The organism is Acetobacter okinawensis, from assembly GCF_002153655.1.
Taxonomy (GTDB): domain Bacteria; phylum Pseudomonadota; class Alphaproteobacteria; order Acetobacterales; family Acetobacteraceae; genus Acetobacter; species Acetobacter okinawensis_A.
In genome coordinates this window covers 1-57,671 of sequence record NZ_JOPJ01000008.1, presented here as the reverse complement: position 1 = coordinate 57,671, position 57,671 = coordinate 1, and the positions used below count along the sequence as shown (strand labels likewise).

The window sequence follows — 57,671 nt, the reverse complement described above, 5'->3', positions numbered from 1 at the left end:
GGGTCCACCCCACAAAAGCCTCGTACGAGGCCCAGACGGTGTGGGAGGCATAAAGCCTGCCTTGCTCCTTTTGCGGTCCTTGCAAAAACTGGAAGCTGATAAAGCCGGGCACACTTTGCAGCAAAACCTCGCGGTCGAGCCATCGGCGCTGAAAAGCTTCCTCATTCTCCGGCGTGACCAGAAAACGGTTCATGGCAATATACTGGGGCATGGTCTGTTTTCCTTCAACCGTGGATGACGCAGTGCACAATATGCGGCAGGGCAGAGCACAGCGGCCCAATATCGCCCTGCATCAAACGTGCGCCCAAACGCACAACCCGGCAACCTAAAAACCCACCCTGACGCCAGCGCCAGCCCTCAGCCCATTACGGGGGGCTGCACCTGTGGCTCTGGCCTTTTTGGCACCGGAACATCCTCCACATCCCGGACTGCGGCGTCTGTCTGCCCCATGGACCAGTAGCCCGCAGCCCTGATCCAGCCTGCCGGTACGCAGCGCACATCCTGCAAATAATCCCGCACGGCTCTGCCAACATGGGCCTCCGCCCCGATCCAGACAAAGGTTCCCACCGGAATAGCCACCTCGCCCAAAGCTGCCACAATGGCCTGCGCCTGATCGGCCAGCTCCATGGGGCGGTGCACCCAGTATGCCTTATGCTGGGCAGAGGTTGCCAGCACCTGCTCGTCCTCCGGTCCCGGCACCGCCACAACGGTGGTAACACTCGCCCCTGCGGGCAGGGATTCCACCCTACGGCCAATGGCGGGCAAGGCTGTCTCGTCCCCCACAAGGAGCCAGTGCGCGACATCCCCCCTGATCAGCCGCGAGCCTTTGGGGCCTCCAACCTCCAGCCGGTCCCCCACGCGGGCAGCACGCGCCCATGCGGCGGCGGGGCCTGCCTGATGGTCCACAAAGTCCAGCACCAGCGTGGCATTGGCCGGGTTGTAGGAGCGGGGGGTGTAGTCCCGGCGTACCTCCTGCCCATCTGCCCCGTGGAGAAAGATTTTAATGTGATCATCCGGTGCGGGGCTGGCAAAATCCTCCAAATCCGCACCGCTAAAGGTTATGCGGATCATATGCGGGGTCAGGCGGGCCACGGCCACAACACTCAGGCTGCGCCTGCGCAAGGGGTGGCGCACAAGGTCGATTGTGGGCGCGGGCGGCCAAACCTGTTCATCGCCGGGTTGTTGCATGGTTGTCTGCTCCTTGCTGGGCATTTATGGCGCGCTGGGGGCCATTGGGGGCTTGTTACCAGAATAAGGGGTTAATCCTGCCCGATCGCGCGGGCGGCCTCGTCCAGCAGGGCGGCTATTTTTTCCGCCTCCTGCGGGTCCAGCCCACCATTGCGCAACCGCAGGCGCAGTGCGGTTTTCAGGTTTTCCATCGCACGCACAATGGGGACCGGCGCATTGCGCCGGCCGCCGTGCTCGGGCATGGGGGCATTGGCCGCACGGGCCAGAATTTCGGCCAGAGCCGCGTGGTTGACGGCCAGAAAAGCCTCGCCCTCGGGGGTGATATGGTAGGTCTTGCGCCCGGCATCCTCGGCGGGGCGGGTATGGCCTGCCTCCTCCAGCCATGTGAGCGTGGGGTAAATCACGCCCGGACTGGGGGTGTAGCTGCCTGCAAACTTGTCTTCTATGGTTTTGATCAGTTCGTACCCGTAGGTCGGCTTCTGCCCGATCAGGCTCAGCACGAGCAGGCGCATCTCCCCATAATCAAACAGCCGGTGGCGGCCACCGCGCCGCCCGCCACCACCACGGTGGTGAAGGGCGTCATCCCGGTGGTGGTCATGGCCGTGGTAGCGCATGCCGGCAGGCAAAAGGGGCAGATCATCAGGGGCAAAACGCCGATGACAGCTTTGCCCACCTGCATGGTTTTTTCTGTATTCCATAATTCCGACATAAGTCCCGATATATCGTGAGTCAAGATATATCGGGATATGTTTTGTTACGCCGCCCCACAAGCCGGATTGACTTGCCTGCCGCGTTCTCTCCATACTGGAAATGGCAATGGACTCTGCCGGATTTTGGTCACCCAGAATCGAACCGCCCTGTTGGCTGATGATTCCTACCCCGCAAACCATGCGCGAGGGAGGAGTGTGTCCACAGCCATGTTTTCCATACCCCGGCAGACCGCCCCGCGCAGCTCCACCCCTTCGGGCGTGGTGCGGCCCAACCCGCCCCACTGCCCCCACAGGCAGGAACCCCATGCAATGCGCCTTGTTGCTGTTCTTGATGACGTGCCGTCCGCCGCCCGGACCCTGAGCACCGCTGGCCAACTGGCCGAGCGGCTGGGTGGTGCCGATCTTTGCGTCTTCCACCCCATACCCACCATAGACCCGGATTTTCAAAGCCCGGATGAAGGTCTGCCAGACCCCGCACAGCAGGCCCGCTTTGCCCAGTCGGTCGCAGCCCACGCCTGCACCCTGCGCCAGATTTTTGCCCCCTGGCAGGCAACTCTCCCCAACAACACCCCCGCACACTGGCTGGAACAGGCAGGGGACATCCGCACCACCCTGCCGACCGTTGCCAGCACGGCCGATTTTGTTGTCCTCGGCCCAGCAAACCCCAATTGCACACAGGCCACCCGGCAGATTTTTGCAACCACCCTGTACGCCACGCAGGCAGCGGTGCTCATCACCCCGCCTGTGGCACAGGCCAGCCTTGGGCTGCACCCGGTTGTGGCATGGCAGAACAGCCCCAACCTGCTGCGTGCAGTCCACAGCGCCATGCCGCTGCTGCTAACCGCACAGCAGGTCACCATTCTTATGGGAGAGCACCAGCCCGGCACGGCCCCCGACCCCGCATTGCTCGCCCAGTTGCGCGCCAGCGGCGTGGCCGTTGCGCTGGAGCGGTTTGCGCTTGCAGGCAGTGGTGTGGGCGCACAAATCCGCACCCTTGCCACGCAGGCCGGGGCCGACCTGCTGGTTATGGGGGCTTATGGCAGGCCCCATTTTGTGGAGTGGCTGTTTGGCGGCCCTACAGTGGACCTGCTGGCCAGCGCCACATGGCCCATACTGACCCAACACTAACAAAACCCCTTACAGAACAACAGGTTTTCTATTATGGTCAGCTCTTTTCTTCCCTCCCTCCTTATCGGCCTTGCCGGGGCTGCGGGTACATTGCTGCGCTACTGGGTGGGGCTTGCAACCCTGCGGTGGAGCCAGGTCCTGCCGTGGGGGACAATTCTTATCAATGTTTCCGGCTCGTTCGCCATTGCGTTTTTTGGCACCTTGACCGCAGCAGGGGGCCGCCTGCCCGTGTCCGAGACCGGAAGGCTGGTGTTTATGGTCGGGCTATGCGGCGGGTACACCACATTTTCCTCCTTTAGCCTGCAAACGCTCGACCTGCTCAAAAACGGGGCTCCGGGGCGCGCCCTGCTCAACATTGGCCTGTCGGTTGGTCTGTGCATGCTCAGTGTGAGTGCCGGGTATCTGGCGGCGCAGGCCGTGAACACACTCCACGGGGGCGAGAATTAACCCAGAGGTATCAGCCCTGCCCCGGCTCGCCCGCACAACTGGCCCATGGCGGGTTGGCAAAAGCTTTTTCCAGATAATCCAGCAAGGCCGTAACCCGCATGGGCCGCAGCGGGCTGGCGGGGGTAACAAGGTACAGGGTTATGGTGGCTGCACGCCACTGCGGCAAAAAGCACTCCAGACGCCCATTCCGCAGCCCGTCCCAGACCATGAATTCGGGGAACAGACCATACCCCAGCCCCGCCTCCAGCGCGGGGAGGAACGCCTCCGAGTTATCGGCTCTCAACGCCGGGCTCTGGGTCAGCACAAACTCCTTACCCGTGGCCGCATGGTTCAGCCGCAGCACACCCGGCATGGCCATGTTGGTATAGACAAACCCCTTATGCCCTTCCAGCGCGCGGGGGTGCTCAGGGCGGCCGTGCCGGTCCAGCCATGCAGGGGCTGCCACCAGCAGTAGCCGAAAAGCGCACAGGCTGCGCGCCCGTAATGACGAATCTGCCAAAGAGGCAATGCGGAGTGCAACATCATAGCCCTCCGCCACAAGGTCCACCACCGCATCGCTAAAATCTATATCCAGTTCCACATCGGGGTACTGCTCCATAAATCCGGGCAGAACCGGGGCCAGATGGCGTATGCCAAAGGTCATGGGGGCAGCCACACGCACCCTGCCCGACGGGCGCTGCTTACCGCCACGGGCCAGCCCCTCCGCATTCTGGGCTTCGGCCACAATGCGGCTGGCGTGGCCTAGCAGGGCCTGCCCGGTCTGGGTCAGGGACAGGTGGCGGGAGTTCCGGTGGAACAGCGCCACACCAAGGGCCTGCTCCAGACGCCCCACCGCCTTGGACACCGTAGGCCGGGACAGTTGCACATCCTCTGCCGCACGGGCAAAGGAGCCAAATTCGGCCACTTTTGCAAAAATGGCCCATGCCTCAAAATCCGGTAGCCGCATAGCCTACAGTCCCGCGCCATTCCCCAATACCCGATTATACGCCGCGCAGCAGGTTCTGGCCAAGGTGTAGCAGACTGCCCCCGCCACAAGCCAGCACGCACGACATGCCCCTATGCAGCCCCCCATGGCTGCCTGCGCGGAGCAAAACCCAGCACGACGCGCGCCTTGTGGTTGCATGCTCCATCCAGAGCATTCTGGTAATACACGCTCTCCTCCCCCAGACTGGCGCGGGCGTCCTGCGCAGTCATCTGCCGGGGGGCGGGCGCGCCAACCCAGCGGGCATAGGCGGGGAGCCACGCATGGACTGGCACAGGCTGGTCATCCACCACATTGTACACCCCCTGCGGCGCACTGAGTGCAGACAGGGTTGCCCGAGCGGCATCCTCCACATGGATAAAGGAGAACACACTCGCCCCGGCCCCAATCAGCGGCACTTCGGCCTGACGCATATGGGTGGTAAATGCCCCATCGGGCCAGTACCATGTGCGCGGACCATAAAAAAAGCCGTAACGCAGTGCGGTACCTTGTATATCGGGCGCAGACATCACGCGTTTTTCCAAGGCCGTATACATCCGCGCACTCTCGCCCATATGCCCCGGAGCGGTGGTTTTAAGGGCTGCTGTGTCCTCCGCCAGCCCTCCTGCCCCATTCAGGTAAAACCCGCAGGATTGCTGTATATAGCGCGCCACACAGCAAGCCCGTGCCGCATCAAACAGATTACCACCCCCTTGCAGGCGCAAAACCCGATCGGCTGGCAACCTGTGTGGCAGGTCAAACGGGCTGGTGGGGAGGGAGGTCAGCTGGTCCACCACACAATCGGGGCGCAGGCGCTCCATCATGGCAAAAACGGCTGAGCGTTCCAGCGCATTCCCCTGCACCACACCGGCCCCCAGCGCGCTGAGTGCGGCCTGCCCGCGCACGCTGTGCGCCATGCCCCAGACATCATACCCCGCCTGACGCAACAGCCCGATAAGGGGTAAGCCCAGAGCACCACTGCCCCCGGCGACAAGAATTTTCATGCCTGTTCCCCTGCTTTTCAGTGCGCGGGCAGCACAAAGGGTGCGCCCCGATCCTTGACAAAAAAGGCGATAAACCGCGCAGCCTCGGTTGTGCTGGCATTGCGCCCGATTAAATGCACATCCGATGGTCCTTCAAAAAAACTTTGTCCCGCATGCAAGGTTACAGCTTTACCCCCTGCAACCTGCATGACCACACTGCCCATAAGCACATACACAAAGACCGAGGCGTTGTGCCGGTGCACCGGGTCCGCACCGCCGGGTGGGTAATCAACCACCAGCATGCTCCCTTCCTGCCCCGCACGGTCGGGCAGGGCGTGGCTGAGCAGCGGCGTCACACGCGCAGAGGGAGGTGCAGCCTGCACCGGCACTGTGCCCAGACACAGGGCCAGCGCCACAAAACATGAAAAACAACGCATGATACGTGCTCTTTTGCAAAAAAGATGAAACAGATATTATGGGGCCGCCGTGCGTTTGTTTTGCCTGACCCTGCCGGTTTTTCGGGTCTTTGCCCGTTCCTCAAACCAGAGCCGGGCTTCATCTGCAAACGCGGTGGGGGCCTTGTTACGCACACCCTGTGCCAGATCGGCCAAAGTTGTTTGTGCAAGCTCGGCACGCATGGCCTGCTCAGCGCGGAGCATGGCGGCATGAATGCTACATACCCCCCGTTGCGCCCATTCTGGCGGAGTTTGACCAAACAGAGCGCAACGCCCCCTGATTTCCTGACAGTTGAAAAGTGTTTTACGCCCCTCGGTCGCCTCCACCACGTCCAGCACGCTTACCTGCCCTGCCGGGCGGGCAAGCTGGTAGCCACCGCGCAAACCCTCTGCTGCACGCACCAGCCCTGCTTTTTCCAACCGGGGGAGCAGTTTGGCCATAAAGGCCGGGGGAATGCCCTGCATCTGGGCAAGGTCCAGACTGCTGACCGGCTCGGGGTGGTCCACCAGCCAGAGCAGGCTGTGCAGAACATATTCGGTGCTTGCGCCATAAAGTGCCATACGCGGACCATATTAGTCCGCGTTTTGATTCGCAAGAAAAAACCGCCCTTATCGGGCGGCTGTCCTGCTCTGCGCACGACACCTCTGCCACACCCCGGCAGGGTGTAGCAGAGGGTGGGGACTTACCCCCCAACAGGCATAATACGTGCCGCCCGGCTGAGCGCCATAAGCGGGAAAAACTGGCGATACAGGTCGTAGCGCAGCATAAACGCGCGGGAGAGTTCAGCCCCCTGCTGCAACCGTTTGGCAACCGCCGGGTCATCCAGCTTAATGGTCTGCCCAACCCCGTAACCGGGGAAGCCGGTGCCGGTGAACTCCTCCTCCGTCCAGCTTCCATCACTTTCCTGCCGGTCAATCAGGTAACGGCAGCCGCGTGCAATGGCCGCATGGTCCTGCGCCCGGTTGGCCGCTATCAGCCCCATAAGCGCCCATGCGGTTTGCGAGGGCGTGGTTGTGCCCCGCCCGATGGAGGAAATATCCATATAAGAGGCGCAACTTTCGCCCCAACCGCCATTTTCCTGCTGGTGGGCAATCAGCCAGTCACACGCGCGGGTAATGTAGGGCTGGGTCATATCCTCCCCAATAGCGGCAAGGGCAGGCAGCACCGCACCAGTACCATACAGGTAGTTGACGCCCCACCGCCCGAACCATGCGCCCGATGCCTCCTGCTCGGCGCGGATATACGCAAGCCCACGCTGGAGAGCGGGCGTGTTACGCGGCACACCCAGCAGACCAAACGCCTCCAGCACATGCGCGGTCACATCGACCGAAGGAGGGTCCAGCGCCTCCCCAAAGTCACAGAACGGAATTTTGGACAGAAGGCTGCGGTTGTTATCCTTATCAAACGCGCCCCAGCCACCACAGCTGCTCTGCATGGCGATAAGCCATGTCACACCCCGGTTGATGGCGGCCTCAACCCCTTTTGCCTTCCATTCCTCCCGATTACGGCAGGAGGACAGGGCGATAAGGGCCACCGCCGTATCGTCCGTATCGGGGTAGCGGTCGTTGGCATATTCAAACGCCCAGCCGCCCGGTTCCACATCAGGCAGCTTGATCGACCAGTCCCCTTTTACGCGCACCTGCCGCGCAAGCAGCCAGTCCAGCGCCTTGTCCATCTGCGGGGTGTAGCGTTCCTCGGCACTGGCGTCATGCAGGGCCATAAGGGCCAGCATGGTGTCCCACACCGGGCTGTTGGTGGCCTGCACCCACGAGGCATCGCCCCGGTCCTGCCGCCAGCCCGGATCATCCAGCGCGGCAAGGGCCTTGGCCATGACCGGGTGGTGGAACTGGTAGTCCTCCCCATGCAGCGCCATAAGGCCATAGACCCATGGGGGCTGAATGCCCCCCCATCCGCCATCGGCATCCTGATGGCGGATAATCCATTCCAGCATATGGCGGATGGCGGCCTCGCGCACGGTGTTGCGCTTGAGGAATTTGGTCTGGAGCCAGTGCAGCCCACGGTCAGTGGTGCGGAAAAAGCTCGACCACAGATCGACCCCGTCCTTTTTGGGCAAAACGTAATCAAACGCCGCGCGCCCTTGGGGGAAAAGCGCATCCAGCCGGTCCTGCGGGCGCAGGGGGCGGCTTGGCCTGCGGGCAGACAGAATAGCCAGCGGTACCAGTGTGGCCCGCGCCCATTGTGCAAAATTATAGATGGAAAAAACAAATTTGTCGGGGAACCAGATCACCTCTGGTGGCAGGTTGGGGGTCTGCTCCCATGGCCATTCCCCAATCAGGGCCAGCCAGTAGCGGGTAAACACGCGCACATTGCGCAGCCCCCCCATACGCAGGATCCATGCGCAGGCCTTGCTCAGGGCCGGGGTGTCTGCCGGGTAGCCAAGCGAGCGCAGGGCGGCATAGGCCTCCACCGTGGCGTTAATATCCCCATTGCCGGCACCCCAGTAGGTGCCCCATGACCCATCCTCACGCTGCATCTGCAGCAGGGCTTTGCCCAGACGGGGGCGCAGGGGATGGTCCTCCAGCCCCAGATACCACAGGGCGAGGCACCATTCCGCCTCCATGGAGGCATTGGACGCCACCGGCCCCACCCAGTGCCCATCGGCTTTCTGCTCCCCGATCAGCCAGTCACAGGCAGCGGCCACCGTGTGGGCCAGACTGTTGCCCAGCCCCGTAAATGGTGTGGAGGAGGCATTGGAGGGAGGGGGAGAGACTATACCAGACACGGCCGCCTTCACTTTCTGGGAATGGAAAACTGTTGTCATGCGTCAATACCTGAACGCCTGTTTAATGTATATTCATGCAAGGCACAGCGTTTATGCGGGGCTGGCCTTGTCGGGGAAGACCATATTCTGAATATCGGCAAAAACGCTGTTCCATTGGGCATCCTGCATATCCACAAAACCGAGACTTCTTAGAAAAAAAGCCCCTTCTGCTGCAAAAATCATTGTGCGTATCTGCCGTGCTTCCACGGTATGGCCACTCCCCTGCCCCAGCCAGCGCGCATACCACGCCTTGATCGGGGCCAGATGCCGGGGTGACTGGAGCAGGGTCACCAGCATACCCACCATCCGTGCGCGCGCGGCATCATCCATGCGGCTACAGGCCTGCACATACGCACGGGCCAGAGCGGCAGGCCCGCTCAGCGCGCCACGGCAGCGTGCAACATGCGTGTCAAACACCAAAAACCAGCGTTCAATCAGGGCGGCTATCAGGTCGTCCTTACTGCCAAAGCAGTATTGCAGCCCGCCCTTTGTAATGCCCGCCTCCCGCGCGACTGCGTCCAGCGTCAGTGCGGTTGCACCGTTGCGCTGCACAAGATGTTCTGCACAGGTCAGCACTTTTTCACGGTCTATGGTTCTGGGGCGGGCCATGCGTTACCTTGCGGCGTTTAATTCCATCCAGACGGAATTAAACGACCCTCCGTGCTGTTTCAAGCCCCCACAACCAGCCCGATAACCATATGCAAAGGGGTATGCAGCACGTGCATGACGCTGAGCCGCAAATATCACATTAATATATAGTGTAATTTCGCATCCATAAATAGCGGGCAATTGTGCGTGTTTATGTTGACACACCATACAGGCGCGCTAAATTGACCACACGGTCCTGCCAGCTAAGGGCCACCCCCAAACGGTGTGACTGGTTTGCCCCCATGATGTTCCACAACCCCATGTGCCTGCCAGCCCGATGTCGGGCGTGCACCCCCACTGCGGACTGACACGGGCTACTCCCCCACCATATTTGATCCCGCATCCACACCGCCCGCCACAACGGGGCCTTTACGGCGCACCCGTATGCGGCTGTCAGACCATTCCGCCCCCACCCATGGGGCTTGAGACCTCAAGCCAGAAAATCACCCTACTGTTCCCAGAGGGGCATCATGGCAGACACAATGCTATGCCCGCACCAGAGCGCCACCACCCCGGATAGCACGCTGCGGAGCCAGCGGGTCTGGGCCACGCTGCTGCGGCAACTCCAAGCAGTACCTTACCCCCTTGCAGGTCAGGCACACACACCCACTACGGCAGACGCACTGGTTGCACATCTTGTTGCACACAGGCTGGGAGACCTGAGTATTCCCCCCGCCTCCCTGCTTGCAACGTGCCACCATCTTTTGCAGGGTGCTCCCGCCATCCTGAACAGCGCGGCACTGGACCTGCACGCCTATTACAGCAGAAGCGCGGAAGAAACCGACTACGCAGCACTTTTTTTATACAACAAGGGTTTTCTGGCCGTGCAGGCATACAGGCTGGCCCATGCACTGTGGCAAAACGGACAGCGCATGGGCGCATCATACCTGCAAAGCCGCATATCCGAAGTGACAGGAATTGATATTCACCCTGCGGCAACCCTTGGTCACGGGCTTGTTCTGGGCCATGGCGGCGGCATTGTTATTGGCGAAACAGCATTGGTGGAAAACAATGTTGCCATAATGTGTGATGTCACACTGGGCGGCACTGGCAAACAGGCAGGCAAACGCCACCCCACAGTTGGGCAAGGCACGCTGGTGGGGCCGGGCACGCAGGTCCTTGGCCCCATAGACATTGGAGAAGGTGCCAAAATTGGCGCAGGTGCTGTGGTTGTCAAACCTGTGCGTGCGTTCTCCGCTGTGGCGGGCAACCCTGCGCGCTACATAAACAGCCATACCACATGGCCTGTTTTAACAATGGACCTCTCCTTTCCCTCCATTGACTACCTGATATACCCATAATTTTTAGTGATATGAAATATTTAACGCCGACATAAAGTTTAATGTTGACCTGCTTTTTATGGGTGCTAGGCTGAACAGGCAAACCGAATCAGACCATCTGATTCGAAGCTAAAAAGGAGTATGACCATGTATTCTCCTGTTCTTTTTACAAAACGATGTTGATTGGCCACCAGAGCCGGAAAAAAACATTTCCATTACAAGACCTTTAAATACTTCCAATATATGAAAGACGATTTACCGTGTCTGAATCACAGTCTGTTCATGTGAGCAGCGCCTCGGCGCTGGACCGCAACCTGTCTGCCCGCCAGCTTTCCACCGCCCATGTCACCCGTGTGCAAAACCTTGAGCGCAGCCCGCGCTGGCTGCATCTGCTGCTGCCGTGGGTCAATGTGGGGGGCGGCGTCTTCCGTGTTAACCGGCGGCGCCTTGTATCCTCCCGCTTTGGGGGTGTTCTCTTTACAGGGGAAGGTGCGACCGTACATGCCGTGCCCGAAAGCCTGCGTGCCCTGCCCGGGTTCTCGCAAGCCACAGAAGCGCAGCTTCAGGAACTTTCTGGCCAGTTTGAACGTCACACCCAGCCAGATGGCGCAGAATTTGCCCTGCCCGCGAACACTCTGGCCCTTGTCGCCACAGGTGCGGTGCAGCAGCGCACAGGCAACGGGGCCGCACGCTTTGTGCGCCACCTGTTTGCCGCGCCGGGGCAGCATTTTGTTGTGGCGGCCGGGCCAGAGGGCAAGGGCCTGCAGGCCGTTGGCGCCACCACCCTGCTGACCCTCTCCCCCGAGCAGGTCGCGCGTAGCCCGTGGCTGCAAAGCGCGCTCACCCCCACCAGCCAGCCCGGCGTCAACCAGTATGGAGAGGCCGCCATTCAGGTCCTGTCCAGTGTGGATGGGGAGCCCAAACTGCCCACCACTTTTGTGGATTATCAGGACCACCCGCGCGAATACTATATTCACTCCATCCAGACCGTCCTGCGCACCCATACGCGCATTACCGACCTGTACAGCAACGAGTTTGACCAGCTACGCGAACAGGTGCGCGTGGTGATTGACGTTATCCGCGAGCGTGAGGAGTGGGAACTGCTCAACAACCCCGAATTCGGGTTGCTGAACGAGACCGCAATTGCCCAGCGCGTACCCACGCGCGGCGGCCCGCCCACGCCTGATGATCTGGACGAACTGCTGACAAAAGTGTGGAAAAAACCGGGTTTTTTCCTTGCCCACCCCAAAGCCATTGCGGCCTTTGGGCGGGAGGCCACGCGCCGTGGTGTGCCGCCACCGACCATTACGCTGTTCGGCTCGCCCTTTATTACGTGGCGCGGTATTCCGCTTGTTCCTTCCGACAAAATTCCCGTCACCCCCGATGGCCGGACCAGCATCCTGCTCCTGCGTGTTGGCGAGGAAGAACAGGGCGTTGTGGGCCTGCACAATACGGGGATCACGGGCGAGGTCGAACCCGGTCTTTCCGTCCGTTACAGTGGCACGGACCAGCACTCCGTGGCATCGCACCTGATTACACGCTACTTCTCCGCCGCTGTGTTGGTGGAAGACGCTATTGCCCGGCTCGATAACGTGCAGATCGGGAGCTATTATGACTACACCTGACACAGTAGCAGACCCACAGGGTCTGGCCCACCAGCGCGCAGTAGAGCAGGCGTTGCGGGATGTGCTGGGGCAAAGGGTGGCTTCGGCCACCCCACACCCTACCCTGCCCGCACAGGGCGTAGGGGCGCAGGCGCACACACCCTTTGCCTCTGGTGCGGATGCCTCCATTTACGAACCTGTCTGGTCCACGCACCCGGTTCCCCAACATGCCACGCAGGAGCAGCCCCCCCTGTGGGAAGAGCCTGCCACGTCCCCCTTTTTTAGCGGTGCGTTCACGCTCCCTGCCACCCCCACAGCAACGGCCGTGCCGGGCCTGCCCTCCGCCACGCACACTGCCGGGCCTGAGCAGGCGGTGCCGTATTTTCTGCGCCACTCAGCCGTGGCCACGGACGCCGCACAGGCCGCAGCCCACAGCCCGGCAAGGCCCGGTGTGGGGGGGTATGACGTTGCCCGCATTCAGGCGGATTTTCCCATCCTGCACCAGCGCGTGAACGGCCATAAGCTGATCTGGCTGGACAATGCCGCCACAACGCAGAAACCCCGCGCCGTTATAGATGCCACCTCCGCTTTTTATGAGCGGGACAACTCCAACATTCACCGTGCCGCCCACACGCTGGCCGCCCGCGCAACCGATGCGTTTGAAGGAGCCCGCACCAAGCTCCAGCGTTTTATTGGCGCGCGCGAGGCGGCGGAGATCGTGTTTGTCCGTGGCACAACAGAGGCCATAAACCTTGTGGCCCAAAGCTATGGCCGCGCCAACATTGGCGCGGGTGATGAAATTCTGATCACCACCATAGAGCACCATGCCAATATTGTGCCGTGGCAGCTGCTGGCCCGCCAGACAGGGGCGGTGCTCAAGGTTGCCCCGGTCAATGACCGGGGAGAACTGCTGCTGGACCATTTTGCGGCTCTCCTTTCCGGCCGCACAAAAATTGTCTCGGTCACGCATGTGGCCAATGCGCTGGGCACCATTAACCCCATAGAGCAGATTATCGCGCTCTCGCACGCGGCAGGGGTGCCGGTGCTGGTAGATGCCGCCCAGTCCTCCCCCCACCTGCCCCTGAACGTGGCGGCACTGGATGCGGATTTTCTGGTTCTTTCGGGCCACAAAATCTACGGGCCAACGGGTATTGGCATCCTGTATGGCAAACGCCACCTGCTGGAGGCCATGCCGCCGTGGCAGGGCGGTGGGCATATGATCCGCGATGTCACATTTGCACATACCGAGTTCCAGGGCCTGCCAGAAAAGTTTGAGGCTGGCACGCCAGATATTGCTGGCGCCGTAGGGCTGGGGGCTGCGGTGGATTACCTCCAGAGCATTGGTCTGCCTGCCATTGCCGCGCACGAACATGCGCTGCTGGACTACGCAACAGAGCTGTTTACCCGGCTACCGGGAGTGCGTATTATTGGAACCGCACAGGCCAAGGCCAGCGTGCTCTCCTTTATTGTGGACGGATACAGCGTAAGCGATGTTGCCAAACACCTTGACCGGCACGGTATTGCCGCGCGCTCGGGCCACCACTGCGCCCAGCCAGCCCTGCGCCGGTTTGGCGTGGAGGCCACGGTACGGGCATCCTTTGGCCTGTATAACAGCTTTGACGATGTGGATGCACTGGTGGCAGCCCTTGGGCGGCTGGTGCGCTAGGGTATGAGTGCGGCATGGCTGGCAGCACTGGGCGGCGGCGTGCTGATTGGCACAGCCGCCGTTGCCCTTATGGCGCTTGAAGGCCATATTCTGGGCGTAAGTGGTATTCTGGGCAATGCCCTGCGCCACCCTGCCCAACGGTGGCGGTGGGGTGTGCTGGCAGGGCTGGTGGCAACCGGCGGCCTTGCCCGCCTGCTGGGGGCAGAGGTGCCGCCCCTGTTTGCCCAGACCGGCTGGGGCCGCCTTGTGGCGTCGGGGCTGCTGATTGGCGCTGGCACAGCACTGGCCAATGGCTGCACCAGCGGGCATGGCGTTTGCGGGCTGGGCAACAGGTCTGGCCGCTCCTTGATTGCTGTTGCCATTTTTATGAGTGTTGCGGTGGGCACGGTCCTGCTCTCCCGCCTGTGGGGGTGGGGGGTATGACAATCCTGATCGCGTTTGCATGCGGGCTGCTTTTTGGTGGTGGGCTGTGGCTGTCCGGTATGGCTGACCCGGCTAATGTTCTGGGCTTTCTGGACATATCGGGGCATTGGAACCCCATTCTGGCCGGGGTTCTGGGTGGGGCGGTGGCCATGACCCTGCCCGGCTTCTGGCTGTTGCGGCGCAGGGGGCACACTGTGGCCGGGCAGGTGCTGCACTGGCCCCGCCGCTGGCCCCCCGATGGGCGGCTGGTTGCAGGCTCCGTCCTGTTTGGTGCGGGCTGGGGGCTGAGCGGCGTCTGCCCCGGCCCCGCACTGGTGCTGCTTGGGCTGGATGGCGTAAAAGCCGTGGTGCTCATCACCTGCATAGCCCTTGGCTGGCTGGGTGGGCGCTGGGTAAGCCAGAAGATAACCCGCACCACCTGATATATGGCGCACAGGGCATGGACAGCACGGCGCACCCGCCGTATTTTCCATTTGTCATGACTTCCTTATCCGCCCCTACCCGTATTGGTATTGATTTTGGCACGACCAACAGTGTCATTGTCATTGCGCGCCCGGATCGTACGATCCAGACCCTCCACTTCCCCACCCCGGACGCGACCACGAACGAGACATGCCGCACGCTGCTCGCCCTATGGCAGGAGATGGACGGGGGGCGGCGCGTGTCGCACCGTGCGGTAGGCGCACATGCCATAGAAGCCCATCTGGACGACCCGGCCGAAACACGGCTGATCATGTCCATGAAGTCCTATCTGGCGCAGGCCAGCTTCCGCGAGACGCAGGTGTTCGGCCAGCGCCTGACGCTGGAAAGCCTGATTGCCACCTTTTTGCAGGAATTGATGGCCCTTGGCGGCCTCTCCCCCGCGCAATGCCATGTCACTGTGGGCCGGCCAGTCCATTTTGTAGGCGACAATGCGGACGATGCGCTGGGCGAGGAACGCCTGCGCGCAGCCTTTGCACAGGCGGGCTTTGCGCATGTCCATGTCATGATGGAGCCAGAGGCCGCAGGCTGGCGCTTTATGCAGCGGCTGAACCACCCGGCCACCGTGCTTGTGGGGGACTTTGGCGGCGGCACCAGCGATTTTTCGGTCGTGCGGTTTGACCCGAGCAGCCACAACGCCACCCGCCCCCTTGGCCATGCAGGCGTGGGGCTGGCGGGAGACCAGTTTGATTTTCGGATTATTGACAATGTTGTCGCCCCTTTTCTGGGGCGGGAGAGCACATTCCGCATTATGGGCGGGGAACCCCTGCCCGTGCCGATTGAATGGTACCACGCGCTGGGCCGCTGGCACCGGCTCTCGCTCATGCGCACGCCGCGTATCCTGAACGAGATAGCCGATGTGGCCCGCACCGCATCCGAACCGGACAAGCTGAAAAACCTGATAGAGCTTGTGCGTGAGCAGCGTGGGCAGGAACTCTACAACGCCGTATCGGCCACCAAGCGCGCGCTGTCCTCCAGCCCCACGGCGCGGCTGCACTTCTCCCAGCCCGGGCTGGAGATTGACACCACACTCCACCGTGCGGATTTTGAACGCTGGATCGCCCCCGACATTGCCCGCCTTGGCGCAGGCATTGATGCAGCCCTGAGCGAGGCGGAACTAGCCCCCGAGCAGATTGACCGCGTGTTCCTGACCGGCGGCACATCCTTTGTGCCTGCGGTGCGCGCACTGTTTACCTCCCGCTTTGGGGAAGACAGGGTGGAACTGGGCGGGGAGTTTGTCTCCGTAGCCGAAGGGCTGGCTCTGGCGGGCGCATAGGCCCGTGGGTTACTGTTTTGGCCCGTTCTGCAAGGCCGAACGCAGGTTTTTTACGCGGTCGGTAATGTCCCTGTAGTTCAGGGCTTTTTCAACGTGGCGCAAATGCACGTCCATCAGGCGGGCTGCCTCGTCCGGGTTTCCGTTCTCCAGCGCGTCTATAATATCAGCATGCTCATGGCACGATTCATGCGCATCGTGGGACGATTGATACAGGGCGGCAATCAGCACCGTGCGTGTTGTCAGGTCCTGTAACAGAGAGCCCAAAACAGCGTTGCCAATTGTCTCGGCCAGACAGACATGAAAATGGCCCAGAAGATAACTCCGCCGGGCGCGGTCATTCTGCTCCAGCGCCTCGCGCTCGGCCATGACGTGCTTGCGCAGGGTTGCGATCTGCTCGGGGGAGACCCTGTCCAGCGTGACCAGCATGCCCACCTCCAGCGCGCGGCGGGCGTTTATGGTCTGGCGGGCCTCTTCCACCGTTGGCTCAATAACAAACCACCCCCGGCGGGGCAGCACCTCCACAATACCACGGGCCTGCAGACGGATCATGGCCTCCCGCACCAAGGTGCGGGACACGTTGAAGATTTCCGACATTTCCTTTTCGCCCAGACGCTCACCCGGTGCGATATAGCCCGAAAGGGCCGCAAAAATAATGCGGTCTTCTATGAGCCCCTGATGATGAATGTCATCATCCAACGCGCGGGACACACCGGCTCCGTGATCTTGCTTTTTTGTTTCCGCCATCAACTTTCTCAATCATCGGCCTGGGTGGCTGGGTCCGGGTGCGGCAGGGTTTTGTGTGCAGTCTGGTGGCGTTGCCTCCGGCTCCTCTCACCGCTGCGGACCTGCCTGTTACCCTGTGCGCATAAACACAAAAGAAGCCAGAGGCGGACATGTCAACACGGTCCCGCCACCTGCCTGAGATGAAATATCTTTAATATAAAGCAACGCCCCCTTAAATCTGGCTTTCTTGTTCATTTCCTATTCGATATAAAATCGGAATCTCAATTTATATCAAGCCTTTACTCAAAACCGTCCTCTGGCCCGGCTGTGGTAAAAAGCATATCCCGGCCCAGACCATTCCGGTATCGGATTATTTTTTCCTTGTATGCAAGATATGATTCCGTATACGTATCGATATCAGATCAGCTTGCATACAACAAAAACCACCTGCCAATCCGGCCCATACCCCGCCCGCCAAAGCGTTATTATTAAGGGACAACCACACTCATGAAGCTCCTGAGCGGCCGCTTTTTGTTCGTGCAGATCGTCCTGATGACCCTTATGGGCGGCGTGTGTGGCATTGTTTTTCCCGAGTTTGCACAGGATTGCCGCGTTCTGAGCGACCTGTTCCTCAAGCTGATCTCCATGATCGCGGCCCCGCTGATTTTCTGCGTGCTGGTGCAGGGCATTGTCGGGGCCGAGAGCCTTGGCACGGTCGGGCGGCTTGGCGTAAAGGCCCTGACCTATTTTGAGGCCATGACATCCATTGCCCTTGGCTTTGGCCTGCTGGTGGCTTTTGTGTTCCAGCCCGGTGCAGGCTTTACCCTACCCGCCCAGCAGGCAGGCACACCACACCCCGCAACGCATGGGGCGGGTAGCGTGGGGGAGTTTTTCCTGCATCTGGTGCCCCTTAACCCGGTCGATGCCTTCAGCCGCAACGATATTATTCAGGTTGTGGTGTTCGCCATTATTTTTGGCTGCGCCATGCTGGTGGTGGGCAAGCCTGCTGAGCCGGTTGCGCGCCTGATTGACGCACTGGGCAGTCTTTTTTTCCAGATCATGGGGTTTATCATCCGCCTTGCCCCTGTGGGCGTGTTTGGGGCGGTCAGCTACACCATTGCGCATTACGGCCTGTATTCGGTGATGCCGCTGCTGGCGTTCCTTGCCTTGTACTTTTTGTCCGTTCTGTTTTTTGTGTTTGTTATTCTTGGCATAACGCTCAAAGTTTTTGGCAAAATCAGCATTTTTTCTCTCCTGCGTTACCTGCGCGAGGAAATGCTGATTGTGCTGGCCACCACATCCTCCGATGCGGTGCTGCCGTCAGTCATGAGCAAACTGATCCGTATGGGGCTGGGGTCCAGAACAGTCGGTATTGTTATTCCTGCCGGTTATTCCTTTAACCTTGATGCCCTCTCCCTCTACCTTGGTCTGTCCATCCTGTTTTTAACACAGGTTGCCCATGTCACCCTCAGCTGGGGGCAGCTTCTGCCGGTTATTATTACCGCACTGCTCACGGCCAAGGGCGCCCACGGTGTGCCGGGCATGGCCATTGTTATTCTGAGCGCAACACTGTCCATGGTGCCGCAAATCCCCGGTGTTGGGCTTATTCTTCTGGTTTCGGTCGACTGGTTTGTCGGTATCGCCCGAGCGTTTGGCAATATTGCAGGCAACTGTGTTGCCGCATGTGTTGTCGCCAGATGGGAAAACGACATTGATGACCTCACGGTTCAGGCCATCCTATCCCATCGCAGCACTTCTCCGGATACCTCCGCAGACCTCAAGCATGTTTTAAAAATCGCTCAACATGGTAGCCCTGAGGGTGAATGAATGTCCCGTTTTTTTCAGTTCTCGTCCAAATCGTTCCCACTTTTCTCGCGGATGACAACAGTTATGCGCCCTGCACGTCGCCCCGTACCGCTTAAAGTGCTTCTGTCGTGTTCCACGCTGGCTCTGGCCACGTCCTGGGTGGGGGAGAGTGCCGCCGCAACCCAGAGCGCACCGGGCGCACAGGCCCATGCGGGGCACGCCAAAGCGGCTGCCACCACACAGCACAGGGCCGCACGCAAACACGGCACGGGCTCGCTCTCCGCCAAGGATGGTGAGAATGTGGATGTTCACACAAGGCGCGACCCGTTCCGCAACCAGCAGCATGTGCCGGATTCTGCTACGCGCATAACCGCGCAGGAACTGCGCGAGCGCAACGTGCGGCAGATGACCGACCTGATCCGGGTTGCCCCCAACCTGACCATTCAGCCCTCCAACGGCTCGGCGGGGCTCAACTTTTCCCTCCGTGGCGTGGGCATGGCCGACCTGACGCAAAACAACGTACCTTCGGTCATGCCGTATCTGGATGACGTGGCCCTGCCTGTGAGTGTCATGACATCGGGGATCATGTTTGACATGGACACGGTGACCGTAAACCCCGGCCAGTCCGGCTTTACACATGGGCAGACCACCACGGGGGGCGAGATCAACTTCCACACCGCTGACCCCACGCGCACCTTCCATGCCGGTCTTACCGAAGATATTGCCAGCTATGGCCGCAACCGGGTGGAAGGTTACCTGTCCGGCCCGATTGGCAAATCCCTCTCCTACCGTATTGCCGGGCAATCCCTGACCGGGGGCGGCTTCCAGCACAACAGTCAGGGTCAGGGCTTTGGCAATGCCGATATTGGCGCATTGCGCGGCAAACTCCGCTGGCAGCTTGATGACACAACACGCCTGGACTTTGGCGGCCACTGGACAACCGACCAGTCCGATGCCCCAGCAGGTGCGATCATGACCAACAGCTACGGCATTAGCCCCAACACGGACATCATGCAGACCAACTGGGGGCTCAGCCCACAGTTTGCCAACATGATAGGTGTGAACGACAAAAACCAGAAACCGCGTGAGAACAACCTGTCCTGGGGTGCCAATGTGCGGTTTACCAAAGATTTTTCGTGGGCAAAGCTGACGACCCTCAGCGCGTATGAGATGCTGGACGAGCACGAACTGTCCGACCAGACAAATACGGTTGGCGCTTACGGCAATATGTACCGTAACAACCAGACCAACTTCTTCTCGCAAGAGATCAAGCTGTCCTCCAACAATGCGGCGGACCGCTTTCAGTGGCTGGTGGGCATGTATTACAACCGTGGCCGCACGTCCGATAACTTCTGGTACGACATGTCCACCCGCTATGCGGCAACCGACAAGGGCCTGTATTTTTACAAAACCGCTTATGGGCAGGAACAGCAGACCTTCAACCAGTTTGCCCAGCTTTCCTACCGGCTGATCAAGGGTTTACGCCTGATTGGCGCCATCAGCCATGAATCGGACGACCGCCGCCTGACCAACCTTGTTGGCACCACCTACTCTGGCGCGGCCGCAACCAAAAGCATAGCCTATGGCTCCAGCGGTGCGCTGGCCAACCAGTTTTCTGGCCGTGTCGGGCTTGAATACCAGATTACGCCACAGTTCATGACCTATGTGGACTTCCGCCGTGGCTTTAAACCGGGTGGTTTTTCGGCCAACATGACCAGCACACCCGAGCAGTTGCGCCCCTTCAAACCCGAGCAGGTGCTCTCCTACGAAGGGGGCTTCAAATCCTCCTTCTTCAACGACAAGGTGCAGTTTAACGCAGCCGGTTTTTATAATGACTACCGCGACCAGCAGATGCTCGGCAGCATTGTGGTGCCTGTTTATGGTGTGCAGGGCGCTTACGTTAACGCCCCGCGCTCCTATATTTATGGTGCGGAATTCAACACGCTTGTCCGCCCGTTCCGGGGGATGACGCTCAGCCAGAACTTTGGTTACCAGCACGGTGTTTACAGCCAGTATCAGGGGGTTAACAAATCCGCCACCACCGCACTGTATGACCAGACACACCAGTGGACCGCCGTTAACACAAACTACAACAACCAATCCATGGGGCTGGCCAACCTGACACTCAGCGGTGCTGCCACCTACACATGGAAGCTCCTTAAAAACTACCAGATGACATTTGATGTCGATTACAGCTACCGCGGCGCACAGACACAACCACAATATATTGGCATGGGTGGTTACTACCGTGCTCCCGCCTATTTTCTGGTCAACAGCTTTTTGACTTTTGCCGCACCCGACCAGCATTGGTCCGTAACAGTTTACGGCCAGAACCTTGCAGACCGCCACTATTGGCTGTCAGGGGGGACACAATCGACCTTCTACTCCGTCATCCCCGGCAACCCCCGCTTTGTCGGCGCCAGAATGAACTTTACCTACTGAGCACTGCAACGGGCATTGCTGCACCGTAATTTAAAATAACAGAGGACAGCTATGCAAAAATAAATTACGGAATTAAAAACACCATAAAATATCTTGTATTTTCACAATTATTTTTCTTGAAATTATAGTCCGGATATGGTCTTTTACGCTTGTGTAGTAAAACAGTAGTGAGCGGCTACTGGTGTTATTGCCAAACGATACAACGGGCAAGGCTCACCTCTGGTGGGCCTTGCTTGTTTTTACCCCTCCAATAAGCATGGCCGCAAAAATCAGCACCGACCACTACATTCGGGTGGGCAGGCTGGATATTCAAACAGCGCGCACTTTGCCAAACTCTTCCAATCCCCCATGAGCTTTTAAAAAGAGTGTGGTCAGGGTTGCTGATGGAGAACTGCAACACCCTGCGCTGGGGACCGCCCGATCCGCAGGGCCATCAGCGCAGCGACCACACCGGCAAACCCGGCCATTACCAGCATGTCACGGTAGCTTCCCTGTGCCTGCCGCAGCACACCCGCAAGCGACGCGGCAAGGGCCGCGCCAATTTGGTGGCCAAACACAATCCACCCGAATACGACCGGCGCACGCGCCTCGCCAAAGGCTGCATTGGCAAGGCGCAACGTCGGTGGCACCGTAGCAATCCAGTCCAGACCATAAAACACGCCGAACAGAGTCAGACTTGCACCGTGAAAGTCCACAAACGGCAGCGCCATCAGCGACAGGCCGCGCAGTCCGTAATAGGCGAAAAGTAACCGCCGCGCATCCACCCGGTCGGTAAGCCAGCCCGAGGCAGTCGTGCCGAACAGGTCGAAAAAGCCCATGAGCGCAAGATACCCCGCCGCCGGGACCGCACCAACACCGTGGTCGGCACAGATTGCAATAAAATGCGTGCCAATCAGCCCATTTGTCGTGAACCCGCACACGAAGAACGTCAGGAACAGCAGCCAGAAATCCCGCGTCACCATCGCTCCACGCAAGGCCGATACCGCAATGCGCAACGGATGGCCCGATGGGCGCGCGGGAGGGGCATATCCTGCCTGCGCCCCATGCGGCACCAGCCCCAGACGCTCGGGGTGCTCAGGCAGGAACAACGCCACGAGTGGTGCAAGGCACAAACACACAACCGTCACAGCAACAATGGGGCCGCGCCAGCCATATGTCTGCGCGAGGGATGCCTGCACGGGCAGGAACAGTAGCGACCCCGTGGCCGTGCTCGCCGCAAGCAAACCCATGACCATGCCGCGACGCGCCACAAACCAGCGATTAACAACCGTAGCACCCAGCACCATGGCAACCGCCCCCGTGCCAAGACCGGTCAGCAGGCCCCATGTGAGAAAAAATTGCCACGGCACTGCCATAAACAGCGAAAGTCCGGATGCTGCACCAATCAGCAGGAGTGCGCCGACCAGCGTGCGCCGGATGCCGATTGACTGCATCAGCGCCGCCGAGAACGGCCCCACAAAACCGTAAAGAAAAATACCAAATGCTGCGACCGACGAGACCGTGGCCCGGCTCCACCCCAACTCCATTTGCAAAGGCATCATCAAAACACCGGGCGTTGCGCGCACGCCTGCCGATGCCAGCAGGGAAAGAAAAGTGAGCGCCACGACGACCACAAAGACGGCACCCTTGCGGATGTGAAGGTTTCTGCTCATATGACTGACCGGTAAGTTACAATATACCCAGCGTAGGTACCGGTCGGTAACATCGTCAAGCGGAAATATGCCATGAAGCGACCCATCACCGGCGTCAGCGCCGCCGAACGTATTCGAATCTCAGCGCGCGAACTGTTCTATAGCAACGGAATACGCAGTGTTGGTGTTGAGGAGATCGTGCAGAACGCGGGCGTTACCAAGCCATCACTCTACCGCGCCTATGAGTCCAAGGACGGCTTGGCGGCGGTTTACCTTGATGAATTTTACCGGACCTGCCGCACACGCTTTGAGGACGCCGAGGCCGCCTGCCCTGACGACCCGCGCGGCCAGCTCCTTACCTATTTCGACGGTCTGGCTGAACGGGCCTCCCACCCGGCCTATCGTGGCTGCGGGCTGACAAACGCAATTGTAGAGTTCCCCGACCGCAACCACCCCGTCCGCAGGGAGGCCGCACGACTGAAGCAGGCAATGGCCGACTGGATTGCCTCGCGCGTTGCACTACTGAACGCCCCCGACCATGAGGCTCTGGCGGCTGGCCTGGTATTGCTCATGGAAGGCGTATTTGTTGCCGGGCAGGCCTTCGCACCGCCCGGCCCGGGTGCGCGCGCTGGCGTGGTGGCCCGCCTCCTCCTGCGTGATGCGTCCACGTTATAAAGCCCCGCTCTGCCGGGAGTGCTACGTTTTTGCTCACGCCTTCATGGCAGATGTTGACGCCGGAATGTCATGTCGTGTGGTCTTTGCGGATCAACGCTGCAATGGATGTTTTTTCCACAAAACATACGGCAGAAGTTTAAATATCCAGAACCAGCCGCGGTGATTTTGAGCGCGAACAACAGATTGCCATCTGATTACATGCCTCACGTTCAGCGGCACTGAGTACAACGTCCCTATGATCGGGCACGCCTTCAAGAACACGGGTAAGGCACGCGCCACACATGCCCTGCTCGCACGACAGTGCAACGGGAACACCATTTTCCATCAGCACCTGGGCGATCGTATCCTCAGCCCCAACAGTGAAGCATTGACCAGACGATGCAAGCTGCACAACAAACTCGTCCTTGCCCGTGTTGCTCAAAGCACCTGCAGGGGCCGCACGAAAGCGTTCGCTGTAAAGCTGCGTCGGGGACCACCCTGCTTCAGCCATACGTTTTTCCAAAAGCGTGAGAAAACCCTCAGGCCCGCAGGCAATAATGGCTGTGTCGGGGGCAGGTTGCAGGAGGTTTGCCGGTACAGATTTTCGAAAACTGGCACCTTCATCACTGAGGTAAAGCGTTGTCACATTTTTTAAAGTGCCTGAACTCACTTCGTCAAGAAAAGCGACAGATGACCGGCATCCCTCGTAATGCGACCATTCAACATGACTGCCGTTGGAGACAAGCCAGCGCGCCATTGTGATGATGGGCGTAATGCCGATCCCCGCAGAAAAAAGAAGATAGCGCCGCGCATTGGGCAATTTGAACAGGTTGCGTGGCTCCGAGACCGTGACCTGCGCGCGTACCCGCAGGTCAGTATGAAGGGATAGAGAACCACCTTGCGAACGCACATCCCTGCGCACACAAATCCGATACACGCGCCGCTCCATGGGGGAACCACAGAGCGAATATTGCCTGATTTGACCAGATGGTGTCCGGACATCGATATGTGCTCCCGGCGCAAAAGGGGGCAGGTCATTACCCTTTGGGCAGATCAGTTCGATATCGAGGTTGTTGTCACCATTGATGCGAATGGCCGAGACGATCAGTTCCATGGCAGGTATCAGGCGACAAAGAACTGGCTAAGGCCCATCTCACGTAGGCCCCTGCGATAATTGATCGAGCTTCTATCCGCCGGGATATGTGCTTCCAAACGCGGATCAAGCGGCAGGTTTTCCGGCTTTTGTTGTTCGACCATTGTGGCGTCTTCTTCAAAAACCTTGCGATTGAAGTCATAGACCTCCTGCACAGGGCGATCCGTATCAAAGTTCCGGGCAATCGGGACAAACAGACGCGTTTTCCGTGCTGAAACCGGCGAGGCCGCATTGAGGATGGAAAGACGCCCCCCTTCGGGAAAATGAACGGTCAAATGGGCGGTAAAAGGCAGATGCGCACGAAAATGCCTCAGCCATAGAAAATCCTTGGGTGTTTCATCCTGCTTGCCATGCGGATAATTCCCAACGGTGCTGTAATATTCCGCCTCAAAACCAACCGCTGTCGGCCGGGTCTCATAAGACGGCACAAGGGCGTTGTCCGGGTCTGCAAACGTCTCGGTGTGAATAAAGGCAAAATGCGCGACATCAAGAAACCCTTCAACCTGCCGCCCCGCAAAGCCCGCAATATCAAAGGCCGGGCAGTTGATCTGCTGGAATCCCGCATCGTCCCAGTGCGGCATGAAGGGGACATCGGCGATTGCCCCCTCCTCGCCGGGACTCAGGCACGTCCATACAAGCCCGTAACGCAGCACAACCGGGTAGGATTTCAGGTTCAGCTTGCTCGGAATACCGTTATCAGGATGTGCGGGTACCTTAATGCACTTACCGCCCTTTCCGAACTGAAGCCCGTGATAGGGGCAGCGCACACCCTTGCAATCACGGTTCGTGCCAAGTGTCAGCGGAACACCGCGATGTGTGCACAACTCGTTCGCCACGACAATGTCATCATCGACCTTATAAACAACCAGCCGCTCATCCAGCAGGGTCGCCCCAACAACGCCGTCCTTCTCCACATCTCGGATGAGGGCCACAGCGTACCATTGCCGCGCGAGAATACGCCAGTCATCTGGGTCAAAAGTGCAGTTTCTGGGCAGGTCAAGCGAAGGGGCAGATACTGTAAGGGTTGTCATGTGCCGGGTCATCCTATGCAGAAGCTACTGAGCGACTGGAAGCATGCGGACCGACCGTGTAAACTTCAAACATCATTTTTTTGATTTATCATTGAGAAAAAGAGAACGCTCGAAGTGCAGCCTTTCTCCCGAATGCTGATCTATTTTGTCGAGGTCGCCCGACAGGGCTCTGTCCGCAAGGCATCAGAGCACCTGAATGTCTCAGCATCCGCGGTCGACCGCCAGATTCTGGCAGCGGAAGAAGATATGGGCGTGCCACTGTTCAACCGCCTGCCAAGTGGCATGCGCCTGACCTCGGCAGGCGAGTTCCTCCTTCGGGGTGCGCTCGACTGGCGGAAGGACTTTGCAAGGATACGCGAGCAGATTGACGATCTGGAGGGTTTACGCCGCGGAGCCGTGCGCATGGCCGTGATCGAGGCCCTGGCGCACGGCTTTTTACCCCGTGTTATTGCAACAATGCACGCCCGCTACCCCGGCATCGCGCTCGAAATCTGTGTGCTACCTAACGACAGTATTGCGCAGAGCGTTGCGCAGGGTGCGTGCGACCTTGGGCTGTTGTTGAACCCTCAGTCCTCGCGGGACATCACCGTGCGTGCGTTTCGCGAAATTCCGCTTGGCGTGGTCATGCCCCGTGGGCACAGATTGCAGAGCGCCAAAACCCTTCGGTTCAATCAGCTTTCGGAGGAAAATGTCATACGCCCAGTTGACCCGCTGGAGATTGCCGAGCAGTTCCGCATGCTCGAAGTCTCGACCGGGCTGAAAATCAATTCTGCTCTGTCATCCAACAATATCGCCGTAATCCGCTCTCTGGTTGCTCAGGGAAGCGGCGTTTCTGTCCTCAGCCAACTTGATGTCGCTCAGGCGCGTGATGAGGGCCGTTTAAGTTTCGTGCCACTGTCAGATCCCGGCTTGCGTCCAACCACTCTCGCACTCTGCCATGCCCGGAAAGGGTTGATGTCCAGCGCTGCTGCCTTATGTCTGCGCTTTATAGATGAACAAAAGTCGTGGACAGCTTAACCTTTTCATCTGCCTGATTGTACAATCACCAGACGTGGTGCGCATCATAGGGAAAAGCCCCATTGGGGGAGAGATACTGCCGCACTGTCAGAGCAACACATACCCCCAAACAGCAGGAATGGGAGTGCGACTACTCAGATCACTCCCTATTCTCATACCCGCATAAGCGATCTGTTAGAATAATTGCTGCTCACTACAGTTGTCCTGACCTGTACCGAGCAGCCTATTACACGATCAAAGAAAATCGTTAACCCAACATCAGTCTTTCAAATAAGGCTTGTATAAATGCCCATAATCACGATCCAATGCGTCTTTCAATTCTTGCACGTGCTCGACCAATGGACCTATTATGCCTTCGGTATCAGACGCGTTTCTGACCGTATTTTTTAAATCTTCTGGAATTTCCATATCTTTCAAAATATCATCGATATTCTTTTTAAGAATAAGTTCTTCTGCAACATTTTTTTCGTTCTCAGACTTTATGCGTTCTTCCTGATTTTTTTTAATTTGTTCATTGATTTTATCTTTTGCTATTTTTTCATGACTTAATTGTTCGTTTTTTTCTTTTTCCACTTTAGTGAAAAATTCATCAGCCATCTGTTGGCGGCTACCACCTACAGGCCACATTTCGCATACAAGGAGTTCTATATCGTCTCTATTCTCTATCTCAGGCAACGGAGCACGCCATAAGATAGTCAGCTTTTCCTGATCGGGCTGGGCAACAATGGTATCCAGCTTAAGCGCTACAGCCTGTGCCTGTGTCGCACCTTCGGGGATCACGGCAACAAAAGGAATCTGTTCGGGTAATAAGGCAGCAAAAATAGGATGCTGAGGGTGCATGTTGGCAAAACGCATCACCTCGTTACCATAAGGCTCCCCCACAGCCTGCTGCCCTTCAGGTGCAGCATTGGCTGAACTCGGGTCAAAATCCACAGGCGGTAACGGAGCACGGAACAACATCCAGCGACGGTCTATTGTTCCCATTTTTTTTTGTCTGGAATTAAAAAAAACAGGTTCTGGTGCCATATTTACAGGCTCAACCGAGCGTACAGGGGTCCATGGCGGATCATCTACCCCCTCAATCATCGGGAGTGTATAAAGTGCTCCGGGGCAATTATCTGGTCTGGGCTGCGCATCCATGCCCATGCCAAACGGATTACGTGGGTCATCCAGCCCCCCCGCACTAAACTCCCAACGCAAAGGGAGTTCAGCTAACGGAGCTGGCGGCGTCACCTCCCACTCCCCTTCGGCATCGACCATTGCAACGCGAGGACCAATAATGCGCATTTTTTTTTCCATTGGGCCAAACTGAAAGCCAACCATGGATTGCGGCAGAGCGTTGCCTTGCGGAGCAAAAAAAGATCCTAGAATAAGAAAATCAAAATTGGGCTTGTATCTTTCCATGTCATTTGACCAAGCAAGACTGCGCCCAATATCGTCCTGATAAGGTAAATCAGCAGAAAAATCAGAACAATCCTCCGCCAGTTGAGCAGGAAGATTCTGAATAAGGTTAAAACTCGCTTTGACAATAACAACGGGCGGCTGATCTTCTGCGCTGCGCTCTAAAACCGTAACCTTACATGGTGTTTCATTGATAACTTTCATTGTATTTCACCCAATAAACCAGAACGATCAAAAAAAATAACAGTATGAAAAGTATGAATATTTTTATACCCCTGAGGGGGGCTGCAATTTGGCTGCACCAGCAGTCGCCTCATTTGAACTGGAAGTCAGCTGGTCCATTGAGCCAGGCGCCTCTTCGGCAACATCAGCAATAGTTTGGCCAGCAGACGCAGACTTTTCGAGATCAATCTTCTCAGCCTTTTTTCCTGTTTCAGCTACTTTAACAGAAGTACTAGAGATATTAATATTCTTATCTGAAGTCATGTTTATCATATTATCTGAAGAAATTGTAATAACTTCCGTTGCACTACATGTATATTTACTACCCTGAATATGAATACCCTTGTCATCAAGCGTCATGAGAGAACTTCCTACAGAAATTACTATTTTATTTTCCTTAACCTCAATTTTTGATTTTCCATTAATTATCTCAATTTTATCCTCATTTATGACAATGCCAGTTGTTGGATGTGCTTTTGAAGCTGCTTCATCTAATTTTTTCCGATGATCTGAATATTTTTTATCTCGAAAAGATTGCTGTAGAGTGCTACAAATTGCCAAAACAGCCAAACAGGTAGCTTGCAAAACAGAGGCTGCAGCTGAGAGCTCTATTGCTGAAAAATTAAAATCTTCTTTTTCTTTCTCTTTAAGGGCATAATATTCTTTCTTATTAGCCAAATCGTATTCTTTTTCTTTTTGTTCATTGTATCCTTTGTCTTTTAGAGACTCTGCATTTTCTTTTGCTTTATCATAATTGTCTCTATTTTCACGCAGAGCATCTTTCTTTCTGTTCAACTCCTCTTTTTTTTCTTTTACTTTATTTCTCGCTGAAATTAATTCAGATCGTTTTAAATCTGCTTTCTGACGTTGCTTATCCTTATCCCAAGCTTCTGGAGTATAAGCTCTACCTCCTGCCGCATTGAATTTTTCAAGTGCTATTTGTTCTTTTATATCTTGCGATTTTGATTCTTCTTCAGCTTTTTTTTCTGCCTCTTCCAGTTTTTCTAATTCATCCTCTACTCTCTTTACATCACCTTCTGATTTATTCATTTTGTTTTTATATTTTGTTGCTTTTTCTTCTGCTTTTTTCGCATTTACGTATGATTTTTTTTCATTAGCTTTTATTCTGAGTGCCTCAGCATTGCTGTCTCCATTTTTTTCTGCTTTTGTGGCCTCTTCATCTGCTTTTTTTGCATAAGCACCCGCCCTTTCTGTGCTTGAATTTGCGCTTTGTGAACGCGCATTGCTTCCAGAAGTAATATTTACAGACACAGGGAGGCTCGTGTAGACCACAAACTCTAAAATAGATGTGCAACTAGCCAAAATAGTCGTTAAAGTATTGGCATACCTAAATATTATTGCATCTTCTACTATATTTGGCTCAAATTTATCAACTATTAATTTTATAGACTTCTCGGATATAATAGTTTTATTCTCAGAAAGCTCCCTCGCATCCTTTCCGGTTTTTAAAAACCAATTATCTTTACTGGCAGTTGTAAAAGAAAAATACTTACTTATTCCAGATTGTGAATCAGATTCACCCGGAACTTTCTTAAGGTTTGAACCCCATGAATAATTCAATTTACCGGCAAGGTTCCAGGCAAACCCCATAGCGGCAGACAAAGACAAGGATGTACTTAATTTTGTAGATGATGAGGCAGAAAGTGCAAAACTTTTACTAGCCCCAGCTTCCATTTTTACATCGGCCCCAAATGACCACCGAAAATCCAATCCGGGAGTACTGTATTTTATGCTACTAACCCGGTTTTTTTTCTTATCATTTAAAAATGTGTATTGTAAATTCCGTGATGCTTTTGTTGCAACATTCATTGCACTCATATTTATTTTGGGAGATACAATATTAACTTTATCTAAAGCATAGAGTAATGCGCCAAATTTTTCTGTATAACTTTCTGTCCCCTCTTTATCGTCTGGGGTAAGTATAAATTTATTAATTTCCTTACCTAAATCACCTGTTTTCGGCAAAGACAGTTTATCTTCTACGTTTGGGTCAGGCATACCCATACGAAAATAATACCCATAGCTCAGAGCACTGCCATGAGATTCCTGAACAGGAACAGAAATAGAAAAACTATCTTCCACTTCTGGAAGTATTATTTCATTTTTATTATTTTCAGACATCACTCTGCCTCTATTTGGTGGTCACTTGTGTTTGAACAGGATTAATGACAGATATCTCGCCCTGATAAATACACCTGCATTTACTCGTCGTTAAAGCCACACAACAATTACCATACCGCATAACGGTTGAAACCGGCGCCCACTTTGCACCAACTGTCATTGGCGTACAGACCTGCGGCTGGAGCACTCCCGAAGCGGCCGCAGTAGCAGATGCAACCAGTGGGTTGACTAGACTGCTGCATTTACCAAACATTTTAATATTCACATAAGGAACGGTCATGTTGTCTAGAGCAATCTGTTTACCCTCGCATGTAGGGTAGATTGGTAAAGGCGTCACAAACAACAGGTTTGTTGTATCGCCAAAACTACATTTAAGTTCACTACCTGTTAGCAAAGGTTTGGACATAGCACACTCCTACAACATAGACATAAAGATCAATAAGTATAAACACCTATATTTTTTTTCTCGAGTAGTTCATTCTTATTGATACCCCCCTGTGGGTTTGCAATATGCTTTGTCTTTCATTTGCAAAAATTGCTTTTTGTTGCGCACCAATTTCAATATCAGGAGTTGTGCCGACAATACATGGCGCATCTGGATTACCCTCCTGAAAAGCAACCAGGACATCAGTTCCATTAATCAGCGGAATATACAATCCTGGGCTGTCATTGGTTTTGCAGCCACCAGAAAAAGCAATCAGGGGCACGGGCAATGTTTCCCCCACCTCATCACACGTAGAATTAAGAAAATGAATAGGAAACGGATATTTGATTTTATAATACCCATATTTATCAATGACTGGCACAGCATCGTCATTCTCCCCACCACAAACCTGTGCGCGCATAAGACCGGGAATGAAAACATCCCTGAAATTAGGCGGCAAACAAAAAAATGGGTTCTCCTGCATTTTTTTAGTCACGGCATGTGCAGTCATGGACAATGAATTTTCTGAATAACCCTGCTCCATTGCAGGCTTAAACTTAAGCGGTATGCCTGCCACTTCTGGCAATACAAAAACCAGCTTTAACTCTGTTCGCATTGGAACAAATGTTAATCCACTTTCATCAGACGCATGACCATACTGATCGCCTAATAGACTACCTAGAAAATTAGCATCATCACTATTTGTATCTACAGAAATTTTAAAAGGCTGGCCAACTTTGAGCGTATAGTTTTCCGCCGCAAAAGGGGAGATAAGGAGCTTACCTTCTATAACGAGAGATTTTGCATCAATCTCGTTTTCCCTTAAAGCGCATATATATTGTGTTTTTGCCTTATATTCATCCGAAATTATTTTATCCATATCACTTCTGGACTCTTTTATTAACTGCTCCATTTCCTCATCTGATATGGGACGGTTTTTATGTTCACCATCTACGCTCGCATCTTTTTTTGATTTTTGCTTCATAAAGTTAGCAGCATTCTCAATACATGCTGCGCTCAGAAGTGTTAAACTTATTTCTTCATTATAACGCCAGTAATCAAAATAGTCTCGCTCAGCTTTGCCGCTACCATCTTCAGCAACAGGTTCCTCACTTCCTCCCATAATCAAAAGGGAAGACATGGATAAAAACATATCGCGCAAATTCTGTAATTTTACTTTGCTTTGCTGTACATTCCTGGAAGCAGACACAAGTTTAATAACGCCGTTTAGCTTACTGCCACGTGGGTCGACAGAGAGTTCAAATACCGGTATTTCTTTATTCGAAAGATTTTGTGGTGATAAATTGGTAAATCTGATTTTTTCATAAAATTCTTTTGCAGAATCCTGCTCTATGTCTTTTTCAGCATCAAGTGGGGGAAAGTAACCAACCCAGTAATAACCATAACGGCACCCCATCCGGGACAAAAAATTGGCGTCAGTTTCATCAAACTGCGTTGCCATATTTACAGATGGACGAAATTTATTATCATCAAACCATAAAAAATCCACATCTGCTTTTATATTGCTTTTTTCTTCTGATATTAAAGAATAATAGTACGAAATCATCATTTCGATGCTATCATTATTCAGACTTTTTTGGAGAGATTTCTGCGTTAACGCATTAAACTCTTCTTTTAATGTTCCCAAGTTCTGCTCTTTGCCCGCATCCGACGTGCCAGAACCTCCCCCTGCCGCGCTATTTTGTGCGTCGCCCTGCTCTTGTATCTCGCGGTAAGATTCTTCTGTCTGGGTATTCTTCAAATCCACACCGACATAACAGCATCGACGCATGGAATGTGTCAGCAGTTCCTGAACAGAGGCTATACGGGCGCGATAATAATACCGGCACAGATCATCTGTTTGATTGTTCTCAGATACAACAACAATACCACGGCTTGTAAGTTCCGCTAGGTAGCCGCTCATATAGTGCTGCGTTTTAGCCTGCTCTGCTGATCCAGCGGGCTGAATGGAAGAAAACGCTATAACAGCACGAACAGTGTGCCCTTTATCGCCTGTCAGAATTTTTTCCATATCCAAAGGATAATAGGAAAAAAAATCCACTTCGGCGCTAAAAGGCACTGAGACCTGTTCGGAAATCGTCAAACGAAAGAGTTTGGCTTTATTTTTTTTATTATCGGAATCATCAATACCGGATGCAATGATCGCTTTTTTGGGCAATTGAAGCATCACACTATGCGGTGTGCGGCCTGCCTTGTCCTCCAGTGGCTCAACACAGTTGAGCCACACCAAATCATCCGATGAAGTTGTTTCCGCTTGCGTCATGTTATTCTCGAACTTTGCTCAATACTGCTACAGGCTATGCACTGTCACCCAAGCTTTAGGCTTTGGGTTTGCGCCAATCGTCAGACCCTGCCGTGCCAGCAATATCGTGCGTTACATCGATTTTACGATACGTGAAGGCCAGTTCATCCATATCCCGGTAAGGGGCATTGTTGGGTTCCAGCGCAAGTGGCGTATGCGCCTTGTATTCCACGGCAACGGCATCGGTAAATTTGACGGTGTAATATTTTTCCTGCCGTCCTTGCGTGGATGTCCGGAAAAATGTGGCTTCAATCTGCAGTACTTCGCCCGCAGCAATCGCGGAAAGCAGCAGGGGGGAAGATTTATCAACGTATTTAATCAGTTTTGCAGGCATATGCACACGCTGCCCGGTCACCTGACCGCTCTGTGGGTCACGCGGCAGAGTGACATGATACGTGAGGGACTGACAGAAAGCCTCGTCTTCGTGGCCTTCTTGATAAATATTACCAACACTGTCCGCCGTGAAGGCGCCCTTGGTAATTTCGCCCTGAGTAGCACCTGTGATTTTGACATAGAGAGGCTGAGACATAACCGCAGTATCCTTCATTCATTATATGCCAGAAACTGTTTTTGGCCTTTATGCCAAGCTTCTGTGCTTAATGACTAGGACAGTAGAATGGTTTGTAAAATGCGATTTTTTTTCCCGATGCTGTGCAATTTTCTGCACAGTGCCTTAAAGGGCAAACCCTGTCTGACACCGCACTGCGTCCTTGGGGACGACCCAACTGGTCCAGCCCAACTGACTTTTCCCCAGTGTGAATGTTCCATCCTGCGCATTTGCAAGAACCAGATCTATACGACAGGCCAAGGGCTCGCGCAGCAAAAGCCGTAAAAGCCGACATAGAACCTGACGCATGCGCCCGCCTTGCAATAAGGTCTCAAAGCTTTCAAGGCTCATGGGGCCAAGTACTACGGCTATCGTTGTAGAAATATCGCCCAGACGGGTACCAAGCCTTAAACCTTGCCCCAGCCGGACCTGTGTTGTGCCCAGAGTAAACCGCGCTTCTTCCGCCAGTTCTATAAACCGCAGGCACCCTTCTTCAATACATACGGGTATATCCAGACAGATACTCAGAATCTGCTCCAGAATGACCGCTGAACGATCATGAGCCAGAAGCAGAGGCACGGCTCGTAGCAACCTTTGACAATCTTCGGGTTCCAGTGCGTCAACATCTATTCCGGCGGGTGCCAAAAGCAGCGCAGCCAGCTCCTGCGGGCGATGTCTGTTAAAAAAGACATGCGGCCTGCTCCGCACCCACCCCTGATACAGAATTTCGGCACTGATATGACCAAAAAGGTCAAGGACGTCTCTAAGACCTTTTCCTCCGGCATCATCACTGATCGCGCGCTCTGTCCAGAACGTAGGGAGTGGAGAGGACGGTCCATACAGGCCCATAAAAGCAATATCTGCTTCCAGAGCAAACGGCCCCACGTCACTGCTTTCCCTGACCTCGGTAATATCAGAAGCCGGAAACCCCAATGACCGCGTTGAGCGCAGGAGGATAGGCCCCATCCGCCCATCCGTAGCGGGCAGCATATGCTGCACCAGATTCATCAGCACCGCAAAGCTCAGGCGGCCTGCCGGGGGTAAGCGCCCGCGCCATTCCTCCGCGTTATCCATTGGCGGCGTTGCTGATCCAGCCATCAGATAGAATTCCTACCCTGACTAACAGGAAAGAGAATGGACGAGTTGTCATTCACATCATGGAGTTCAAACTGCCAGATGGTGTTCACCGGCTTGCTGAGCTTGAAAAATGTGTTGAGCATCAAGCCAAAAAGATACACATCCCCCCGGCTGGAAAAGCCTGCACCATCAATTTCCAGACTGGTGCGTATCCCCCTTACCGGAAAACCACGCACCATGCCGTCAAAGGCACTGGTACGCACGGCGCGCAGTGCTGTGGCGCGGTTTATTTTGCGTAACCGCGCCTGCTCGTCCTGCAAGGCGGCAAAGTCCAGCGTATCTATCAAGGCCCGAAGTGCTGTAATATGTTCTAGCGGCTGCATACTCCCCGCCAGCATGGACACCAGACGCCACATCATATTCTCATCAAGCGGCGGTTGGATTTCCGATGTTGTGGGCATGATATTGCGAATAACACCGCCATATCGGACAGCCCTGCCAACGGTGTTAAGCCCGCCAGCCGGTATAAAGGCAGCACGCGCCCCGTTGGTGCACAAAAGCGTGGTGGAAACCGTACTGACCGAGGGCAAAAGCAACTGCTCGTGCCCGTCAATGAACGAGAGCCAGTGATCCAGCCCCGCCCCCCCAACACTCGGTTTGACCCTGACCTGAAAATAATGCCCCGAATGATTGGTGCGCAAATGTGCAAACTGCCCAAAAACCGTAAAGTCTATCAGTTTTTGGGAATTGGCACTCATGCCGCGCGCAGTTTGAACTCCGTAAACCTGTGTTTTACTGCCCTGCGTTTTGTTGGGCTGTACCCTGTATTCCAACCTGTTCGCGGACAGGCGGATTGGCTCGCCTTTTTCTTCAAACAGATTAATGGCGGGTACACAATTCAGCCGAAAGTCGTTTGGTTCTGGCAACGCAGGCAGACTAATCCGTCGGGAAAATGTAATGGTGATGGTGCATGTATTTTCTGAAAACTTGAGGTCATCAGGGAACGCAGGCAAGGTTACGGCAACAAATGCGGATGAAAACGCCAGATATTCCTGCATGACGCGCAGCGCTGGCACCGTACCCACTGACCAGGGCAGCAAAGCTCCGTCATTGTCAAAACCAACATGCACTGGTTTGCCAGAAAGCGGAATCTGCTGCTCCCCGTTGGAAATGCTGATACTGCTGACATCTGTGAGCAAAGCCTGCAGCAGCAGGCGGCCAATGCGCCGGTCCCGCCCGCCATCCAGAAAAAGGGACAGGTTGCGACCTGCCAGAACTCTGGCCCCCTCGCCTGCACTCACATTGACTGTAAGTTGCAGTTGGGTTGAGCGGTTGCGCTCCTGCCAACTCACCGCATCAATACTGGCAGGCAGAACAGGGAGTGCCCGGCATGTTCTAAAGCGGCATTGCTCCCCTTCTATCGCGCGGGACAGAATTTCTGTTTTTGCAGGAAGAACCAGAACCTCGCCAGACGGATCAGCCGTACATTCAAGCATGGTCAGGGACGGAATGGCCCGCAGATACTCGGGGCAGAACACGGATACCAGAGAATGGGAATAATCCGGATTACCACTCTCCAGACGTTGCCGCAGGCGAGCCGTTAAAAAAGCAAATGCTTCGAACAGACGCTCAATATCGGGATCATGCGACTGCCGAGAAAGTAGGCCTGCAATATCTGGATTGGCCTGAGCAAAAACTTCCCCCATATCACGCAGATAAGCGAGTTCATCCTCATAGTACCGACGATGATCAGATTTTTCGTTCATGCTCTTGGGTCGCCTATACCAACAACGTGACCCGGCCATCATCACGGATGGTGGTCATGACTTTTACAGGAACGGCATTGCCTGACGTGTTCAGCATGGCCGAAATTGTAAACAAAAACCGATTGGGTTGCTCTGAATCCGCAATATAATTCACACGAACATGCTTTAACCTCGGCTCAAAAGCCATAATCTGGCGGCATATATCCTGTTCAAAAAGCCCGATTGCTTCGGAAAAATATGCAACAGCGTCATTCATATCCATCATTCCATAATCAAGACGGATAGGCACACTGCCCTTATGCACATTCAGAAGGTCATGCAGGTGACGGCAGATATCATTTTTGATATCTGCATTATGCCCGGATGCTGACGCCATGGTATGCTTATTATCAAAGCGTGAAAGAAAGCGTTGCTCAAACATGGATCACATCTCCACCTGTCTTGAAAAGAAAAACCGTATTTTTAAATATTCCCTTTTTTTAATTATAACCTTTGCCATAGGCTACTCCGCTTTACCGGCTCAGGCCTCTAACCTTCCCAAAGCTCAGACCCTGTTTCAACACGCGCTCTCCATGCAGATGCAGGCCAGAACCCAGACCGAAATGCGCCACGCCATGCTGGCACTCTGCGATGCGGCGCATGCAGGCGACCCTGATGCCATACGATTTGTTGCCTCATGGCTACTGGACCCGGATTCCCCTCTCTATCAGCCCTCCGGCGCAGCCGCATGGCTGCACTACATGCAAGGAGACAGGCAGCAGATTTTGAGCTGTCCACTGCTGAACGAAAATGGTCTGATGGATTATATGTCCAAAATTCCTGATATGATTGAGTATTATGCCCACAAGGAACAGATTGACCCCAAACTGATCCGTGCGGTCATTGAAGTGGAATCCAGCTTTAACGTTAATGCCAATTCGCCGCGCGGCGCAATCGGGCTGATGCAGATTATGCCCGGCACAGCCCGGGACCTTGGCCTGATCAACCGTTTGGATGCCCAAAGCAACATTGGTGCTGGCACACATTATCTGGCGCAGCTTCTGCATCATTATCATGGCGTCATTACACTTGCTCTTGCCGCTTATAATAGTGGCTCCAGCCCAGTGGATAAATGCCTGTGCATTCCCCCAATAGAAGAAACACAGGATTACGTGGCACGGGTTATAAGCATCTTCCATAGCAAGGGCATGAAAAAGGGACATGCCGTTCATTTGCCCACATTATCCAGACCGTAACGCACAATTTTCTCCTGTAAAGAACGCCGCGACATACCAAGCATTTCTGCCGTTTTTGTGCGGTTATGGTCACATTGCTGCAAAGCCTCGGCCAGCCTGAGGGACTCAAACTGAGACAGGCTCTGCCTATGGGTCATGGTCAAGGCCGCGTCTTTTTCACGGACTGTCTGCGTATCTTGCAAACACCCTGCACGCAGGGTTGCAACGTCAATCATCGCATCATTATCCGCCAGCAGAACTGCGCGCTCGATCATATTCCGCAATTCACGCACATTGCCGGGAAAGCGGTAGTTACGGAAAAATTCCAGAACATCCGGTGCAAAACTCAACCCCGAGCGCCGATGATCCTGACAGAAGCAGACCAGAAAATGTTCTGCCAGTTTTTCCACATCATCCCGTTCACGCAAGGGCGGGACATGAATGGGAAAACCTGCAATCCTGTAAAACAGATCTTCCCTGAACCGCCCATCACTCACGCAGGTCGCCAGATCAATATGCGACGCCGCAACAAGACGCACGTCACACCGTACTGGCTGATCCGCTCCGGGAGGGCATATCTCACCATCTTCGAGCACCCGTAACAACTTGGCCTGTAACGGCAAGGACATGTCCGCAATATTGTCCAGAAATAATGTCCCCTTGTCTGCCGCCCCAAACAGCCCCCGCCGTATTGCCCTGCTCCCCATTTCCTCATCATGGACAAAGCCGAACATCTCATTTTCCAGAACAAGCTCTGGAAGCACGGCGCAGTTTTGGGATATGAGTGCGTTTTCCCGCCTTTTACTCATGGAGTGCAGCAGGCGAACAATCATATCCTTTCCAACACCGGTTTCTCCCAGAACCAGTACCGGAACATTGCTCTGACTAACACGCAGGACCAGTTCCAGGACCTGCCGCATGTTTTCGCTACTGGCAATAATGCCGCAAGCGTGCGAGGCCATGCTCACCTGCTCTTGCCGCAAACGGTGATTTTCATCACCGAGGGTTGTGTTGTGTCTGTTTAATTCTGCCAGCAATTCATAATTACGTTTTTGCAAGCGACTGGCTGCAATCATAATCCCTGCCGGATACACAAAAGATTTGAGTTGCGGCTCCAGTTCGGCCAGTTCCGCCTCATTCAGGCAGGTTCCACCATCATTGCGCATATCGCGCAGTTCCAGCAAACCGACACTGAGCGCATTATTATCACGCAAAGGGCAGAGTATAAGACCACTGCCCGTTTCACACACAGTGTTCGCCATATCAAACAGTCTTTTGCGGTCAAAGCCCGCAAGCTGGCGTACATCGTGCGACACCAATGGGTTGCCGGTAAAAAGAGACCAGACATGGGGTGTGGCAATATTCAGATCACTGCCATCATACAAAGGAATAACATCCGCAGAGCCCGCACTGGGGTAGCGTGCGGCCAACACAAGGTGCTGGCCGCTTGCATCCAATGCCCATAAACAACCAAAGCCGGCTCCTGTAATGGAACATGCCGCATCCAGACATATCTGTGCCAGCGTATCCCGATCACGCGCAGCCGCCATTGCGCCAATCATGGCGGACAAGCGACTGGCAAAGCCTGCTTTTTTTTCGGTCATTACTCTATACTCCGGGCCTTTCTCAGGATTTATCGAGTTTTCCTACGAGAGAAAGCGTGAAGTCCGAACCCATGTATTTGAAATGCGGTTGAATAGCCATAGAAACTCGGTACCAACCGGGTTCACCCTCCACATCTGATACGTTAATTTCGGCCTTCCGTAAGGGTCTGCGGCTACGCACATCAGCAGAAGGGTTTTCCTGATCGGAGACATACTGCCGCAACCAGTTGCTCAGCTCGGTCTGAAGCTCCGGCGCGGTCTTCCAACTCCCGATGTTCTCGCGCTGCAACACTTTAATGTAGTGGGCAAGCCGATTGACAATAAACATGTAAGGCAGCTGGGTGGAGAGACGGTAGTTCAGTTCCGCCTGCTTTTTTTCTGGCGTGGTGCCAAAGAACTTGGGTTTCTGTGCCGAATTGGCTGAGAAAAAGGCCGCATTGTCACTGCCCTTACGCATGGTCAGTGCAATAAAACCCTGCTCTGCAAACTCAAATTCCTTACGGTCCGAAATAAGCGTTTCGGTTGGAATTTTAACTTCCGTCTGGCCCATTGCTTCAAAATGGTGCACGGGCAGGTCTTCAACCGTGCCCCCGCTCTGCGGCCCTACAATGTTGGGAGCCCAGCGGTACTGCGCAAAACTGTCGTTCAGGCGTGTTGCAAAGGCATATGCCGCATTGCACCAGAGATAATTTTCCGTTTTGCCATCTGTTTCTTCTTCAAAGGCAAAACCTTCCACGGGAATTGTTGCTGCCCCGTATGGCAGCCGCCCCAAAAAGCGCGGCAACACCATTGCAAAATAGCGTGCATCATCGCTGGTGCGAAAGCTGTTCCACTTGGAGTATTTTGGACCTTCAAAAATGGATTCCAGGTCCTTGAGGTTCGGCACATCTTCAAAGCTGGTGACGCCAAAAAACTCGGGAGACGGGGAGGCAATAAACGGCGCATGGGCCATAGCGCCAACTGCTGCACCATACTGCATGAGTTTGACGTCCTGCGGACCCGGATTAAAGCTGTAATTGGCAATCATTGCGGCAAATGGCTGACCACCAAACTGGCCGAACTCATCAATATAAACATGACGATACAAGCCAGACTGAACAATCTCCGGTGCATCCTCAAAATCCGCCATCAGATCGGATTTGGAAACATTCAGAAGCTCAATTTTAATGTTCTGTCTAAAGTCTGTTCTATCAACAACAAATTTAAGACCAAGCCATGCTGATTCCAGTGCCTGAAAGTCCGCATGATGCAGGATCTCGTTCACCTGATCACTCAGCTTTGAATCAATAACCGCGATCATCTGGTCCACGGCCGACATTTGAATGCGCTGGTCGTTATTATTGGACTTGATCACCTCGGCCAGAAATGTTGCCACACCCAGACGCGCTTCCTCATAACCATCATCACTCGGAGCAAGATGCGTTTCTGCAAGCACCTGATCCAGCAGAGAGAGCGCGTTATCCCCTGTCTCCGTGACGGCTGAAGGAGAAGCTGAATTTGTTTCTGACATGATAAGATATTCCTTTATGCACTCAGGCCAATAGGGGGCTTATTCGCCTGCTTTTGTTTCGGTGCTGATTTCGGAAAGCAGCTTCTCACGCAGACCTTCATCCGTAAGAATACGCTCAATGGCCTTGCGGAAACTGGCCATGTTGCCCAGCGGCCCTTTAAGTGCGCTCAAGGCCTGACGCAGTTCGAGCAGCTTTTTCAGCTCCGGCACGGCCTTTGCAATGCTGTCAGGCTCCATATCCCGCAAGGTGGCAATATCCAGACTCACACTCAGGTTCGCAGCGCCTTCGCTCTCATCATGCAAATGGCTGGGTACACTCAGGTCAAGGTGCAGCTTCTGTGCGCGCATGACGTCGTTGAAGTTGTTTTTGTTCACGTCAATACGCTGCCTGTCTTCGAGAGGCGTATCATCGGGCCGCAAAGTATAGTCCCCAACCATCAGCAGCTTATGGGGGAGTTCCAGTTCTTCTTTGGCATCACCAACGGCAGGTTTGTAACGGATATTGATCCGCTCACGCGGAGCGACAGACGAAGACTGAGACATAGTTCTGTTCCTTTATAAAATAAGATTTTCCAGTGATGACATAAGCTATTTTTTGCGCGCCTCTCTGTCACGCGCCAACCGGATGGCATCCACCGGGTCTGTCCGCGCCAATGCGGTAAGCGCCTGCGTTGCAGCTTTTTCGGACGATGTTTCCACCTGTGGGGGCGCCATAACCGCGCACCAGTAACGCTGCCGGTTAAGTTCGCTCCACATCTGCGGCTCCCAGACACTGAGGGCTTTTGCATCTGCTTCTGCCATCAGGACATCAAGCATGGCCGCCGCAACAACATATTGTCCCACATCAAGACATAAGCGCGAGAGAAGCAGGCGCGCCTTAAACCGCTCTCTCCCCCCCTCCCCTATTCGGGCGTGTTCGGCCAGAAGGGCAAAAGCCCCGTCCTCATCCCCCGCCTCCAGCAACGCCCGGGCGCGTTGCGCGCTCTCGTCTGCGCTGGAACCTTGGGAGGTAGCCGTGGATGCCTCTGCCGCATCTGCTGCCTGCTCCGTGGGGAGCAACCATGAACGAGCCATGCCGGAAGCAAAGGGGGTTCCATCCTGAAAAGAAAAGTTCAGGACTTCTGGCATCCGGCGAATAAAGGCCCGTGCGTTGCCTGCCACAATATCCGAGCAGGTTTTCCAAGCACCTTTTGCATCACTGGCGGCAAGATTGTGTAAGGTGCGGTAGAGCTTAAAATGCCCATCAAACCAGAATAAACCAGAGGCCGACAAAACCTGCGCCAGCGCCACCACAAGCTCCGGCCCATTGCCTACGGCCTCCATGGCTGCAATATCATCCCGCCGTGTCTGTGACGGGAGCATGAGCAATGTCTGCCCCTTGGCATCTGCCGCGGGCAGGTCTGTCACGGCAAGCCACGTTATGGCGCCCAGCAATGTATAAGCCCGCCAATCTGCTGGATCACGCTCCAGAAATGCCAGAGCAAGAGCGCGCGTGGTGGTCTGGCACCGCGACACAACATTATCATGCGTCGCGTCATAATCCGCCATGTCTGGCGCGTTCAAAGGGGCTATGTCCTGTTTGACCGGCGGCCCGCCGGATGTGGTGAGTGGCGGGGGATTGACTACGGGCTGCACGCTCTGTGGCGTCTGATCATCCACAGCGCTTGGCGCAGTGGGGTGTTCACTTCCCGTTTGATCTGGGGCCGCCTCCTGCGCGTCAGGTACAGCGGCCTCCTGTGTATCTGCCGCAATGTTGGACTGCTGCTCGGCCACCTCCCGCGCCAAAGCTTTAAGCGGGGCAAGCAATTCCCGCAAAGACGGGGCATCGGGCATTTTTTCGCCAATGGCACCATCAAGGCCCAACGCCTCAGTTGCCGCCAACTGCACGCTTTGGTTGTGCGCATGATCCCCCAAGGATTGCGGCAAAACCCTTGCAAGCTGTGTGACCAGCCACATGACGGAACCACGGCGCTGGCGCATACGCTGGATGGGCGGGAAAAATACCTCCCACTCCACCTCAACCATGTGCCTAACCATGGCAAGGCCCAAAGCCAGCCCCGAAGCCCCCTCGCTCCGCGCCAGACCAACAGCCCCCCAGCAGACAACACTAAAATCGCGTGAGTGCTCACAAAGCAGTTCAAGTGCATCGCGCGCAAGATCGGCCCATATAATGGCCGTTGGCCCCTGCCGTTCAACCAGCATGATACGCTCACTCAGGCTGTCAAACAGTGGCTCATTCCGCACGTCTTCAGGATTGGATTTTAAGCCTGATGCTGCCAGAAATTTTTGAAACCGTGGGTCATGGATAGACATTACGCTGCCCTCCCTGAAGACCAGCTCCACCGGTCTTTTCCACCCATCAACCATACGGCGCCATTCCGGCGCACGGCCGGGTCGAGCGTTAAGGCGGCAAGCACACGCCGCCACAACACTTTAGACACGCCCAACGGGGCCTGTGCCTCTGGCTCCCGGCCATTGCGGAACGGATGCCGCCCCGTGCACACCTCATGCACAATCACAGCCAGCGCATACAGGTCACGCCGCGTGTCATAAGATGCCGCACCATCTGCCGTGTCTGCGGGTGGTTGATACGCAACGGAACCCGACAAGGGCACCTGCCAGCCACGCCACGGGGTCACATCCAACGCCATATCAAAGCGCCTGTATGCGCTGCCAAAATCAACAAGCCGGGCTTTTCCATGCGGCCCGCAAATAATATTCGCCGGTTTGATATCCCCATGGACCCAGCCACCAGCATGAAGGGAGGAAAGAGCCTGAGCAACATCTGCCAGCCACATTAACTGCTGCTTACGCGCCACGTTTTTTCCTAGCTGGGCAAAAGCAACGCCGACAGAATATTCCCTTACAAAAAAAGGATATTTTATCTGTGTGTGTCGATCATACAGTCTTGGCCCCCATGCCTGCCCATTGCACGACAGGACTTCGGCTTCCTGACAGAACATGGCCCGGGCCGCACGGTCCTCCGCCAGAGCGGGATGTAGAGATTTGATAACAAGTGGGAAAAGTGAAAAACCTTCTAAATCCCGCGTGCGCCACAATGCCGCCTGTTGGCCACGCCCAACGGCCGCCAGCAGCGGGTAACGGCGGGAAACATCCATTGCGTATTTTGCCATGCTCTGCGCCATTACAAATGTGGCTCACAATGAAAACTCCAGAACCGTGAGCCCATAATAAACGGGTTGGGGTTCCGGTCCGCAGTCAGCGTCCAGTCCGAGCGAAGGCCATCAACCTCAAACCTGAATGTTGTAACCCGGCTATCGGTCGATGTTGTTTTGCTGATGTGGTTGAACAGCCGGAAAGGCGCCCACTCACCAGAGGCAGAGACGGTGCCATTTTTGCCGGACATGCTGATAAGGCTCAAAGACGCGCCAGATTCAGGCATTGCCGTGTCCTGAGGTTGGCTCGGCCACACAATGCTGATCGGGTGTGGCGGATCATGCCGGTAAATCATGCTGGCGGTTCCCACAGTCATGATTGCAGCCTTGGCCCGCTCGTCCAAAAACGATGGAGCAAGGAAGAAGTGAAGGCGCAACATGCCATCACGCCCGAAAAACGTGGTACGGATGGCCCGCGCCAGATTGATCTGCGCCAATGCCTGCTGGGAAATAAGGTCCCCCGTTACCGTTGGCCGCAGGCCAAGCGTTCCGTCAGGTTGCGGCAACGTAAACGGAGCAAGAACCGTGGTTTCAAACTGCTCCATGGTGCCATCATTGCCAAAAAAGCTGACAAAATCGGCCAAAGCGACATCTGGTGTTTCTGAACTGACACGATCATTCACAAACGGAAAACGTTCTGCAATTTGCGCCTGACATGCTTGCAGGACTGTGTTTGTCCACAATGTTGTCAGCTTGTCATGCGCAAGATCGGTCATGGAAGACCAGATGGATGTGCGCAAGCGCAACAGAATATCGCTCAAAGGTACAGGCAGACTGGCACTTTGTATGCGCAATGTCACCAATGGGTCCGGACGTTGCCAGGATGCAATGTCCCCCACAAACTTCAGCGCTGCACCCGGCGGATCATCCGCCGAGATAATGGCAAACATCATTCCATACAGACTGGCCATCTGGCTTTGGACAGTTTGCAGAACTCCTGCTTTTTCGCCCCCTGCAGCAACACCTTGCAACGCACTAAACGCATCGGCAATGGCAACACCAGGCCATGCAATGCCGTCAAGCGGGTTGGTCGTCACCTTGACCTTTTGCGTAGCGGACACAACAGCCTGCGCCAAAGGCTGCGCCGATGCGGGCATGGCATCCTGTGCTGCGGCGACAAGACCATCCTGCAAGGTGCTTTGCGTAGAACCCGCCTCGTTTGTAAGGGGAAGGGAGGTTTGCGTATTGATCAACTGAACAAGATGCAGGAGTGGCGAGCGGGCCCCGGAAAAAATCTCAAGGGCGGACACAACACTGTTTACATCCGTCAATGAGCGAAGATTGATCTGGTCAATAACAACCTGCCACTGCCGAATATAATCGCGTGTGTACATCGCACACAGCTTGGCCAGCAAACTGTCTTTTTTAGGGGTGACGCCATCCCCCTCCTCGTTGCCCATGACCCATGAATCAGCACCCATCTGCTGCACAAGCTGGGGCGCATATTGCAAGAAAATCCTGTAAAAACCCTGGCGCGTGTAAAATGCAGGAACAATTGTTGGCAAGCCGGCCTGCGCACGCATCATAAGCAGTTGCGCGCCTTCCGGCCCAAGTGCCTGCACAACATCAATAGACGGCAGGTCACTTTTCAGCGCAAAAGTTCGCAACTGGTCATAAATCTGTTCAGCCGTAAGGCCACGCCTCAACATGGCCCGGGCATCGCGTATCAGACCCGGATCAAGCGCAATACTTTGGGGCAGCACACGCATAAGAGCGTTAACATGCTCCAATGTGTCGTTGGTCAAACGGGTCTGGAAAAGAAGCTTCCGTGTGACATCACCCACAATCCACTTCCGGACATCTGGTGCCGAAAAATACTGCCTGTGCCCCAGCTCCAGATATAACTTCAGATCATTCCTGACAAGTTCGGTATCCCCCCCTTCCTGCACGGCACTGGAGAGTTCTTCTCTGAGGTGGCGCGCAAAAACAGGCAGGAACCTTTGGAGCAGAATCCAACGGTAATCGTCCTTGGCCTCACGCTGCGTGTCATAGAAAAACCAGAACGTACCAAAATAGTTTTGGTTTTTAAGCCGTGTATTCGCACGGGATGTATCCAGCAAAGGCAACAGGTCAGCCAGCCGTGGCTCAGACGGCAAGTTACGCAAGTAACTGATTTGCAACCTTACGCCATCCTGAAAAGCAATTAATCTGGCGCGATTGCTCTGGTAGTCCGAGATAATAAAACCACCCACGACCATGGCAAACGCTGCCGTTGCGCCATACCCCGCCAGATACCGGACCAGAAGACGCTTTTCCGCTTTTTTATTAACCCCGCTTAACCCGGCCTCTTCGAGCAGGATATCCCTGAAAAACCCAGACATGAAAAATGTCCCGGGATGTGTTGAGATAAAAGGCTCTGGCGGATTAAGCGACAGTTTTTCACCAATCTTTCCTCTGATCTGGAAAGGCATTGCGCTGGCACTCTGGCTTTTTGCATGTGCCACAAAGTTAACACCACGCAAAAAAAGCGGCTTTTCATGCGGGCCACAACGCATCAGCTCACCGCAAAATGCGAGGACGCGGGCACTCAGATCCAAAAAGTCGGATGGGAAAAGCGATGCACGCGCGCGCAACGCCACTTCGCGCTCCTCCATCTGCCTGTAAGGAAGTTCCTCCACAAAACGACGGCCAAGAGCATCCAGTTTTTCGCGCAGAATATTGAATGCACCCGGCACATGCGGCCAAGGCAGCACAACCCCCATGGCATTTTGTTGCAGCCGCATATCCAAACGGGAAAAATAGGCGTCAAACCCGCTTAATAAATCCAGTTTGGAGATAGCAATATAGACCTGTGGCCTAAAGCTGAGTTGACGGGAGGCCTCACGCAGACGCAGCCGTATCTGCGCGGCAATATCCAGCGCACCGGTCGTCATCAGGCGCTCGACATCCACCACAACCACAATAGCATCCAATGGACGGCGTAGTCTTCTTTCTTTCAAAAAGCCAAGAAAATTACGCCATAATTCTGGGGTTTGAGAAACCTGTGATGAGACAACCCCAGCACCCGGAAGCTTGATAATAACACCATCGTCCGCAAACCATAACTTGCGGCCATCCGTCATGGATGTGCCAACGCCTGCCGCCGTCAAGCGCTCTTCAACATGCATTGGCAGGCCACAATTTTCCACGAGTGTTTCTTTACCCGCGTCAGAAGGCCCAATAACAAGCATCCATGGCAGCATCTCATCATATTCGATGCGTACCTTGTTATCGCGGTCTTTATCCAAAAAACGAAAAACCGCGTCCACAACGCCAGAAAATGACAATGTTCCCGCGACATCAAATGCGATATCTGTCTGATTTACCCGTGTCAGACGCATCAATTTTTGTAAAATGCGCACAGACAGGTAGTGCCGCACGCTCCACAAAATTATGCCCAAAACCGGCCACACCAACAGCAAGGCCGCAATAATAACAATCCTCTGCGCCGGGGAGAGTGATTTTAGAATATAAAAATACGGTGGCACGCCACCAAACCAGACAAGGCCGGACGCAATGCAAAGGAGCAACAAAACAAGCCACATCCAGCGGCTGCGCATGATACGGTAATACCCCTTCACTTGCCTGCTCCATTAGGAATACCTGTTTCCATCTGGCTAAATTCTTGCTGTAGATGCATATTGATCTGATTTAAATGCACCCCAAACCAGACAAGCATCCCGAACAGGACAACAAGGCTCAACACGACAAACCACCAGATTGGTACATATCGGATTAACCGCTTACGTTCCGCCGCAACCACCACTTCGGGCGCAAAATTGCCAAAGCCGGTTGATGGTGGTGGGTACAGTATCCGAAATATCTTTTCGGTTAGAAGATGAACCTGACTTGAGCCATCTCTTTCCGTACGAAAGCGTCCCTGAAAACCCAGCAAGAGAATTTCCAACGCCACTTCCAGCACTTCGCGCTGTTCATCATGCAAAGCCCGCTCAATAATCTGGAAGCTTTTATCGCCCCCCCATGTCTGGTCATAAAACCATGACAGCAGAGTACGATCACTCCAGACCGTATTGTTGCCCCAGGTGGTCTGCATCACGGCTTCGTCCAGAGCTGTGCAGAGCATATAACGCACATTCGTTACAGTCTCTGGCGAGCAGGCCGCCAGATCGGCCTGCCGCCCGAACTGATGAATCATATCGATAAGGCGCGTTTTGAAAATGGAGAGGGACTGCCCGCTCCACCCTGCCCCAACATAAACAAGAACCTGCAAAAGTGGCCATGCGCAACGGGTTAACGGAGTTACAGATTCGGGTGCAGGGCGGCCGAATGCCTCACTCTCGTCATAGCCGAAGACGTGCAAAGCAACAGTTTGCTCGTCCGTGCTTTCCACACTGTCTGGCGCATCATCTCTGAAATGGGGCAGGTTTTTATTCATCCGTTCTGCCTCAAGGCCCAGAGTTCAAGCTTCAGGTCCGGTATGACGCTACCAACATGCACCACAAGTGCTGCCGAACTTTGCAACTGCGACCACATGGCCGAAGCCCGATCAAGCTCCAGATAGACCGTTCCCCAACGGTACGGGAGTTCACGCGGGGCAACCGGGAGGGGAGAAAGTGGCACACCGGGAAGTTGCAGGTTGATAATTTCCTGAATGTTTTCTGCGGCCGCAATTTTGGTCATTCCGGGCAGCAAACGGCGCAGTTGTTCGGGGTCAAGAGCCCCTGACGCCATAAGGATGAACCGGGCATTATCAAACAGTGTGCGGTCTGCAACCATTGCCACCCACAGCCCGACAGCCCTGTTTTCCAACGGAATGGGTATTGCCGTGTCAACACTCAACTGCCCCAGAGAAAGCCTGAGCAGTTCCACCAATGTGTGCAGGCTCTGCCCCGGATTATGGTATGACCACAACGGCAGCTCTGGTGGCCTGCGTGTTTGCCGCCCAAAGGTTGCAAGCCCTGCAACCAGTTTGAGAAGATGTTCATACAATTCAACCGGTCTGCGGTCCGGATCATGCGCAAACCAGTGAAAAACCGGATCCATGCTGTTGATCAGTTGCAAAAGTGCAAAATCAGCCAGGTCCGAAACTTCGTACCCCCCTTTGGACGGCTCCAGCCTGCGTGCCAGCATATTGGCACGCCCTGTTAAAATCCCCTGCACCTCCCGCGCCAGACGCGCGAACAGAGGGTCTGCCCCAGTGCGCAGGCTGGGGGGGGCGTAGTGTGTGTCCAGTGTTATGGCGCCATCTGGCGTTAATTTCTGTATTCTGCACAGGGGCACACCCACACAATTGTCTGGAACAGTGTCTCCCCCAATCAGGAAAATATTGGGATACCCGACCTTTACGTCCGCAACAGAACCCTCATCGGCAGTATCACGCAGCATGACCTGTGTGTCTGCAAGTCTGCCCCCTTCCCCTGTTTCGCTACTGTCGCCACCTCGGAGCACAACACACAGCCATACCAGCATATCGGCCATATCATGGGTAATCTGCACGGGTTCTGGTGTCGATTGACCTGTTGGGAATTCAGCCACAGTGCCATCGGGGAAAACCACACACCCGCTTGACAGGCCGACTTTTCCCAAAGGCAGCAGTGTTTCATCAATACTCAGAGAAAAAACGCCCCATGCCCCCTCTCCAGCCAGACGCTGGCGGCACATGCCATCATTTTCCACCCAGCGGGATAACTGCTGCAAATGCTGAGGACGGATAAGCTGTCCTTCGAACCAGAGAGGTTTTGCTGTTGTGAGCATATTTATTCAACACATCCAGAGGGGTTAACGTTTTTTATTAAGAAGAATGGTCGATGGACCAACAATAATATCTATTTTGTTTTTTCTGTGCAGGCGCAGTGGCGCCACCAGACGCCACGTTGCATGATCGATTTGCCTGAACGCTGCAATCATGCCGAAATTTTTTGTCCCTTCTGGCAACACCATATTGATATGGCGGCTTGAAGCGGGGGCTATTTCGTATTCTTCACTACCCAGAATGGAAGAATCAGCGCCCTTTGCATTATTTCTATAGAGCGCATCAAAACTGCTGGTCTGGAACTCATCATCATTCGCAAGGTTGAAAATGCGGATCACCACGGGAGAGGGACGCCCGATACTGTTTGGGTTTACCTGCGCTGTTGTCTGAATTGTCAAATTCAGACGTGTTGGAGAGGGGCCGCCACACCCTGCCAGATGACAGAGCAGAGCCAGCGGTACAACAACACCAACAACACGCCGCAAAAGAGGTGTTCTTTTTGGGGGATCAGTCTTTACTGCCTGATCTTCATGCTGGAGTTGACGGATAAACTCCTGTTCAGCCACAGCCATGATCTCGCTATCCTGTTTTTCAAAAAAATCCCACAACATAGATTTTTCAGAACGGAAAAGCCTGCTCCCCATCACCCCCTTCGCCCGTGATTTAAGGCTCTTGGGCCGCACAAGCGCCAGAGCATTCCTGAAGGCTCCCATTACAACCGACTGACGTGCGCGCTCATCGCTGACAATTTGGTCGCACGTTGCCTGAATGGCCTTTACAAGCTCTTCCCCTTCCACCGCTTCTCCCCGTAAAAAACGATGCAGAACTGGAAAGTAGATGCCTTTTTCACTGTCATTCTTTTTTTCAAACAAAGAATGTAACGTCAGGCACACAGCAGCAACGGAACGCATGGTGTCCGGCGCATTACCCAAATCCGTAAGGTACCGCTGAGTGTTTACATTATAATCTGTAGAGTGGACCCCAACACATTCCTGCTTGTCACCCTGAGCCGGGGCCTTCTGATGGGACACTGGTAGACAAGCTTCTTCCGGCACCGGCGTAAAAACCAGCGTATTTTTCCGAAGCTGCAAGTCTTCATGAACGACAACAGGAGGAACCGTGCCCTGTTTATCGTCCAAAAAGTCATCCAGCACCGGTGGTTGCGTGTTCGCGCTTTCCGGCTGCGGTTGCGGCGGTGCGGTAAAAAACAGAGGGGCTTTTTCTGTTGTGGTTTTGTTGGCAAAATGCGGAAGTTTTGGAAACTCCACACTTTCTGATGGCAAATGATGCGTTTGTGGTTTGCCTGCACGCGGCACGGCCCCCACAATGTCCTTGAGCAACGTATTAATATCTTTGGAAGGCTCTACTTTATGCGGCGCAATAACCTCTTCTGCCGTATGCTCTTTTGACAGAAAAACAATTTTGTAACCAATAATTTCAAACTCATCTCCATCAGACAACGCAACACTCATGCCATTGCTCATGACGGAACCGTTTTCGCGCCGTGTGCCGTTGCGACTTGTATCTTTCAGGAGGTAGCTCGAACCCACTTTTAAAATAACAGCATGATAGCTGGAGATATTGCGTCCGGCATCAGGCAGAACAACATCGCATGTTGGCGCACGGCCGATTGTGATAATATCCTGGCGAAAGGTAACAGTTCTCTCACCTGAGGTGATATTTTTTACAATGATAGAAACAGGCGAAAATTTTTCTGTCATGACTGTTACACTACGCCCATAAATGATCTGCCTTTACGTTACAGCGTACGTAAAAGCGCCATCTTCCCCCACGCCCACATCAAAACATTGAATTTCCTGCCCAGACACCAGACGCTCCAGAGCACGTTCGGACAAGGCAGGCAGCAATGTATGAGAGAGAACGGATTCAACAACCCGCGCGCCACTCTCCACTTCGTGGCAACGCAGGAGCAAAGCATCAACCACCGCCTCGGAAACAGAAAACGTTGCATTCCATGCGGTTAAGAGACGACGGCGGATCCGTTCAAAATTAAGCTCAATAATTTTGCGCAGCAGCGTATCCGACAAGGGATAGTACGCAACAGTTGTGCACCGCCCCAAAAATGCAGGCCGGAACCAGCGCAACAGATCAGGCCGGAGCTGCTCTATCAACTCCTCCTGCTCTGGCAGGTCATCCCGGTTGGTGCAGGCTTGCGCAATGCTCTCGGACCCAGCATTGGACGTCATGAGAATAACGGTATTTCTAAAATCTATGTCCCGCCCTTCTCCATCCTTCATCTGCCCTTTATCAAAAACCTGATAAAAAACATCCTGCACGCCCGGATGCGCTTTTTCCATCTCATCCAGCAAGATCACAGAATAGGGCTTGCGACGCACGGCTTCGGTCAAAATGCCGCCTTCACCGTAGCCAACATAGCCGGGAGGCGCTCCCATAAGGAGTGATACCTTATGCTCCTCCTTGAACTCGCTCATGTTGATAACCGTCAGATTCTGCTCGCCACCATACAGGGCTTCGGCAAGAGCCAGAGCGGTTTCCGTTTTGCCCACACCAGACGTGCCAACCAGCAAAAACACTCCGGCAGGCTTGCGCGGGTCCGCCAACCCGGCACGTTGGGTCAACATGACTCTGGCTATTGCCTCAAGCGCGTGATCCTGCCCCAGAACACGGGCCTGAAGGCGCTCACTCAAGCCCAGAAGTGCCTCAAGTTCGCTCCCGGCCATGCGGCCTACGGGCACGCCGGTCCACTCCTCCACCACAGCAGCAACGGCATTTTTGTCCACAAGCGGAAAAACAAGAGGCCGCACCCCCTGCAACGCCACAAGGTTGGCCAACGCATCCTGTAGAGCCACCTGCCCGGTGCCGGCATCCTCTCCCGCGTCTTTGAGCGTGTCCTGCAGTGCTTTTATGTCTTGCACCAAGGCAAGTTCCTGCTGCCAACTGGCATCAAGCGCTGGACACTCGGCATCCGCCTGGCTCAGACGTTCCTCAACATCCTTACGCGCTTTCTCCGAGCCCAGCCCAACCTGCTGCTCCTGCTCCAGCATGGACTGTTCCAGCCTGAGCATGTCGCGCCGCTGCAAAGCCTTTTCCAGCACAACCGGACGCCCGACCTGGCTCTGAGCCACACGTGAGCAGGCCGTATCCAGCAAACTGACAGCCTTATCCGGAAGCTGACGGCTGGCGATATAGCGCGTAGAAAGGCTGACAGCCGCGTGCAGGGCTTCTTCTATAATCGTGACGCCATGGTGCTTTTCCAGCACGGGTGCTAGCGAACGCAGCATGGCACGCGCCACCTCTGCATCTGGCTGACCAATTTGCACAGCCTGAAAACGCCGCGCCAAAGCTGCGTCTTTTTCTACATATTTTTTGTATTCGCTCCAGGTGGTCGCAGCGATGCAGCGTAGCTCACCACGGGCCAAGGCGGGTTTGAGCAGGTTGGCAGCATCGTTCTGACCGGCCTGCCCCCCTGCACCGATAAGGGTGTGCGCTTCATCAATAAAAAGAATAATCGGGACGGGAGAGCCAACAACGTCATCAATAACGGCACGCAACCGTTTTTCAAATTCCCCTTTAACACCCGCACCAGCCTGCAACAGTCCCAGATCAAGGGACAACACGCGTGCGCCACGTAATGTCTCAATCACGTGGCCATTAGCGATCAAGGCCGCCAGCCCTTCGACCACAGCCGTTTTGCCGACCCCCGGTTCCCCAACCAAGACCGGGTTATTTTGTCTGCGACGGCCAAGGATCTCAATCGTTTCAGCAATCTCTGCGCTACGACCGACAATGGGGTCAATCTGCCCCTGCCGTGCTTTCTCCGTCAGATCCACGCAATAACGCTGCAATGCGTCCTGCGAAAAGGATGGGGTGGCAGGACGCGCACCAACGTCCGCATCCCCACTGACTGGGCACTCGCCTTTGCAAAGAGCAACGTCTTCGCGGATCGTATCTACGCTTATGCCCGCACACGCGGGAAAAATTTCCAAAAACCGGGGCCGCAGAGAACCTTCATTCAGGCCAGCCAGAAGCAAATGGCCCGAGCAGACCTGCTCGCCCCCTTCTTCCAGCGATGCGGCAAGCCAGGCTTTTTCAAACCAGCCAACAAGCTCGGGCGATAACCCTGGCGCCCTGACATTGCCGGATTTCAGACCCGCCAGCGTTTTTTCCAGCCCGGCAAGGGAGGACAAAACATCCACCCCGTTGTGCTGCAAAACTACGACAAGATCGGACTCGTCAGCACCCAGCAGCGCTACGAGAATATGTTCTATCTCAATATAAAAATGCGTGCGGGCAAGAGCTTGCGCTGCGGCAGTCTCCAATGCGGTACGGCAGCGCGGGGAAAGGCGCGCGATCAATGAGCGTAGAGTTGTCACGGCAGCACGCAATCCGTTACTGAGCCATCAAGGGAAGGCAGGCCTGCCGTTGCCACCGCAAAAACCGGCACAAAACAACAACCCGGCTGACAGGATGCCGCACAAAAGTGCAGTGCTCCGACCGAAGCATTTTTATCTCTCGACCTCATGCCCCTACTCCTTGCGGAGCCCGCACTCCGCAACACAGGATTCAAGCGAAACAGCAGATACTCACCCAAATGTGTGAGGCAGCCGCAATTTCCTGCGCAAAATATGGTGCTCCATACTTTGGCGCATTTATTCAGCAGAGCATGGTTCAGAGAGGGTCGTGTATCCCCCAAATTAGGGACAAAAAGATTTTTCTTTGGATTTTAGGCAAGAAATATCGGGAAACGATGCCCAATTTTCATATGAAATTAATAATCTTACGAGTCCGCTTTTAACCTCAGGAATGCATTGCGCTCGCACATACCTGCCGTCTAAATTTTACAAGCCCACTCAAGTAAGAGTAACATGCAACCGCAGCCTGGAAAAAATCCCTGATCCCACGCAAGAACCACCCTAACCCAGCCGTTGCAATGATTTTAAAAGGAAAACGAGCCCTTTAAATACCCTGCTTAAGCCAATGCCCACAGCCTGTCTGTCCCCCGATTTGAGGACAGAATGCTATTTCGACATGACAATATTATGACAAAAACTCTGCTTCCCTTCAGGCATGTTTTTGTCGGCATGGAGACATCAAATGAAAAACACCGAACACATTCGTGTCGCTATGCTGGAAGATGACCCAACCTTCAGAAACACCATAGCCGCCTGCATCGCATTAGAAACAGATATGAGGTTACATGCCTTCGCCACCACCCGCCACGAAGGCATGGCCATGCTCAAGGGGCCGAGTGCCAACGTACTTCTGGCCGACATCGGCTTGCCAGATGGCTCGGGGCTGGATGTTGTGCGGGCATCGGCCCATTACTGGCCCGAATGTGCCGTGCTTGTGAGCACCACATTTGGAGATGAGACGACTGTGATCGATGCTATTGCATCTGGTGCCGCAGGCTACATCATCAAGGATGGGGATTATACACAACAGATCCAAAATATCCGTTGTGCTTGTCAGGGCGGCAGTCCAATCAGCCCCATGATCGCCCGCAATGTTCTTTCGCGCTTTCGGCAATATCTTCCATCTCCTGAAGAAACTCTCCGCACAGCCTTGTCGGAACGCGAGCGGCAGGTGCTGCAAAAAGTGTCGCAGGGCTTTACCGCGCCAGAAATAGCGGTGCAGCTTTCCGTCTCGGCCCACACTGTGCGCACCCACGTCCGACGCATCTATCACAAACTTGCCGTCAAAACCCGTATTGAAGCCGTGACGACAGCACAACGCCTTGGCTGGCTTGATAACTGATTAGCCACGCCCGTGAAATATTTTACCACCCCCATTAATCGACAACTTTTTATACGCCTAAAACGTGCAGCGCTCCTTTTGGGAGCATTGCTGGTACTTGCGTTATGCCTGTTTATACTCGCGCGCGCTGTGCACCCAACACCGCAACCCAATGGGGAGCCTCCATGGGCTCAACACTTCACGGTCACGGGCTTTTTGAAGCAGGAAGCCCCTGTGGATTTGACCATACCAGCACCAGACAACGTTGCACCTGATGGACCTGCTGGCAACTGGCAGCAGGTGACACTCCCCCACACCAGCGCGCTACGGAACGGTACCCTACCCGACCAGAACAATGCGCCGGTTATTACGTCATGGTACAAATTTGTTGTCACACCGCCTGACGCACTGAACCGACACACCTCTGACCTTGTTTTCTACCTTCCGCGTTGGAAAACCGAGGGACGGCTTGCTCTTTACCAAAACGGGCACCTGCTCTGGTATTCCCACGGTGACCTCATATGGAACAGCTTCAATCGCCCTGTCATGGTGGAGCTTCCCTTCTCTGGCCCCTCTACTTTGCTGCTGCGTATGGATACCTTACCTCAAAGAGGGGCGGGCATTACACAGGCGTGGGTTGGCCAGTATAACGCCGTATCATGGCGGTACCGGACCCGGCTGGCATTACAATGCACAATACCCGGTATTTTAGCCGTTATCCTGCTCTCCATGGGGATAATACTTTTTTTTGTCGCCTTTGCCCGCCCCAATAGTAGTCTTTATCTTCTGTTTGTTTTTGCCGCACTTCTTTATACAGTCCGTATTCTACATTTTATGGGGCCACTTGAGCCCAGCATTTTTCCTGCGGCATGGTTTGGCTGGGCCACAATCAATTCCATGTGCTGGCTTATTGTTGTTGGCTGGCTCTTCTGCTGTGGATTGGCTGAGGTAGAGTTCCCGTGGCTCAGGCACTTGCTGGTCTGGGGCATGGTGATCTGCAGCGTGGCAACCTCCCCCGTGTTCCAGTCTTCCATCAATATTGCTGCACTTGCATTGTCAGCTTATATTTTCTGCTTTGTTCTTTCCATTCCAACCATGCCGCTCCTTCTGCTTGCAATGTGGAAGCGCCGATCGCGTTCTGGAATACTCCTGCTCTTTTGGAACATGCTCATGTTTCCCGTTGCGGTGCATGACATGCTGTTGGCCGACTACAAGGTCAGTATCGATCACTTATACCTTTTACCCTATGTTGTGCCGGACCTGTTCCTAAGCTGTCTTTATATCTTGTGCAGGCGCTACATTGATGCGCTCAGCATAGCTGAACATGCCAATATACAGTTGGAAACACGCCTACACGCGCAGGAGGTGGCCCTGCGCAACAGCTATGACAAACTCCGCCGGGTAGAACAGGTTGAGGTTTTAAGCGCAGAGCGCCAACGCTTAATGCGCGATATGCACGATGGCCTGGGCTCGATCCTGACCGGTGCAATCCATATGACCAACAATGCGGCGCCCCACACCCTTATTGCCCAGACGCTCAACGACTGCTTATCTGACCTAAAACTAACAGTAGACTCTCTCGAACCCGTAGATGCCGACTTACTGGCCCTTCTAGCCAACCTGCGCTTCCGGCTGGAACCGCGTCTCCACGCACAGGGAATGATTTTGCATTGGAGCGTCACGCCAGTTCCGCCCATGCAATGGCTCACGCCATCGGCAGCACTTCATATCCTGCGTATTCTACAAGAAATTGTCACCAACATTATCAAACATGCCCAAGCGCAAAATATTTCCATTTCAACCTTGGTTGAACCCGATGATATTATTGTCCGTATTGAAGATGACGGCCTTGATTTCATACCAACCCAGCCGACATCTCTTGGCCGCGGGCTCCATAATATTCACTGGCGGGCAAAAATGCTGGCGGCAACCATTGCGTGGCACCCTCGCTCCCCCGGCACAAGCTTCACCTTGCGTCTCCCGATAGAACAGCCATCTCCATAAACTATGGCACGTCGCCCGTTAACGCCCTGATCGTCCTTCTCAAATGCCACTATGTATTAATAAATGCATTGTGCTGCCATGATGTTTCAAAAACTCCGATAGCTTGTCCGCTCAGCAACAGATACCCCGGCTGTCAGCCATCGCTTCCATCCCTGATATGATGGACAGGACAAAGATTAACGCAAAGCAGACGACGACCAGAATCTGCGGAACTCCGAACTTGATCTTCTGAACAGTCACGCTTCCTGTCCCTCTGGCTGCGCGCTGTCTGCGTCCCGGAACTACGCGGGATTTCGCTTCCATTTATTTCCACTGCATTTCCTGCGCCCTTTTCCGGTCACAAAAAAACCCGCCTCAACGGGCGG

General features: G+C 54.7%; 46 protein-coding genes and 1 riboswitch (1 of these 47 running past the window's edge). Of the genes, 15 read left to right on the top strand and 31 right to left on the bottom strand.

Annotated features, from left to right (window positions below; all coding sequences use genetic code 11):
• The 3 genes from hmuQ to HK26_RS05550 all read right to left on the bottom strand — a co-directional run.
• Positions 1-211, bottom strand: the 5' portion of a protein-coding gene (hmuQ, locus tag HK26_RS05560; protein WP_086638867.1) for a heme-degrading protein HmuQ. Its footprint begins 110 nt before the window's first position; 211 of the gene's 321 nt are visible here — the first part of the coding sequence; its start codon is at positions 209-211; the stop codon falls past the left edge of the window.
• A gap of 146 nt (positions 212-357) precedes the next feature.
• On the bottom strand, positions 358-1,188 hold the full coding sequence (locus HK26_RS05555) for a siderophore-interacting protein (protein WP_086638917.1): 831 nt from the start codon (positions 1,186-1,188) through the stop codon (positions 358-360).
• A gap of 71 nt (positions 1,189-1,259) precedes the next feature.
• Entirely contained in the window at positions 1,260-1,802 is a 543-nt protein-coding gene (locus tag HK26_RS05550) for a PadR family transcriptional regulator (RefSeq protein ID WP_374188222.1), read from the bottom strand.
• A gap of 189 nt (positions 1,803-1,991) precedes the next feature.
• Positions 1,992-2,072: riboswitch (Fluoride riboswitch) on the top strand.
• 33 nt (positions 2,073-2,105) lie between these two features.
• Between HK26_RS05550 and HK26_RS05545 the strand changes: the two genes are divergently transcribed.
• Complete coding sequence (locus tag HK26_RS05545) at positions 2,106-3,026, top strand: universal stress protein (protein WP_257640870.1); 921 nt, start codon at positions 2,106-2,108, stop codon at positions 3,024-3,026.
• Between the two features lie 33 nt (positions 3,027-3,059).
• Positions 3,060-3,473, top strand: coding sequence for a CrcB family protein (locus HK26_RS05540; RefSeq protein WP_086638865.1), 414 nt, complete (start codon positions 3,060-3,062; stop codon positions 3,471-3,473).
• A 10-nt stretch (positions 3,474-3,483) separates the two neighbouring features.
• On the opposite strand, the gene HK26_RS05535 is transcribed toward HK26_RS05540, so the two are convergent.
• The 6 genes from HK26_RS05535 to HK26_RS05510 form a co-directional block, all read right to left on the bottom strand.
• Positions 3,484-4,419, bottom strand: a complete 936-nt coding sequence (locus HK26_RS05535; RefSeq protein WP_086638864.1) for a LysR family transcriptional regulator — start codon at positions 4,417-4,419, stop codon at positions 3,484-3,486.
• Between the two features lie 110 nt (positions 4,420-4,529).
• Positions 4,530-5,438 carry an NAD-dependent epimerase/dehydratase family protein gene (locus HK26_RS05530; RefSeq protein ID WP_086638863.1) on the bottom strand — a complete coding sequence of 303 codons (909 nt, stop codon included), beginning with the start codon at positions 5,436-5,438 and terminating at the stop codon, positions 4,530-4,532.
• 17 nt (positions 5,439-5,455) lie between these two features.
• The gene (locus tag HK26_RS05525) at positions 5,456-5,854 is read right to left on the bottom strand and encodes a cupin domain-containing protein (protein ID WP_086638862.1); all 399 of its coding nucleotides are present in this window, start codon (positions 5,852-5,854) and stop codon (positions 5,456-5,458) included.
• Between the two features lie 36 nt (positions 5,855-5,890).
• Complete coding sequence (locus tag HK26_RS05520; protein ID WP_086638861.1) at positions 5,891-6,433, bottom strand: RrF2 family transcriptional regulator; 543 nt, start codon at positions 6,431-6,433, stop codon at positions 5,891-5,893.
• A gap of 122 nt (positions 6,434-6,555) precedes the next feature.
• Positions 6,556-8,655 carry a squalene--hopene cyclase gene (gene shc, locus HK26_RS05515; protein ID WP_086638860.1) on the bottom strand — a complete coding sequence of 700 codons (2,100 nt, stop codon included), beginning with the start codon at positions 8,653-8,655 and terminating at the stop codon, positions 6,556-6,558.
• Positions 8,656-8,706: 51 nt separating this feature from the next.
• On the bottom strand, positions 8,707-9,264 hold the full coding sequence (locus HK26_RS05510) for a TetR/AcrR family transcriptional regulator (protein WP_086638859.1): 558 nt from the start codon (positions 9,262-9,264) through the stop codon (positions 8,707-8,709).
• Positions 9,265-9,773: 509 nt separating this feature from the next.
• Here HK26_RS05510 and epsC point away from each other — a divergent pair.
• The 6 genes from epsC (at position 9,774) to HK26_RS05480 (ending at position 16,032) form a co-directional block, all read left to right on the top strand.
• On the top strand, positions 9,774-10,604 hold the full coding sequence (gene epsC / locus HK26_RS05505; protein WP_086638858.1) for a serine O-acetyltransferase EpsC: 831 nt from the start codon (positions 9,774-9,776) through the stop codon (positions 10,602-10,604).
• A 239-nt stretch (positions 10,605-10,843) separates the two neighbouring features.
• On the top strand, positions 10,844-12,208 hold the full coding sequence (locus tag HK26_RS05500; RefSeq protein WP_086638857.1) for a family 2B encapsulin nanocompartment shell protein: 1,365 nt from the start codon (positions 10,844-10,846) through the stop codon (positions 12,206-12,208).
• Positions 12,195-13,853: a cysteine desulfurase gene (locus tag HK26_RS05495; protein ID WP_086638856.1), complete on the top strand. Its 1,659-nt coding sequence runs from the start codon at positions 12,195-12,197 to the stop codon at positions 13,851-13,853. Before HK26_RS05500 ends, HK26_RS05495 begins: the two co-directional genes overlap by 14 nt.
• A gap of 3 nt (positions 13,854-13,856) precedes the next feature.
• Complete coding sequence (locus tag HK26_RS05490; protein WP_086638855.1) at positions 13,857-14,276, top strand: YeeE/YedE family protein; 420 nt, start codon at positions 13,857-13,859, stop codon at positions 14,274-14,276.
• Entirely contained in the window at positions 14,273-14,698 is a 426-nt protein-coding gene (locus HK26_RS05485; protein WP_086638854.1) for a DUF6691 family protein, read from the top strand. The genes HK26_RS05490 and HK26_RS05485 overlap by 4 nt, the downstream gene beginning before the upstream one ends.
• 17 nt (positions 14,699-14,715) lie before the next feature.
• Positions 14,716-16,032, top strand: coding sequence for an Hsp70 family protein (locus tag HK26_RS05480; RefSeq protein WP_086638853.1), 1,317 nt, complete (start codon positions 14,716-14,718; stop codon positions 16,030-16,032).
• 9 nt (positions 16,033-16,041) lie between these two features.
• Here the strand turns inward: HK26_RS05480 and HK26_RS05475 are convergent, their stop codons facing one another.
• Entirely contained in the window at positions 16,042-16,740 is a 699-nt protein-coding gene (locus HK26_RS05475) for a GntR family transcriptional regulator (RefSeq protein ID WP_257640869.1), read from the bottom strand.
• Between the two features lie 522 nt (positions 16,741-17,262).
• On the opposite strand from HK26_RS05475, the gene HK26_RS05470 reads away from it, so the two are divergent.
• Entirely contained in the window at positions 17,263-18,582 is a 1,320-nt protein-coding gene (locus HK26_RS05470; RefSeq protein WP_086638851.1) for a cation:dicarboxylate symporter family transporter, read from the top strand.
• Positions 18,583-21,003: a TonB-dependent receptor gene (locus tag HK26_RS05465; RefSeq protein ID WP_257640868.1), complete on the top strand. Its 2,421-nt coding sequence runs from the start codon at positions 18,583-18,585 to the stop codon at positions 21,001-21,003.
• A 371-nt stretch (positions 21,004-21,374) separates the two neighbouring features.
• Here the strand turns inward: HK26_RS05465 and HK26_RS05460 are convergent, their stop codons facing one another.
• Positions 21,375-22,655 carry an MFS transporter gene (locus HK26_RS05460; RefSeq protein ID WP_086638850.1) on the bottom strand — a complete coding sequence of 427 codons (1,281 nt, stop codon included), beginning with the start codon at positions 22,653-22,655 and terminating at the stop codon, positions 21,375-21,377.
• A gap of 72 nt (positions 22,656-22,727) precedes the next feature.
• On the opposite strand from HK26_RS05460, the gene HK26_RS05455 reads away from it, so the two are divergent.
• The gene (locus HK26_RS05455) at positions 22,728-23,309 is read left to right on the top strand and encodes a TetR/AcrR family transcriptional regulator (protein ID WP_086638849.1); all 582 of its coding nucleotides are present in this window, start codon (positions 22,728-22,730) and stop codon (positions 23,307-23,309) included.
• Positions 23,310-23,445: 136 nt separating this feature from the next.
• Here HK26_RS05455 and HK26_RS05450 read toward each other — a convergent pair whose 3' ends face one another.
• Positions 23,446-24,402, bottom strand: coding sequence for a PDR/VanB family oxidoreductase (locus HK26_RS05450; RefSeq protein ID WP_086638848.1), 957 nt, complete (start codon positions 24,400-24,402; stop codon positions 23,446-23,448).
• A gap of 8 nt (positions 24,403-24,410) precedes the next feature.
• Positions 24,411-25,472 carry an aromatic ring-hydroxylating oxygenase subunit alpha gene (locus HK26_RS05445; protein ID WP_086638914.1) on the bottom strand — a complete coding sequence of 354 codons (1,062 nt, stop codon included), beginning with the start codon at positions 25,470-25,472 and terminating at the stop codon, positions 24,411-24,413.
• A 132-nt stretch (positions 25,473-25,604) separates the two neighbouring features.
• Here HK26_RS05445 and HK26_RS05440 point away from each other — a divergent pair, with 132 nt between their 5' ends.
• Positions 25,605-26,489, top strand: a complete 885-nt coding sequence (locus HK26_RS05440) for a LysR family transcriptional regulator (protein ID WP_086638847.1) — start codon at positions 25,605-25,607, stop codon at positions 26,487-26,489.
• Between the two features lie 258 nt (positions 26,490-26,747).
• Here the strand turns inward: HK26_RS05440 and HK26_RS05435 are convergent, their stop codons facing one another.
• From HK26_RS05435 to tssE, 8 genes are all read right to left on the bottom strand, one after another.
• Positions 26,748-28,094: a DUF2169 domain-containing protein gene (locus HK26_RS05435; protein WP_086638846.1), complete on the bottom strand. Its 1,347-nt coding sequence runs from the start codon at positions 28,092-28,094 to the stop codon at positions 26,748-26,750.
• A 63-nt stretch (positions 28,095-28,157) separates the two neighbouring features.
• The gene (locus HK26_RS13190; RefSeq protein ID WP_143296290.1) at positions 28,158-30,254 is read right to left on the bottom strand and encodes a hypothetical protein; all 2,097 of its coding nucleotides are present in this window, start codon (positions 30,252-30,254) and stop codon (positions 28,158-28,160) included.
• A 10-nt stretch (positions 30,255-30,264) separates the two neighbouring features.
• Entirely contained in the window at positions 30,265-30,660 is a 396-nt protein-coding gene (locus tag HK26_RS05425; RefSeq protein ID WP_086638844.1) for a DUF4280 domain-containing protein, read from the bottom strand.
• A gap of 46 nt (positions 30,661-30,706) precedes the next feature.
• A complete protein-coding gene (locus HK26_RS05420; protein ID WP_086638843.1) occupies positions 30,707-32,962 on the bottom strand; it encodes a hypothetical protein in 2,256 nt (751 codons plus the stop codon).
• Positions 32,963-33,017: 55 nt separating this feature from the next.
• On the bottom strand, positions 33,018-33,530 hold the full coding sequence (locus tag HK26_RS05415) for an Hcp family type VI secretion system effector (RefSeq protein ID WP_086638913.1): 513 nt from the start codon (positions 33,528-33,530) through the stop codon (positions 33,018-33,020).
• A 144-nt stretch (positions 33,531-33,674) separates the two neighbouring features.
• Positions 33,675-34,646, bottom strand: a complete 972-nt coding sequence (tssG, locus tag HK26_RS05410; RefSeq protein WP_086638842.1) for a type VI secretion system baseplate subunit TssG — start codon at positions 34,644-34,646, stop codon at positions 33,675-33,677.
• On the bottom strand, positions 34,646-36,391 hold the full coding sequence (gene tssF / locus HK26_RS05405; RefSeq protein WP_180539338.1) for a type VI secretion system baseplate subunit TssF: 1,746 nt from the start codon (positions 36,389-36,391) through the stop codon (positions 34,646-34,648). Before tssF ends, tssG begins: the two co-directional genes overlap by 1 nt.
• Before the next feature lie 13 nt (positions 36,392-36,404).
• Positions 36,405-36,812 carry a type VI secretion system baseplate subunit TssE gene (gene tssE, locus HK26_RS05400; RefSeq protein ID WP_086638912.1) on the bottom strand — a complete coding sequence of 136 codons (408 nt, stop codon included), beginning with the start codon at positions 36,810-36,812 and terminating at the stop codon, positions 36,405-36,407.
• Between tssE and HK26_RS05395 the strand changes: the two genes are divergently transcribed.
• On the top strand, positions 36,811-37,626 hold the full coding sequence (locus HK26_RS05395) for a lytic transglycosylase domain-containing protein (protein ID WP_180539336.1): 816 nt from the start codon (positions 36,811-36,813) through the stop codon (positions 37,624-37,626). The genes tssE and HK26_RS05395 overlap by 2 nt on opposite strands.
• On the opposite strand, the gene HK26_RS05390 is transcribed toward HK26_RS05395, so the two are convergent.
• The 10 genes from HK26_RS05390 to tssH are packed head-to-tail and all read right to left on the bottom strand — an operon-like array spanning position 37,599 to position 53,942.
• Positions 37,599-39,209, bottom strand: a complete 1,611-nt coding sequence (locus HK26_RS05390) for a sigma-54-dependent Fis family transcriptional regulator (protein ID WP_086638839.1) — start codon at positions 39,207-39,209, stop codon at positions 37,599-37,601. The two genes, HK26_RS05395 and HK26_RS05390, sit on opposite strands and share 28 nt — an antisense overlap.
• 22 nt (positions 39,210-39,231) lie before the next feature.
• On the bottom strand, positions 39,232-40,719 hold the full coding sequence (gene tssC, locus HK26_RS05385; protein WP_086638838.1) for a type VI secretion system contractile sheath large subunit: 1,488 nt from the start codon (positions 40,717-40,719) through the stop codon (positions 39,232-39,234).
• A gap of 39 nt (positions 40,720-40,758) precedes the next feature.
• The gene (gene tssB, locus HK26_RS05380) at positions 40,759-41,262 is read right to left on the bottom strand and encodes a type VI secretion system contractile sheath small subunit (RefSeq protein ID WP_086638837.1); all 504 of its coding nucleotides are present in this window, start codon (positions 41,260-41,262) and stop codon (positions 40,759-40,761) included.
• A 45-nt stretch (positions 41,263-41,307) separates the two neighbouring features.
• A complete protein-coding gene (locus tag HK26_RS05375) occupies positions 41,308-43,032 on the bottom strand; it encodes a TssA family type VI secretion system protein (RefSeq protein ID WP_180539333.1) in 1,725 nt (574 codons plus the stop codon).
• Positions 43,032-43,853: a protein kinase domain-containing protein gene (locus tag HK26_RS05370; protein WP_180539331.1), complete on the bottom strand. Its 822-nt coding sequence runs from the start codon at positions 43,851-43,853 to the stop codon at positions 43,032-43,034. Before HK26_RS05370 ends, HK26_RS05375 begins: the two co-directional genes overlap by 1 nt.
• An 11-nt stretch (positions 43,854-43,864) precedes the next feature.
• A complete protein-coding gene (gene tssM, locus HK26_RS05365) occupies positions 43,865-47,455 on the bottom strand; it encodes a type VI secretion system membrane subunit TssM (RefSeq protein ID WP_086638834.1) in 3,591 nt (1,196 codons plus the stop codon).
• A complete protein-coding gene (gene icmH, locus HK26_RS05360; protein ID WP_086638833.1) occupies positions 47,452-48,270 on the bottom strand; it encodes a type IVB secretion system protein IcmH/DotU in 819 nt (272 codons plus the stop codon). The genes tssM and icmH overlap by 4 nt, the downstream gene beginning before the upstream one ends.
• Positions 48,267-49,589, bottom strand: a complete 1,323-nt coding sequence (gene tssK, locus HK26_RS05355) for a type VI secretion system baseplate subunit TssK (protein ID WP_086638832.1) — start codon at positions 49,587-49,589, stop codon at positions 48,267-48,269. The genes icmH and tssK overlap by 4 nt, the downstream gene beginning before the upstream one ends.
• 24 nt (positions 49,590-49,613) lie before the next feature.
• A complete protein-coding gene (gene tssJ / locus HK26_RS05350; RefSeq protein ID WP_086638831.1) occupies positions 49,614-51,308 on the bottom strand; it encodes a type VI secretion system lipoprotein TssJ in 1,695 nt (564 codons plus the stop codon).
• Between the two features lie 33 nt (positions 51,309-51,341).
• Entirely contained in the window at positions 51,342-53,942 is a 2,601-nt protein-coding gene (tssH, locus tag HK26_RS05345) for a type VI secretion system ATPase TssH (RefSeq protein WP_086638911.1), read from the bottom strand.
• Positions 53,943-54,663: 721 nt separating this feature from the next.
• On the opposite strand from tssH, the gene HK26_RS05335 reads away from it, so the two are divergent.
• Both HK26_RS05335 and HK26_RS05330 read left to right on the top strand, forming a co-directional pair.
• Positions 54,664-55,323, top strand: a complete 660-nt coding sequence (locus HK26_RS05335; RefSeq protein ID WP_086638829.1) for a LuxR C-terminal-related transcriptional regulator — start codon at positions 54,664-54,666, stop codon at positions 55,321-55,323.
• Between the two features lie 213 nt (positions 55,324-55,536).
• Positions 55,537-57,306 (top strand): sensor histidine kinase, encoded by a 1,770-nt coding sequence (locus HK26_RS05330; protein ID WP_086638828.1) that lies wholly within the window; start codon positions 55,537-55,539, stop codon positions 57,304-57,306.
• The last annotated feature ends 365 nt before the right edge of the window (positions 57,307-57,671 follow it).

What these genes read in the sequence shown, in the direction of transcription:
- tssB (WP_086638837.1), bottom strand. Translation starts at nt 41,262, where the DNA reads ATGTCTCAGTCTTCGTCTGTCGCTCCGCGTGAGCGGATCAATATCCGT.
- HK26_RS05425 (WP_086638844.1), bottom strand. Translation starts at nt 30,660, where the DNA reads ATGTCCAAACCTTTGCTAACAGGTAGTGAACTTAAATGTAGTTTTGGC.
- HK26_RS05445 (WP_086638914.1), bottom strand. Translation starts at nt 25,472, where the DNA reads ATGACAACCCTTACAGTATCTGCCCCTTCGCTTGACCTGCCCAGAAAC.
- HK26_RS05460 (WP_086638850.1), bottom strand. Translation starts at nt 22,655, where the DNA reads ATGAGCAGAAACCTTCACATCCGCAAGGGTGCCGTCTTTGTGGTCGTC.
- HK26_RS05440 (WP_086638847.1), top strand. Translation starts at nt 25,605, where the DNA reads ATGCTGATCTATTTTGTCGAGGTCGCCCGACAGGGCTCTGTCCGCAAG.
- HK26_RS05510 (WP_086638859.1), bottom strand. Translation starts at nt 9,264, where the DNA reads ATGGCCCGCCCCAGAACCATAGACCGTGAAAAAGTGCTGACCTGTGCA.
- HK26_RS05545 (WP_257640870.1), top strand. Translation starts at nt 2,106, where the DNA reads ATGTTTTCCATACCCCGGCAGACCGCCCCGCGCAGCTCCACCCCTTCG.
- HK26_RS05535 (WP_086638864.1), bottom strand. Translation starts at nt 4,419, where the DNA reads ATGCGGCTACCGGATTTTGAGGCATGGGCCATTTTTGCAAAAGTGGCC.
- HK26_RS05520 (WP_086638861.1), bottom strand. Translation starts at nt 6,433, where the DNA reads ATGGCACTTTATGGCGCAAGCACCGAATATGTTCTGCACAGCCTGCTC.
- HK26_RS05370 (WP_180539331.1), bottom strand. Translation starts at nt 43,853, where the DNA reads ATGGCAAAATACGCAATGGATGTTTCCCGCCGTTACCCGCTGCTGGCG.
- HK26_RS05530 (WP_086638863.1), bottom strand. Translation starts at nt 5,438, where the DNA reads ATGAAAATTCTTGTCGCCGGGGGCAGTGGTGCTCTGGGCTTACCCCTT.
- HK26_RS05415 (WP_086638913.1), bottom strand. Translation starts at nt 33,530, where the DNA reads ATGTCTCAGCCTCTCTATGTCAAAATCACAGGTGCTACTCAGGGCGAA.
- HK26_RS05395 (WP_180539336.1), top strand. Translation starts at nt 36,811, where the DNA reads ATGGATCACATCTCCACCTGTCTTGAAAAGAAAAACCGTATTTTTAAA.
- tssG (WP_086638842.1), bottom strand. Translation starts at nt 34,646, where the DNA reads ATGGCTGGATCAGCAACGCCGCCAATGGATAACGCGGAGGAATGGCGC.
- tssK (WP_086638832.1), bottom strand. Translation starts at nt 49,589, where the DNA reads ATGCTCACAACAGCAAAACCTCTCTGGTTCGAAGGACAGCTTATCCGT.
- HK26_RS05550 (WP_374188222.1), bottom strand. Translation starts at nt 1,802, where the DNA reads ATGCGCTACCACGGCCATGACCACCACCGGGATGACGCCCTTCACCAC.
- icmH (WP_086638833.1), bottom strand. Translation starts at nt 48,270, where the DNA reads ATGAATAAAAACCTGCCCCATTTCAGAGATGATGCGCCAGACAGTGTG.
- HK26_RS05555 (WP_086638917.1), bottom strand. Translation starts at nt 1,188, where the DNA reads ATGCAACAACCCGGCGATGAACAGGTTTGGCCGCCCGCGCCCACAATC.
- tssJ (WP_086638831.1), bottom strand. Translation starts at nt 51,308, where the DNA reads ATGACAGAAAAATTTTCGCCTGTTTCTATCATTGTAAAAAATATCACC.
- HK26_RS05375 (WP_180539333.1), bottom strand. Translation starts at nt 43,032, where the DNA reads ATGTCTATCCATGACCCACGGTTTCAAAAATTTCTGGCAGCATCAGGC.
- epsC (WP_086638858.1), top strand. Translation starts at nt 9,774, where the DNA reads ATGGCAGACACAATGCTATGCCCGCACCAGAGCGCCACCACCCCGGAT.
- HK26_RS05420 (WP_086638843.1), bottom strand. Translation starts at nt 32,962, where the DNA reads ATGACGCAAGCGGAAACAACTTCATCGGATGATTTGGTGTGGCTCAAC.
- HK26_RS05470 (WP_086638851.1), top strand. Translation starts at nt 17,263, where the DNA reads ATGAAGCTCCTGAGCGGCCGCTTTTTGTTCGTGCAGATCGTCCTGATG.
- HK26_RS05525 (WP_086638862.1), bottom strand. Translation starts at nt 5,854, where the DNA reads ATGCGTTGTTTTTCATGTTTTGTGGCGCTGGCCCTGTGTCTGGGCACA.
- HK26_RS05450 (WP_086638848.1), bottom strand. Translation starts at nt 24,402, where the DNA reads ATGGAACTGATCGTCTCGGCCATTCGCATCAATGGTGACAACAACCTC.
- HK26_RS05495 (WP_086638856.1), top strand. Translation starts at nt 12,195, where the DNA reads ATGACTACACCTGACACAGTAGCAGACCCACAGGGTCTGGCCCACCAG.
- HK26_RS05455 (WP_086638849.1), top strand. Translation starts at nt 22,728, where the DNA reads ATGAAGCGACCCATCACCGGCGTCAGCGCCGCCGAACGTATTCGAATC.
- HK26_RS05540 (WP_086638865.1), top strand. Translation starts at nt 3,060, where the DNA reads ATGGTCAGCTCTTTTCTTCCCTCCCTCCTTATCGGCCTTGCCGGGGCT.
- HK26_RS05390 (WP_086638839.1), bottom strand. Translation starts at nt 39,209, where the DNA reads ATGACCGAAAAAAAAGCAGGCTTTGCCAGTCGCTTGTCCGCCATGATT.
- HK26_RS05335 (WP_086638829.1), top strand. Translation starts at nt 54,664, where the DNA reads ATGAAAAACACCGAACACATTCGTGTCGCTATGCTGGAAGATGACCCA.
- HK26_RS05465 (WP_257640868.1), top strand. Translation starts at nt 18,583, where the DNA reads ATGTCCCGTTTTTTTCAGTTCTCGTCCAAATCGTTCCCACTTTTCTCG.
- tssF (WP_180539338.1), bottom strand. Translation starts at nt 36,391, where the DNA reads ATGAACGAAAAATCTGATCATCGTCGGTACTATGAGGATGAACTCGCT.
- HK26_RS05435 (WP_086638846.1), bottom strand. Translation starts at nt 28,094, where the DNA reads ATGAAAGTTATCAATGAAACACCATGTAAGGTTACGGTTTTAGAGCGC.
- tssC (WP_086638838.1), bottom strand. Translation starts at nt 40,719, where the DNA reads ATGTCAGAAACAAATTCAGCTTCTCCTTCAGCCGTCACGGAGACAGGG.
- HK26_RS05480 (WP_086638853.1), top strand. Translation starts at nt 14,716, where the DNA reads ATGGACAGCACGGCGCACCCGCCGTATTTTCCATTTGTCATGACTTCC.
- shc (WP_086638860.1), bottom strand. Translation starts at nt 8,655, where the DNA reads ATGACAACAGTTTTCCATTCCCAGAAAGTGAAGGCGGCCGTGTCTGGT.
- HK26_RS05485 (WP_086638854.1), top strand. Translation starts at nt 14,273, where the DNA reads ATGACAATCCTGATCGCGTTTGCATGCGGGCTGCTTTTTGGTGGTGGG.
- HK26_RS05490 (WP_086638855.1), top strand. Translation starts at nt 13,857, where the DNA reads ATGAGTGCGGCATGGCTGGCAGCACTGGGCGGCGGCGTGCTGATTGGC.
- HK26_RS13190 (WP_143296290.1), bottom strand. Translation starts at nt 30,254, where the DNA reads ATGTCTGAAAATAATAAAAATGAAATAATACTTCCAGAAGTGGAAGAT.
- tssE (WP_086638912.1), bottom strand. Translation starts at nt 36,812, where the DNA reads ATGTTTGAGCAACGCTTTCTTTCACGCTTTGATAATAAGCATACCATG.